Below are 57,671 nucleotides of genomic sequence, written 5' to 3'. Positions count from 1 at the left end.
GCGAAGACGGTTTAGTCTACACTTTCACTATCCGTGATGAAGCAAACTGGTCAAACGGTGAGCCTGTAACGGCAGATGACTTTGTTTATTCATGGCGCAAATTGGTTGATCCTGCATCGGCTGCTTCTTATTCTTACATGATGGACGGCGTTATCGCTAACGCAACTGAGATCATAGCGGGTGAAGTTGCGCCTGAAGAATTAGGCGTCAAAGCAATCGACGAAAAAACGTTGGAAATCACATTGACTTCTCCAGTGCCATACTTCAAAGATCTTTTGACGTTGGCTATGTTCTTCCCTCAAAATCAAGCCTTTGTTGAAGAACAAGGCGACCAATACGCATTAAGCAGCGATGCTTTATTGTACAACGGACCATTTGTATTAGCTAACTGGGATGCAGCCAGCTTATCATGGACTTATGAACCAAATGCAGAGTATTGGGATAAAGACGCTGTAAAATTGGATGCAATCAACGTAGAAGTAATCAAAGAAACTTCCACTGCTTTGAATCTGTATGATACAGACGCTATCGACCGCATGATCTTGACTGGGGAATACGTAGCTCAAAGAACTGGCGATGCTGAAATGCACACAATGCCGACTTCTTCTGTATTCTACTTGAAATTCAACCAACAAAGAGAAGGCACACCATTACAAAATGCCAACATCCGTAAAGCTTTGGCTATGGCTTTCGACAAACAGGCGTATGCTGACGTTGTATTGCAGAACGGCTCCATTCCTGCAAACGGATTGGTTCCTGAAAAACTTGCTTTGGATCCTTCAACTGGCGAAGACTTCCGTGAACAAAATGGCGATCTTCTGACTTACAATGCTGAAGAAGCTAAAACATACTTCGAACAAGGCTTGGCTGAATTGGGTGTTGAATCAATCACTTTGGAATTGTTGAGTGATGATACAGAAAACGCAAAACGTTCTTCTGAATTCCTGCAAAGCCAATTACAGACAAACCTGCCTGGCTTGACTGTAACCTTGCGTAATGTACCTTTCAAAGTCCGTCTTGAAGCTGATACTTCCGGCGAATACGATATCGAATTGGCTGGATGGGGAGCTGACTATGCTGACCCAATCAACTTCCTGGAATTGTTCCAAACAGAAAACGGCAACAACAAATCCGGTTACTCCAACGCTGAATACGATGCTTTGATCAATGAAGCACGCACAAACGTGACTGACCTTGATGCAAGATGGGCTAGCCTGCTTGCTGCTGAAAAGATCTTGATGGAAGATGCGGGTATCGCTCCTCTGTATCAACGTTCTTATGCAGTTCTGCAAAAACCGTATGTCACAGATTTGGGCGAGCACTTAGTCGGTGCTGACTACTCATACAAATGGGCTTCAAATTCTGGAACACAGAACGTGGATTAATTAAGGCAATAAAAAATCCATCTGGCATACATTCATGCCAGATGGATGTTTTATTTATAAAATATAATCCCAGAGACAGATAATGCTGATCCCCAACAGCAAAAGACCGATAGTCAGGACATTTTGATAACTTTTCCCGACAGAAGATGATAGAGCTTGCGGATTCAATGGTTCCCTGAAGCCATCCTCCTTTGGTTCTCTTCTGAGCGTTTTTCTGACGCTGTAGTGAAAGAAATCGAAACTTCCGGAAGCCAACACAAGTCCGGATAAACCGATGATCAACAAAAGCCCCGCTATCATAAACAGGATGTTGGATGTTCCGGTCCAGCTTAAGGATCCGTATTTAATCAGTTGATAAATCAGTGCACATATAAAAATGAATAATGAGACAAGTGCGTTTTTTTTTGTGAAGTTCACTTATTTTGGCTCCTTTTTGTTTTCTCAATTTTAAATGTACAAAAAAAAGAAAGAAAACTCAATTAAAATATGATTTGATTTGGTGTTCATTTTCTTTTTTGTATATTTAAATATGATATACTATCAGGTGCTATTTACAAAAAAACTAAATAATGGAGGATGACAAACGATGAAAAGTTATGCAAAGTACATCGGCAAGCGTATTTTATATATGGCAATTACGTTGTTTTTGATTGCATCGATAACTTTTTTTCTGATGAAAGCTTTGCCGGGTACACCATACAGTAACCAAGACAAGTTATCTGAGGAACAAATTTTTATCATGAATGAGAAGTATGGACTGAATAAGCCGATTTTGGTGCAATACGCAGTCTACATTTTTGGACTATTACGTGGAGACATGGGTGTTTCATTCCAGTTCAACAATACTCCGGTTACGGATTTGCTGAGCAGCAGAATAGGACCTTCCATGCAATTAGGGCTTCAAGCAGTTATTATAGGGACGATCCTCGGTATTGTGCTGGGTGTGATCGCAGCGATGAGACAAGGGACTTGGGTGGATACCGTTGCCACTTTGACAGCCATCGTCGGCCGTTCGATTCCTAACTTTGTTTTTGCTGTTATTCTGCAATTGGTATTCGGAGTTTGGTTGAAAGTGTTGCCGATCGCTTTGTGGAATGAAGGCTTCCGTTCTTCCATTCTGCCTACAATCGCTTTGAGCATTTCGCCGCTGGCCGATTCGGCCCGGTTTATGCGAACTGAAATGGTCGATGTATTGGGAAGCGATTATGTCGAACTCGCGAGGGCAAAAGGACTGAGCCGTTGGGAAGTCGCATTCAAGCACGGTATCCGTAATGCGCTGATTCCGTTGGTCACCATCATCGGACCAATGACAGTCGGGTTGATGACCGGTTCGATGGTTGTTGAAAATATTTTTGCCATCCCTGGTATCGGGGAACAATTCGTAAAATCCATCTTGACGAATGACTATCCGACAATCATGGGTGTCACGATGATGTATTCGACGATGTTGGTAATCGTCATTTTGTTGGTTGACATCCTTTATGGTATCATCGACCCTCGTATCCGAGTCGCCACAGAAGGAGGGGAATAAGAATGAGTGAGAATGAATTACGCAATACTTCAGCTATGCCGACAATCACGAAAGATCTTTTCGAATCGGCATCCGAATCAAGTATGCAGGATAAAGAAAAAATCTCAGCGCCTTCCCTGAGTTTCATGGCGGATTCTTGGCGCCGTCTGAAGAAAAACAAAGTTGCCATGGTCAGCTTGATCATCTTGATCATCATCAGCATGTCCAGTTTGTTGGCTCCTGTCATCGCACCGCATGACCCGAATGCGCAAACTGTCCAGTACGCCAATATGCCACCGAAGATTCCCGGCATCGATATCAATGGTTTGAACGGAACCGTGAAACAGAATGGCGTAGTCATCGATAAGTATGAGGCATCCAACGTTCCGGAGGATGTTTACTACTATCTCGGTACGGACAGCCTGGGACGCGATTTGTTGTCACGGATCCTGTATGGTACCCGCGTATCCTTGTTTATTGCTTTCATGGCAGCCTTATTCAACCTGACACTCGGCGTTGTCTATGGACTGACATCCGGCTGGTTGGGCGGAAAAGTAGATAATATCATGCAACGTATTCTGGAAATTCTTTCCGGCGTGCCTAACTTGGTAGTCGTTATTTTGATGTTGCTTGTTTTGAAACCCGGCATCAGTTCCATCATCATTGCTTTGGCTTTGACTGAATGGCTTTCGATGGCGCGTGTCGTCCGTGCGCAAACTCTGAAATTGAAAAATCAGGAATACATCCTGGCTGCCCGCACGTTGGGTCAATCACCGATGAAAATCGCCTTCAGACACATTCTGCCAAACTTGGCGGGTGTCATCATCATTCAAGTTATGTTCTCGATTCCATCGGCAATCTTCTTCGAAGCATTCCTGAGCTTTATCGGTATCGGTATCCCTGCTCCGAATGCATCGCTTGGTACATTGATCAACGATGGCTACAAGACATTCCGTTTCTTGCCGCATCTGATGTGGTATCCAGCCGGAATCATGAGCGTCATCATGATTTGCTTCAACTTATTGGCTGATGGACTTCGTGACGCGTTCGATCCAAAAATGAGAGATTAGGAGGTAACCAGATGGAAAATATATTGGAAGTAAAAGACCTACAAATTACTTTTGATACCTATGCAGGTAAAGTAAAAGCTATCCGTGGCGTCAGTTTTGACCTGAAGCCAGGTGAAACATTAGCCATCGTTGGTGAATCCGGCTCTGGTAAATCAGTGACTAGCCGCAGCATCATGCGTCTATTGGCAAACAACGCCAACATTGAACACGGTGAGATTTTGTTCAAGGGCGAAGATCTAGTGCACAAAACCGAAAAAGAAATGCAGAAGATCCGTGGTTCGGAGATCGCAATGATTTTCCAAGATCCGATGACTTCTTTGAACCCGACTCAAAAAATCGGCAAGCAAATCGCTGAACCGATCATCAAGCACCAAAACATCAGCAAAGAGGAAGCCTACAAAAAAGCTGAAGAACTATTGCAGCTCGTGGGTATACCGAATCCTGCCAAGCGTATGAAACAGTACCCGCACCAATTCTCGGGCGGGCAGCGCCAACGGATCGTCATTGCGATCGCCTTGGGTTGCAATCCGGACATATTGATCGCGGATGAACCAACTACAGCGCTTGACGTTACCATCCAAGCGCAAATCCTGGAATTGATGAAGGATCTTCAGCAAAAAATCAAGACATCGATCATTTTCATCACCCACGACTTGGGTGTAGTGGCGAACGTCGCAGACCGCGTAGCCGTCATGTATGCCGGCAAAATCGTCGAAGTAGGGACTGTTGATGAAATTTTCTACAATCCGCAACATCCGTATACATGGGGACTGTTAAGCTCGATGCCAACATTGGACACGCAAGGAACGCTGTATGCGATCCCTGGAACACCTCCGGACTTGTTGGATCCGCCTACTGGTGATGCTTTTGCTCCCCGGAGCGAATATGCGATGAAAATCGACACTTTGTACGATCCGCCATTCTTTAAGGTATCCGGTACCCATTCAGCTGCTACTTGGTTGTTGCATCCCGATGCACCGCCCGTGAATCCTCCAGAGGGCATCATAAATCGACGTGCGACTTTCTCTGAAATGAACCTTGCGCCTTCCGATGAATTGAAAGTGATGGACACTGCAGATAAAGAACCGGCTGTTTTGCCTCACGACAACGGCCCAACAATCGATTCAAAACTCACTGAGAAAGGAGGACTGCTGTAATGTATGACACAACAGGACAGAAAAAGATTCTGGAAGTAAAAAACTTGAAGCAGTATTTCAACGTCGGCACAAAGAATGAAGTCCGGGCTGTTGATGATGTTTCCTTTGACATATATGAAGGCGAAACACTCGGCTTGGTAGGCGAATCCGGTTGCGGAAAAACGACTACAGGTCGCGCAATCATCCGCTTGTACAACCCGACTTCCGGTGAAATCTTTTTTGATGGCACCGAAATCCATACACTGCATGAAAGAAAAGAGCAACTGGCTTTCCGTAAAGACATGCAGATGATTTTCCAGGATCCCTATGCATCCTTGAATCCACGTATGAAAGTACGCGACATCATTGCCGAAGGATTGAAAATCCACGGACTTGCGACTACCGAGAAGGAAGTCGATGACCGGGTTGCGGAATTGCTGGATTTGGTCGGATTGAATAAAGACCATTCTTCCCGTTATCCGCATGAATTCTCCGGTGGCCAGAGACAGCGTATCGGAATCGCCAGAGCCTTAGCGGTGAATCCAAAACTGATCATTGCCGATGAGCCCATTTCCGCTTTGGACGTGTCCATTCAGGCGCAAGTGGTCAACTTGCTGATGGAATTGCAGAAAAAACAAAAGCTGACTTTCTTGTTCATCGCGCATGATCTGTCGATGGTCAAGTACATCAGCAACCGCATCGGCGTTATGTACTTCGGCAAATTGGTCGAATTAGCGCCTGCAGACGACGTTTACAACAAACCTTTACATCCTTATACGGAAAGCCTGTTATCGGCCATACCGCTGCCGGATCCGGTTTATGAGCGCAACCGCACCCGCTTCACCTATGTCCCTCGTGAAGATAACGGTGAGCCGGAAGCAATGAGAGAAATCGTTCCAGGGCATTTTGTTTACTGCCGCGAGTCCGACGTTCCATCGTTGAAAGAAAAATACGAAAATTACTGACATAAAAAGTCCGGAATTTGTTCCGGGCTTTTTTGCCATAGAAAATTAATGAAATGAAAGTTTTATGAATTTTGTATGATAATAATCCCCATTTATTATGGAATATCCTGATTTTTTGTAGTATAATATTAAAATACGACGAGAAAAAGGAGAGAGATACATGAGGAGATTGAGAAGTTCTTTCATTTTGGCTACAACAGCTGTCATCCTGGCTGCATGCGGAGGAGACGGCGCAACGGATGACAGCGCAAGAAATACAGCAAGCGAAGGTGCAGGCGGACAAGTTGTCAATTATACGGCACCGACCGAATTGGCAACATTGGATACGACACTGATGACGGACATCAACAGTTCGAATTACATCAGCCATGCCATCGAAGGCTTATTGAAAATCAATGCGGACGGAAAGCCAGTACCGGCAATCGCTGCGGAAGCCGGCACTGTTTCGGAAGATGGTTTGACTTATACTTATAAACTCCGCGATGATGCTGTCTGGTCAAACGGTGAGCCTGTGACAGCCAATGATTTCGTATTCGCTTGGCAAAGATTGGTGGATCCGGAAGCAGGGGCGTCCTACGCATACTTGGCTGAGACCATCAAAAATGCCAATGAGATCATGGCTGGAGAAATGGATCCTGCTGAGTTGGGCGTAATCGCTGTAAGCGACACTGAAATCAAAATCGAGTTGACGCAGCCGACACCTTACTTTGAATCGTTATTGGCATTCAGCGCATTCTTCCCTCAAAACGAGGCGTTTGTGACTGAAAAAGGCGATAAGTACGGAACAAGCAGCGAAAATATTTTGGCTAATGGACCTTTCACGATCGAGAACTGGGACGGCACTGGCCTGACTTGGGATCTTGTGAAGAACGAAGATTACTACGCAGCTGACGAAGTGCAGTTGGAAGAAGTCAACGTTCAGGTAATCAAAGAAACAAGCACTGTCGTGAACTTGTTCCAGCAAGGATCAGTCGACAATGCACAAGTGACCGGCGAATTGGTTAAACAATTGGCGACTGACCCTAACGTAGTCGTTCAGAAGAAAGCCCGCACGGCGTACATCGAATTCAACCACGACAACGTCTATCTGCAAAATGCGAAGTTGAGAGAAGCCATCGGACTTGTCATCAATCGTGATGAATTGGTCGATAGCGTAATCGGCGACGGTTCGACAGCAATCGGCGGTTTCCTGCCGGCTGATTTTGTCAGCAACCCGACAACCGGCGAAGACTTTGCCGCTGAAGCAGGCTCTTACCTGGAATATGATGTAGAACGAGCGCAAACACTTTGGGCTGAAGCTAAAGCTGAATTAGGCGTTGAGGAAATCACTTTCTCCTTAGTTGGGGACGATGATGAAAAGAACAAAAAAATCAGCCAATACATCCAAGGCCAAATCCAAAACAATTTGGAAGGCATCTCTGTAGAATTGCGCAATGTACCTAAGAAAAATCGTTTGGAATTGGCGAATCAAGATGAATTCGATCTATTGCAAACCGGTTGGGGAGCGGATTTTGCCGATGCAATCAACTACATGGACTTGCTGTACAGCACATCTGCTTATAACGAAGGACAATATGCGAATGCGGAATTTGATGCTTTGATCGATTCTTCAAAAACTACAAACGCAAACAATCCTGAAGCGCGCTGGGCTGACCTGATGGCTGCCCACAAGCTGATCATGGAAGATGCAGCGATCATCCCGCTTTACCAAGAAGCAGAAACACAACTCAGAAACCCTAACCTGAAGGGCATCATCTTCAATTCAGTGGGAAATGAATTTGACCTGAGCAGAGCGTATATCGAAGAATAAGAATGATTAGAACCCAAAGAAGGGCCGACTCGGTTGAGTTGGCCCTTCTTTGGGTTTCCCGGTAACATTTCTACGCAACAAAAAAACTGACGCAAGCCTCTCAAGTGGCTCGCGTCAGTTGTTAAGTTACTTCATAGAATTGGTCCGGATCAGATCAGGAAGGAATACAGCTTAGAATTTTCGTTCACCGAAATGTAATGCGGATCGAATTTTTCAAGCCTGCTGAGCAGACCTTCGATATCGTCCTTATTTTTCAACAAGATTCCGATCAGTACCGGTCCTTCGCTGCGATGGACTTTTTTCGTATATTCGAACTTGGTGATGTCATCGTTGCCGCCCAATATGTCATTCACGAACTCTTTCAGCGCGCCGGCCCTCTGCGGGAAGTTCACGATGAAGTAGTGCTTCAGACCTTGATAGAGAAGGGCGCGTTCATCGATTTCAGCCATTCGGTTGATATCATTATTTCCGCCGCTGACGATGCAGACGACCGTTTTGCCCTTGATTTCATCTTTGTATTGCTCCAAGGCAGAAACCGAGAGTGCTCCGGATGGTTCCGCTACGATAGCTTGTTTAGTGTATAAATCGATGATGGTTCCGCAAACTTGTCCTTCCGGCACAATCAGGATGTCATCGACATTTTGCTGGCAGTGCCGGAAAGTCAAATCACCGACAGTCGCTACGGCTGTCCCATCACAGAATTTATCAATATCAGTCAAAGTCGTCACTTTATTCGCATCAAGCGAAATCTTCATGCCTGGGGCGCCCAAGGATTCCACGCCGATGATCTTTGTCTCGGGCATGGCTTCCTTCATATAGCTGCTGACGCCTGAAATCAAGCCGCCGCCTCCGATTGCCGCGAATACCATGTCAGCTGTTTCTCCTTCGGCAACGAGATCCTGGTGGATTTCCACTGCCAAAGTGCCTTGCCCGGCGATCACATTGCGATCATTGAAAGGTTCAATGAAAGTCAGATTGTGTTCATCCGCATAGACATGGGCGGCTTCATTCGATTCGTCGAAGGTATCGCCGATCAGTTTGATCTCAACAAATTCTTTCCCGAAATAACGGACTTGGTCTATTTTTTGGGAAGGGGTTGTCGACGGCATGAAGATGGTAGCTTTGATGCCCAAATGGTTGCATGTGTAAGCTACCCCTTGCGCATGGTTGCCGGCTGAGGCGCAGGTTACCCCGGTCTCAGTTTCGGCTTCGCTCAGCTGCGAAATGGCATAATAAGCACCCCTCAATTTGAAGGAGCGGACGATCTGAAGGTCCTCCCGCTTCAAAAAGATGTTGGCATGATACTTCTGCGATAGATACGCATCATGCTGCAAGGGTGTCTGCTTGACCACGCTGCGCAGTACTTTGTATGCTTTAAGCACGTCTTCTTTGTTCACTAAATCATCCGTCATTCTATCTGCTCCTAATCTATTGAATACAATGATGAAGAGAGAAGGCTTAAAAATAAGGATGCTCTCAACCTACATCTGATTCATTATTGTTGTTCATTCACGAAAGGCATCATTTTACGCAATTCAGCACCGACTGCTTCGATCTGGTGGCCTTGTTGCTTAGCGCGCATTGCGTGGAAGTCAGGGAAGCCAGCTTTGTAATCGTCAGTGAAGCGTTTAGCGAATGCGCCTGTTTGGATATCAGTCAGAACGTCCTTCATGCGGTCTTTAACATCTGGAGTGATAACGCGTGGTCCAGAAACATAGTCGCCGAATTCAGCTGTGTTTGAGATGGAGTAGCGCATTTTTTCCATGCCGCCCTCATACATCAAGTCAACGATCAATTTCAATTCGTGCAATACTTCGAAATAAGCGATTTCTGGTTGGTAGCCAGCTTCGACCAATGTTTCGAAACCTGCTTGAACCAAGTGAGTTGTTCCGCCGCACAATACAGCTTGCTCACCGAACAAGTCAGTTTCAGTTTCTTCTTTGAATGTTGTTTCCAAAACGCCTACGCGTGTTGCGCCGACGCCTTGTGCCCAAGCAATAGCGATATCTCTTGCGTTGCCTGTTGCATCTTGGAAGACTGCGAACAAAGCAGGAACTGCCGATCCTTTAGCAAATTGACGGCGAACCATGTGGCCTGGGCCTTTTGGAGCAACCATGAATACATCGATATCAGCAGCAGGTGTGATCGTACCGAAATGGATGTTGAATCCGTGGCCGAATGCGATGGCATTTCCAGCTTCTAAGTTAGGAGCGATTTCAGCTGCATATACGTCAGCTTGTTGCTCATCTGGGATAAGGATCATTACTACGTCAGCTTGTTTTGTTGCTTCAGCAACAGAGAATACTTCGAATCCGTCTTCTTTTGCTTTGTCTGCAGATTTACCTGCACGGATTCCGATGATGACATCATTACCGTTGTCGCGTAGGTTTTGTGAATGTGCATGTCCTTGAGAACCATATCCGATAACGGCGATTTTTTTGCCCTCTAGTGCTTTTACTGTTACGTCTTGATCGTAGTATACTTTAGTCATATTGAAATGACCTCCTTAGTTTTTTTATATTCTCAATGCTTTTTATAAGCAATTTGATTCGGTAAGTAGGGTAATGCGGGTGGCTGGGTTTAAGCTCTGAGGCCTAAACGTTTTTCGGTGATGTCGGTAGCGCTGATGACGTCGACTTGTTTTTCCAATTGTTTCGTCAACAGTTCAGCTGCTTCCAATGTATCGAAGTTGATGCCGACTGTGATTAAGGATATGTCGTAATCCTCCGTACCTGTCAGCGTCAAGGTATCGATATTGTGTTGCGGCTTCAGGATGACCTGTGTGATGCGGTTCAACACACCGGGTTTATTCACGACTTTGGTTTGGATTAATCTTAGCATCGTCCTACACACCTTTCATTTCATTATTTGGTCGTCCAGGAGCAACCATCGGGAATACCAATTCGTCTTTGGAAATCAGGACATCCAGGACATAAGGACCAGGATAGTTCAAAGCTGTCTGGATCGCTGCATCCACCTTATCCGGATCGGAAACCCTCGCAGCTGTGATGCCGTATGCATCAGCGAGTTTGACGAAATCAGGGGAATCCGGAATTTCCGAATGGGAAAAACGACCGTTGTATGACAGATGTTGCCATTGGTGAACCATGCCCAGCACTTCATTGTTCAGAATGAAATACTTCACATTCAAGCGGTTGGCATGCAGGATCGCCAATTCCTGGTTGGTCATCTGGAAGCCTCCGTCACCGACGAAGCAGACAACCGTTTTTTCAGGATAAGCCATTTGCGCACCGATCGCTGCCGGAATGCCGAAGCCCATCGTACCCAAGCCGCCGCTTGTCAGCAATTGCTTGCCGTACGTAAACGGATAATATTGAGCCGCCCACATTTGGTGTTGGCCTACATCCGTGACAACGATGGCTTCGCCATTCGTCAATTCACCGACATATTCGATTACGTGCTGCGGTTTGATGAACGTATCGGATTTTTCGTAATGGAAAGGGTGTTTCTTTTTATTGTCCATGACATGGCTTAACCAAACCGAGTAGTCAGGTACTTCTGCCAATCTGGTGTCATTCAGCATCATCAATGCCAACCTGGCATCAGACAATACCGGAATATCAGTGTGCATGATTTTATCGATTTCGGCATTATCGATGTCGACGTGGACAATGACAGCCTCAGGCGCAAAATTCTTTGGATCGCTGGCGACACGGTCATCGAAGCGGGATCCGAAGTTCAGCAGCAAGTCGCATTCCATCAAAGCCATATTCGAGGCGTAGGAGCCATGCATACCGCCCATGCCCAATGCCAGTTCATGTTTGATAGGGAAGTTACCCAGTCCCAACAACGTGTTTACAACGGGAATATGGTAGTATTCCGCAAAAGCCAACAGCTCTTTCTCGGCTTGCGCATGGATTACGCCATTACCTGCCAAAATGATCGGTTTCTTGCTGGCTGCGATCGCTTCGTTCACTTTTGCAATCTGTTCCGGCACAGGCAGACATTCTGGCTTGTACCCCGGCAGATTCCTGCCTGGTTGGGTGTAATCCTCGTAAGCGACTTCCTGGACGCCGATATTTTTTGGAATATCAATGACAACTGGTCCTTTTCGGCCTGTATTTGCAAGATAGAAAGCTTCATGGATGATGCGCGGAATATCTTTGGCATTACGGATTTGATAATTGTATTTCGTCACCGGTGTCGTCATGCCGATCATGTCCGTTTCCTGGAAAGCATCTTTTCCGATGCCTTCTTCAGCTACTTGGCCAGTGATCACAATCAATGGAATGGAATCCATTTGAGCGGTCGCGATTCCGGTCAAAGCATTTGTCGCGCCGGGGCCGCTTGTAACGATACAGACGCCAGGTTTGCCGGTAGCACGGGCGTACCCGTCAGCAGCGTGTACAGCGCCTTGTTCATGTCTGGTCAATACGTGATTCGATTCCGATTTGTAGAATTCATCGTAGATGTGAAGAACAGAGCCGCCAGGGTAACCAAACAGAACTTCAACACCTTCATTTTTCAAGGCTTCAACAAGAAGGGTTACGCCTTTTTTTGTTTTAGTTTTCATTTCAGATTCCATTATAATCTCCCCATTTCTCGTTTTTCCTATGTCTGTTCGCAATATGGATAAAAAAAAGCATCCTCATCAATTAATGATGGGATGCTTCATCCCATTTGATTACCACAAATAGGACTTAAACAATCTGTAATATTTCTACAGTGTTTAACTCCTAGATCATTAAGACGATAATAATGTTTAGTGGATTCATCGTTTTCATATGGGATACCTGATTTCTATATGGATTTGTTATTGCTTAAGTGATTGATATAATCATATAAGATTTACATGAGAGTGTCAACGGTAATTTTCATATTATTTTCACTTATTTCTAATAATTGGCCAAAATGAACGTGCCGGCCAATTTTTTTGTGCGCATCAGCGGCTTGACAAAAATCCATACAACCCGGACAGCTGCCTTTCCGCGGCGCGTTCTGCATACTGATAATAGGCATCCAGACGCTGCACGTTCCGCTCCATCCTGCCGATGGCGAGCTGATCGGGGGCGATCACAAAAGCCTTGTTTTCCTTTTCCAACTGCTCAATCAGGGCCATCGATCGGTTGTAGGCGATGTGCCGCTGTTCGATAGCCGCTATGACTTCGGGATAGGCCCGCAGATGCCGCCGGATAATGGCATTGAAACGCTGCTTTTCTTTGATGTAGCCGCGGGGGCGCGTCAGAAGGATCACGTGCTTTCGGTTGCCGTCTACGATCGCTTTTTCGATCGGAAGCGAGTCGACGATGCCGCCGTCCAGATAGTATTTACCATTGATTTGGGTAGGGGGCATCAGCAACGGCACAGTCGAAGAAGCCCTGATTTTGAGCGCCAATTCTTCACTGGTAATGATGTCTTCTTTATCGAAATAAACGGGTTTCGCGGTTGCCATATCCGTCACAACGATTTTCATGGAAGTTGGATTTTGCTTGAATGACTCGAATTGAAAGGGGATATCGGTCGTGATTGCATCCTCATAAATATATTTGGTGTTGAAATAACCTTGTCCGTTTAGCAAATATTTCATTCCCGAAAAGGCCGGATTGGCGGCGATATCAACAAATGAAGCTTTGGTGCGAGTTAGGTCCCGGCTGACATAATTGACGCCATTGGCCGATCCGGAAGAGACACCGATGACATAATCCAAATAGATTTCTTGACGCAGCAAGGTACTGATGACTCCTGCGCAAAAGACGCCCCGCATAGCCCCTCCTTCTATGATTAAGGATACTTTTTCTTTATTCTGTTCCATACATTTTCCACCTCACTCTATAGTATAGATGACATTGCGGTGTGATGCGATGCTTTTCTCATTATTTGTTGTGTGAGGTGTGAGCTGGCGAAAGCCTTTTCCGGATGGGGCAAATGTGGTATATTCGCAGTAAAGATACCTAATGACCACAAAACTATAGATGGGGTGATGGAATGATCAGATTCGACCACGTGAACGTCATTCGCGAAAAACGGAAAATTTTGAACGACATCAATTGGCACGCCAAAAAAGGCGAGCATTGGGCTATACTCGGCTTGAACGGATCCGGCAAGACAACCTTGCTGCAGCTCCTGAACGGCTATCTGTGGCCAAGCAGCGGCAAACTGGTCGTGTTGGGCGAGACTTTCGGGCAGACGGCAATCCCCGAGTTGCGCAAACGGATAGGCTGGGTCAGCTCGGCGCTGCAGCAACAGCTGAATCCCAATGACATCGCCGAGCACATCGTGTTGAGCGGCAAATTCGCTTCAATCGGTGTCTGGACCATCCCGACTGAAGCCGAAAAGCAACAGGCGCTGGATCTGTTGATCAAATGCGGCGGAAAAGAATTGATCGGGTTTCGCTACGGCATCCTATCCCAAGGGCAACAGCAGATTATTTTGATCGCCCGCGCTCTGATGGCCGAACCGGAAATTTTGATTTTGGATGAGCCCTGCAATGGCCTAGACCTGTTCGCAAAAGAGAAACTTCTGGAGGATATCCAGCGGATTGCCGATGAACCTGAAGGGCCGACGATGATCTATGTCAGCCACCATACCGAGGAAATCCTGCCTTGCTTCAAGAAACTGATGCTGCTGAAGGACGGTTCCATCCATAAGACAGGCAAAACAAGCGACTTGCTGAAAGAGGAAGTCCTGAATGATTTTTACGGAAAACCGGTTCAGACTATCAGGATGTCCAAGAACAGGCTAGCGGTCTTTCCGAAATGAAGCAGCCCGAAAATCACATGCAGCAGCGAAACCAAGTATCTTCCTGTCGGTTTCGCTGCTGTTTTTTAAGACCCCTTTATATAACGGGAAAGATTGTGCATAAAATATCAAATTATCCAAAGAATCATTTTGATCATTAATAAGAATCTTATTAGAAAGCCTTATTTATAAAAATATCACTGTACAAATCATGATAATAAAAATACAATATAAAAGTAAGTAGAAGAAAAGGGGGAGTAAAAATGAAGAAGAGAATTGGCTTATTTTCTGCTTTAAGTATGTTTGTGTTGTTATCCGGTTGTGGAGCGAACACGGATAATGCAGCAGACTCAAGTGTTGCTGTTGAAAGGGAGGAATCGATTGCTGCAAGTTCTGAATCAGTGGAGGCTGTGACAGGTGCATCAGAGGTTACCTATACGGACCCGGAAGAACTGAAAGATAGTTATGATGTCATCATCATCGGTTCCGGTGGCGCCGGCATGACAGCAGCTATTTCAGCGAAGGATGCCGGTCTGAATCCGGTCATCTTCGAAAAAATGCCAGTGCACGGCGGGAATACAATGAAGTCTTCCGCAGGCATGAATGCATCCGCAACGAAATTCCAAGCGGAACAAGGCATCACAGACTCAAATGAATTATTCTACAACGAAACATTAGCTGGCGGGAAAAATACGAATGATCCTGAATTATTGCATTATCTTGTCGACAATTCAGCATCCGCCATCGATTGGTTAGATACAATGGGAATCACCTTGAACAACATCACCGTTACCGGCGGAATGAGCGTGAACCGCACGCATCGTCCATCTGACGGGTCTGCTGTCGGTCAATACTTGGTCAAAGGTTTATACGCGAATGTCATGGAACGCGAAATTCCGTTGTTCGTGAATTCGGAAGTGAAAGAAGTCGTTGTGACTGACGATAAAGCAAGTGGCGTCAAAGTCGACTTCAACAACGAAGGCGAAATCACCGTTTCATCCGATGCAGTCATCATCGCAACCGGCGGATTCGGTGCCGACTTGGAGATGGTCACAGAGCTTGCACCGCAACTTGAGGGTTATGTCACCACCAACCAACCAGGTTCGACAGGCGACGGCATCAAAATGGCGCAAGCCATCGGAGCCGCTGTAGTAGACATGGATCAAATTCAGATCCACCCGACCGTGCATCAGGAATCTTCTTATCTGATCACTGAAGCGATCCGCGGAGAAGGCGCGATCCTTGTGAATCAACAAGGCGAACGTTTCGTCAATGAAATGGAAACCCGCGATAACGTTTCGGCAGCGATCAACGCTTTAGAAGAAGGCTATGCTTACCTGATTTTTGATGCTGGCGTGAAGGACCGCGTGAAAGCAGTCAACACGTACATCGAAAAAGGCTTTGTCCAGTCGGATGAAACAATCGAAGCTTTGGCTGGTCAATTGGGAATGGACGGCGCAACCTTGGCACAAACGTTGACTTCATGGAATGAAACGGTCGCTTCCCAAGTGGATGGCGCATTCAACCGTCAGACAGCCCTGAACAACCCATTAGCTACTGCACCATACTACGCAATCCAAATCGCGCCTGGTATCCACCACACAATGGGCGGATTGAAAATCAACTCCAACGCACAAGTCATCAGCACAGAAGACACCGTCATCGAAGGTCTTTATGCTGCCGGCGAAGTTACTGGAGGCGTACACGGTAGCAACCGTATCGGCGGCAATGCTGTAGCCGACATCATCGTATTCGGACGCCAAGCAGGGGTACAATCCGCCAGCTACGTCCAATCTAAGGAATAAATGAATCACTGATAACAAACAAGAACGGCAACCCAATCGCTGGGTTGCCGTTCTTGTTTTTGGTTTGGTCGTGTGAGTGTCTGATTTTCTGGCCTGCGGTTCGAGTTCATGATCATGAGCGTAATTCCCCGCCAAAATGGTTTTTGCGGAGAATCTCGTGTAGTCCGCGGACATTTTTCCCCGCCAAGGTCGTTTTGGCGGGTTTTATGACTGGGATTTTGACTGATTTTCCCCGCCAAAGAGGTTTTGACGGGTTATTTCTTGGTATAAATTCAATTCCCAAGTAGAAGGAGTTGTACCACTACTGGTCGATCCCCAAAAACTGGGCTTCATACAGACGACGGTAGGTTCCGTCCTGAGCCAGCAACTCCTTGTGCGAGCCTTGTTCGGAAATCCCTTGTTCATCGACGACGATGATCCGATCAGCATGCTTGATGGTCGTCAAACGGTGCGCGATGATCAATGTCGTCCGACCTTTCGACAAGTTATCCAAAGATTCCTGGATGACTTGCTCGGTCTCGGTATCCAATGCGGAAGTCGCCTCATCCAAAATCAGGATCGGAGGGTTTTTCAGGAACATCCGCGCAATCGAAAGGCGTTGTTTTTGACCGCCGGACAATTTGACGCCGCGTTCCCCGATCATTGTGTCGAATCCATGGGGCATCTCGGCGATGACCTTGTCGAGATTGGCCATCCGGGCTGCTTGAGCGATTTCGCCATCTGTAGCATCCAATTTCCCGTAGGCGATGTTTTCCCTGACGGTCCCCGGGAAGAGGAAGACATCCTGCTGCACGACGCCGATTTGGTTGCGCAAGGAGCGCAGTGTCAGATCCTGGATGTTGATGCCGTCGACAGTTATCGTTCCTTCCGTTGCTTCGTAAAAGCGGGGAAGGAGGTTGCATAAGGTCGTTTTCCCGGCGCCACTTGGACCGACGAAAGCGACTGTCTCTCCGGCACTTATCTTCAGATTGATCCCATCCAACACTTTTTTGGAACCGTCGTAGCCGAACGACACTTGGTTGTAGACGATGTCGCCATTAAGATGGGTCACTTCGATGGCACCAGGTTTATCCAGAATTTCCGGTGTCCGGTCCAACTCTTCGGTGAAGCGCCTGAAGCCGGCGATTCCTTTCGGATAACTTTCGATCATCGTGTTCACCTTTTCGATCGGACGCACAAAGATGTTGGACAAGAGGATGAAACCGACGAACTCGCCGTAGGAAAGCTGACCCTGGATCGTGTAGTAGGCGCCGAAGAACAGCGCAAACAAGTTGATCAGCCGAATCAGCAAATAGTTATAGGAAGAACTGATGCCCATCATTTTGTAGAAAGCCATTTTGGAACGGCGATAAGCTTGGTTCAATCCTTCGAATCGTTTCGCTTCATAGGTTTCGTTTGCGAATGCCTGCACAACGCGGATTCCGCTGACCGAAGCTTCAATCCCCGCGCTGAATTCTCCCAGATCCTCAAAAATGCGGGTGTTGATCCGTGTCATTTTCTTGTTGAAAAAGATGAGCGCAATCGTAATGAAGGGAATCATGACGAAAGTGGCGATCGCCAACGGCACATGGATCTGCAGCATCAACAGAAACGATCCCAACAAAGTGATGATGGTGATGAAGATATCCTCAGGGCCGTGATGCGCCACTTCCGAAATCTCGAACAGATCTGTCGTCAGCCGCGCCATCAATTTGCCGGTCTGCTGATCATCATAGTAACTGAAAGGCTGCTTCTGCATATGGCTGTAAAGTTCCCGGCGCATATCGGTCTCGATGTTGACCCCGAGTACGTGCCCGAAATAGACGACGACATACTGCATCGCCGTATTTACGATGTACAACACCAATAGGCCCAACGAAACCAAGAGGATCAGATTCCAATTACCGGAAGGCAAAATGGAATCAATGACGCTGTTGACGACGACCGGAAAAGAAAGTTCCAGCATAGCCGCCAAAATAGCACAACAAAAATCAAGCATAAACAGATGCTTGTAGGGTTTATAATAGCCGAAAAAACGTTTAAGCATGAGTACCTCCTCTAAAATCATTCAAATATAGTTATAACACAGATCGATGGAATGAGGTATTGATACGCTTCTTTAAGTTATGAATGTCTTCTGGGCAGAAGTTTCCTTTAATAATGTTGAATAACATCCGTATAGTGGTACAATTATATTAAAATAAATATTCCTTGATTGGCGTACTCCAGAATGCTCGGTAATTGATATTCAGTGTATAAGATGCAGGACTCAATCAATGGGCGATACTACAGGCACAGAAACATTTGCTTAATCAATTGGGTAATCCGTAGGTGTTTATATAGAAGGATGCTTAGGATCACAATTCGAAAATTGGAGGAGTAAGAGAATGAGAAAATGGAGAACAATCGCAGTATCGATGCTGTCACTAGCTTTATTAGCCGGCTGTAGTGGCGCAAAACCTGAATCAACGGTAGAGGAGTTTTTCACGGCCGGGCAACAACTTGATACCGAAGCTATGGCAGCTGCAGTCCTTTCTACGAATGAGGAAGAAGTGACGGATCCGGAAGAACTGCTGACCGATGAATCGAATGAATATCTACTGGAATATTTCAAAACCAACGCTGAGAAAATGACTTATGAAGTAACCGGAAGTGAAATTGACGGTGACAAAGCGGTCGTGACTATGAACGCGAAATATGTTGATGGTGCACCATTGATTAAAGCAACAATCAGTTCCGCATTCATGAAAATGTTACCTTTGGCATTCAGTGGTACGGAAATGACCGAAGAGGAAACGAATCAGATGTTTGCTGATACGATGAAGGAACAGGCAGAGATCATTTCGGAAACGTTCAAAGAAGCCACTTTGAAAATCGATTTAGTAAAGCAGGACAACGAGTGGTATATCACGGAAATTACTGATGAAATGATGGATGTGGTCATGTCGGGCTTTATGTCACTCAGCACCGAACTGGAGGGCGCTTTTGAGGAAACCGAGCCAGTCGATGAAACCAGCACAGAAGATTCTACTATCGAGTCCTCTGCAGCCGGAAAAAGAAGCAATCCAGTGCCTTTAGGTCAAGCCATTGAAATTCCGGTTGAGTATTCCAATGAGGATTGGACGGAGAACTATGAAGGAACCATTTCCCTTCAGATCAACGGCATCACAAAAGGTCAGGCTGCCTTGGACACCCTAATGGCTGAAAATCAATTCAATGAAGCACCTCCTGAAGGCATGGAATGGGTCATTTTTGATGTAACGATGAAATTGTTGGACGGGAATCAAGACACTCCTTATACAACATCACCGGCTTTCGACATCATTTCCTCTTCAGGCAGCGAAATTGCCCAAGATACTTATGGTACTTTGGATGGGAATGAATTTGGCTACACTGATCTTTTCCCAGGCGCAGAGGCTTCAGGCCGAGTCGTGAAATACGCTCCGATGGGAGACAATTTCCTGATTTCCTATGATGAAAATTATTCGGCAGCTTTCTACTTCCGTGCACAATAAGGATATGCATATGAGACAGTACGAAAAAATTAAAAAGATTGAAGCACATATAGGAGGCTACTTTGGTGGTTATTACCAAGTTGAAGTAGATTTGGAGCATAATTTGGTCAGTTGGACTACTGGCGGCGAAGGCGAACTCGAAGAAACAGTTCATAGAAATATTCGCTCAGCCACTGCAAAAAAATTCCTTGAACAGCTGGAAACATTAGAATTGTTGAATTGGGAAGAGGAATACGTAGATCCGGGTACCCTCGATGGGACACAATGGCAAGTAGATTTAGTGATGGATGACCATACAATCACTAAACATGGAAGCAACTGTTACCCTGAGCAATGGGGAAAATTCCGACAGGCCATCTCTAAAATCACAGGAAAGCCATTCAGGTAAGTTTATACTGCAAAGCAAACATTCAACTATTTCCAGATAGATTCTCTGGATGGCAAACTAAAAATGAACGTCACCCCAAATTTGAGGTGGCGTTCATTTTCAGTTGTTGGATTTAGTTATCTTCCGAATGGCGCTCGCCGACTTGGAACTCATCAGCATGCTCGAACATGTATTTCACTGTGATGGCTTCTTCTCCGGTCAGTTGTTTGATGTCATCCGTAAAGTTGTGCATCTTGCCCAAGCGAATCGCTTCTCCGATTGTGACTATTCCTTCAGATGAGAAGGGTGCCCCGGAATCTTTTTTTTGAATTCGCCTTCTGCCGTTCTCAGCACGCCCATCGCGTCAAAGATGGCGTAGTTCTCTTGGATTCGTAAAGCGGAAAATGTCGGGCGATGCAGTAACGGTTGACTCTTTCGGTGTGATACAATTTGAGCAAAGAGGAAAAGTAAAAAGGTGTTGAAATCCGTCAGATCGTCCAAACTGTGCCAAGAAGAAAATAATATGGAATGGCCGCAACAGTACTTGATGTCGTTTGTGTGGCTGTGACTTACAAATGAAAGCGCTTGTTGATTTGCGGGTTTCTTTCGGAAAAGGAGTGGATTATTTGTGATTACGTTAAACGAGCTCGGTTTTATCCGGGCAGGAGTAGCCGTTCCAAAACTTCAGGTTGCGGATCCAACGTTCAATTGTCGGCAAATATTGGATTTAAGCATTAAAGCCGCTTCTCAAAAGGTCAACGTGCTTCTGTTCCCTGAACTCAGTATCACGGGGTACAGCAGCGGGGATTTGTTCCATCAGCGTCTGTTGCTGGAGGCGGCCGAGAAAGAGTTGACGGAATTGCTGCAGGGGACAAATTCTCTTGAAATGGTGATTGCGGCAGGGATGCCTGTGCGGGCAGACAATCAACTGTTCAATTGCGCGGTCGTTTTCTTCAAAGGCAGAATATTAGGTATCGTCCCCAAAACCTTTATCCCTAACTACAATGAATTTTATGAGAAACGTTGGTTTTCTTCATCCGTTCACCGCATTTCCGACAAAATCAGCCTCTGCGGGCAAGAGGTCCCGTTTTGCGAGAATCTGTTGTTCAAAGATACCGGTTCGGAGTTGGTGATCGGTGTGGAAATTTGCGAAGATCTATGGGTTCCGATTCCACCCAGTTCCAACCATGCGCTGAACGGGGCCAACCTGCTCCTCAACCTATCGGCCAGCAATGAAGTGGTGGGCAAGGCAGCCTACCGAAAAAGTCTGGTGGCAGGGCAGTCCGCGAAATGTATCGCAGCATATCTATACGCCTCGTCTGGATCCAGCGAGTCTACCACCGATCTGGTTTTTGGCGGGCATGCCATCATCGCAGAAAACGGAACCTTGCTGCAAGAGGACAGGATGAACCTACAGGAAACCCTGCTCATCCAGGATATCGATATCGAGCGTCTCATGAATGACCGCAGAAAAATCAATTCCTTTATGGGCAATGTGGAACGCCATGACTATCAAACCGTCATTTTCCAGCTACATCACGCGGCAGCAGCTCCGGAAGCGGAAAATGAAACGACTGACTTCCGCCGCAAGGTTGACCCTAAACCTTTTGTCCCGGCAGAAAAACAGACTCGTGAGCAGTCGTGTTCCGACATATTCACCATTCAAGCAACTGGATTGGCCCAACGTTTGAATAAGACAGGCATCAAGAAGGCGGTGTTGGGGATTTCCGGTGGCCTCGATTCCACCTTAGCCCTTCTGGTGACCTATCATGCGTATAAGCAGCTTCAGCGCCCAGCCAAAGATATCATCGGGGTCACCATGCCGGGATTCGGGACATCCAATCGCACCTACGCTAATGCCGCATCACTGATGCAGGCGTTGGGGATCACGACTAAAGACATATCTATCCGGGACGCCTGCATCCAGCACATGGAGGATATCGGCCATGATCCAAATGAAAAGGATATCACCTACGAGAATCTCCAAGCGAGGGAGCGGACCCAAATTTTAATGGATATCGCCAACCAGGAGGCAGGACTGGTGGTCGGTACAGGCGATTTGTCGGAGTTGGCATTGGGTTGGTGCACGTATAATGGCGATCATATGAGCATGTATGGCGTCAACGCCAGCATACCAAAGACCTTGGTTAAATACTTAGTAGCATGGTTTGCGGAATCGGCTGAGCCCAATATCAAAAAGGTACTGGAAGATATCCTCAATACGCCGATCAGTCCCGAATTGCTTCCGCTGGATGAGACCGGGAATATCCAGCAGATGACGGAAAAGGTTATAGGCTCCTATGATCTGCACGACTTTTTCCTTTACTATGTCCTGCGGTTCGGCTTCAGCCCCGCCAAGATCATTTTCTTGGCTGAGCACGCCTTTGAGGACAGCGATAGGCAAACGATCATCAATCAACTCCGGGTGTTCTACAAACGTTTCTTCACCCAACAATTCAAACGCTCCTGCATGCCGGACGGGGTGAAAGTAGGTTCGGTCAGTCTTTCCCCCCGAGGTGATTGGCGCATGCCGAGTGATGCCAGCTATGAACTTTGGCTGAGTGAATTGGAGCGGATGGTGTAACATAATGGGAGACTATGCTGGCCGTCTCTGGATCCGGAGATACAAAGAAGACGCGAAAGGCTGAAACCTATTCTATAAGCAGAATTATTGGAAAGGAAATCAGTGAATCCGATGAAAAATAATAATGTTAACGTTCTTCATATCCTCTCATTCTTGATCATCATTTTAAGTGTGGTGGCTACTGCCACGGGGCTTTTCTATACAACAGGCGGAGCGCCTTTCGACATCATCAACCAGTATGGCGATAGCGTCAAAATGTACGGGGATGGCATCTATGCCCACGATTCCTTTTTCAGGGTACCCATCTTCAAAGGGACCGACTTAACCATTCTTGTGGTGGGGGTACCGATGCTGGCTGCAGCAACGCTGCTGGACTTGAAAAAGAAGACTGTGAAGCGACGAATCCTACTGGCCTCCGTGATAGCGCTATTCCTCTACTATGCTTCAAACATTGCGTTTGGCGTGACCTATAATTCTCTCCACTTGGTGTATATCGCCCTTTTTTCATCATCGCTCTTTGCCTTGATCATTGCGATGAGCGGCATGGATTATTCAGAGTTGGAAAAGTCCATCACGAACGTACTTCCATATAAGGGGATTTATGCTTTCCTGGCGGTGACGGGTATCGCACTTTTCATTGCCTGGCTGCCCGATATCATCAGCGCCTTGCTGGCCGGCCGTGCCTTGGCGATGATCGAGGTCTATACTACGGAACCAACCTATGTTTTGGACATGGGCATCATCAGCCCACTGGCATTCAGCTGTTTGTCTCTCCTGCGCAAGAGGGAGGGACTGGGCTATATGCTTCTTTCGATTTTGCTGATCATCTGCATGGGCATGGGGATAATGTTGCCTGTCCAGTCGGTGTTCCAAGTTGCGGCAGGAATAGCGATTCCTTTGCCGGTCCTGATCACAAAAATCGGCATTTTTGTGGTTTTAGCAGTGTTCGCCGCCTATTTCGAAATCCGGTTCATGAGGATAGTGGAGCAACGATAAGGCAGTCAGAGATACTAGTAAATCTATGTTCTTTCTATGGATGAAAAACAAAAAAGAACGTGGGGCCATCGAGGCAACCACGTTCTTTTCTCGAATTATTTGTCTTCCGAATGGCGTTCGCCGACTTGGAACTCATCAGCGTGATCAAACATGTATTTCACTGTGATGGCTTCTTCGCCTGTCAGAAGTTTGAAATCATCCGTGAAGTTGTCCATCTTGCCCAGGCGGATCGCTTCTCCGAATGTGACCATGCCTTCAGAAGAGAAGGGTGCTTCGGAGTCTTTTTTGAAGTCGCCGTCCGTCGTTCTCGGAACGCCCATCGCGTCGAAAATGGCGTAGTTTTCTTCATCGGAGATGGCTTGATAAGTGACGTTGTTGCCGGTTGCTTCGTTGCCGTAATTCACGAAGTCGGTGATGGTCATCAATTCGGGTCCGTTGATGTTCAGGATCGCATCGTGGTATTTGTCGGTTGCCAATGCATGCGCAACCGCTTTGGCGCAATCTTTGCGGGAAATGTAGGCCATTTTCCCGTCAGCCTGGTTGTTCTGCATGACGCCGCCCATTTTCACGAAGGTGAAGTAGTTGGTGACCATGGCTTCAGCGTATTGGGAGTTGCGCAGGAAAATATGATCCATTCCGACTTCATTGATGTAGTCCTCTGTGAAGATGTGGTCGATTTTTTCGATGCTCGGGTTGGATTCATCAGCCGCATTGACCAATGATGTGTAGATGATCTGCTGAACGCCGGCTTCTTTGGCGGCATCCACCACATTTTTATGCGCGTTTTGGCGTTTTGCCCCTACGAAAGGCATCGAAATCAGCGCAACTTTATCGGCGTTTGCGAAAGCTTCAGTCAAGACATCTTTGTGGTTGAAGTTTGTTACATGTGTTTCAATGCCTAGGTCCGCATATTTTTTCAGAGCAGCCTCGCTGTATGCACAGAAAATCAGTTGGTCTTTTTCGACTAAATTCAAAAGGTATTCAGCCGCCTGATTTCCAAGGTTTCCGTCAACGCCTGTCAACAATAATTTACCCATATGTGTATCGTCTCCTGTCTGTTTTAACTATCTTCATGATATGTGAAACAAAGAGCAAACTCCAATGCAAAAAGCGAATGGGTTATCCGGAAATCGAATAATGCGCTTTGATGGAACGGATCAGAGCTTGGATGCCTGGCTTTGCATTGACGGATAAATATCCCAAGGCAATCACGAATGTATGGAAGGAGCCTTCGATCGGAATCATGCGGATTTCGTCGGACGGGTAATTCAGATTGTAGTTGTCCGGAAAGAAGCCGATCAGGTTTTCGGTCCGGATTGCGAACAATTCGGTTTCGACATCGTCCACTGTTTTGGCAATCTGGGGCTGATAACCGTCTTTTTGGGCATGCTGCACCATCAAATCGTAGGATGCGCCGATGACGGAAGGGTCCAGCATGACGAGCGGGTGCTGATACAGTTCAGCAAGGGTAACCGACATTTTGTCGAACAAGGGATGGCCTGCACTGACGACGGCCTGGTATTTACCGGCATACAAAGGCACAGTCATGATGTCCTTTTTGCCTTCGAATTCGGAATCGAAAGCGATGGCCACATCATAGATGCCTTTTACGAGATAATCGGAAATGTTCTTCAACAGCACCTTATTCAGATTCAGTTCGACCAGCGGATTTTCTTTCCGGAAAGCCGGGATGACGGAAAGGAGCGTCTGGATATCCGTCATGGCTGAATATTCGATCGACAAGGTTTCCCGCTGATTGGCCTGAAAATTGCGCATTTTCTGCTGCATGCTTTGGTATTGTTTCCAAAGCACCAAAGCTTCATCGTAGAAAAGCTGGCCGGCTTCCGTCGGCTCGATTGGCGTCTTTTTGCGGTTGATCAACCGGATCTGGAACGTCTCCTCCAAAGTAGCGACCGTCTGGCTGATGGTGGTCTGCGACACATAGTTCCGCTTGGCAGTTTCCGTGAAGCTGCGGCATTCCACCAGGTCAATGTAGTATTTGATTTTTTCGATGTTGATGCGATTCGCCTCCAATCAAAAATACTTCTGTCTGTAAAGTACCATATCCTGCTATCAAGAGGCAATCAGAGATTTTGACAGGATTGTTTCACCAATTCTAGGCTGGATGGAAGTGTATAGACAACTTTGTTTCAACCTAAACGTTTCGTCTGTCATTTTTGGATGGATGGCATATACTAACGTTAGTTATCGAGGAGGTATTCAAATGAAAATAGAACATATAGGTCTTTGGACTGCGGATTTGGAAAAGATGAAAGAATTTTACTGTGATTACTTCAAGGCCACAGCGGGTGAAAAGTACTACAATCAGAAATCAGGATTCCAATCCTATTTCTTATCCTTCGCGGATGGTGCCAGATTGGAGATCATGCATCGCGAAGATGTAATCAAAGGCTCCCATAGAAATGAAATATTGGGCTTTGCGCATCTGGCCATCTCGGTCGGCAGCAAAGACATAGTGGATGCTTTGACGCAAAAACTGGTGGATGCCGGCTATCCCCTGTTGAGCCCGTGCAGAGTAACCGGCGACGGCTATTATGAATCCGTCATCGGCGATCCGGAAGGAAACAGAATCGAAATTACGATATAGAGAAAGCATGAGGTGAATGGAATGGCAATCAAAGCGATTGTGCTGGACATCGACGGCACATTACTGAATGACCAGAAAGTAATCACGCCAAAGACGAGAGAATCATTATTGCGGGCTCAAGAAGCCGGCGTGAAACTTGTGTTGGCATCGGGTAGGCCCTTGCCGGCGATGCTGAAATTCTCAAAAGAACTAAAGATGGAACACTATCATGGCTTGCTCCTTTCCAATAACGGGGCTTGTGTGACAGATTGTGCAACGGATGAGATGCTTTTCAGCCAAAGCATTTCCGAAGAAATAGGCGCAGCGCTACTGACGCACTTGGAACAATTCGATGTCAAACCGATGATCGCGCATAAGGATTACATGTATGTGAATAACGTGTATGATTGCATGATCACCGCACCGCCGCACGGCTTGCGGAACATCATCGAGTACGAGTCCCGCAGCGGAGACTTTAAACTATGCGAAGTGGAGCATCTGGCGGACTTTGTCGATTTCCCCCTGCATAAGATTTTGATCGCGGGCGAACCGGATTACTTGGCGCAGCACTGGCAAGCAATCATGCGACCGTTCGAAGGACGGATAAACGGCTTTTTCTCGGCGCCTTTCTATTTCGAGATTGCCGATAAAGGCATCGATAAAGCCTATGCATTGGACAAAGCCCTGCAGCCATTGGGGATCAATGCTGAGCAGGTCATCTCATTCGGGGACGGTCAGAACGATGCTTCCATCGTCGCCTACGCAGGTGTAGGTATTGCGATGGGCAATGCGATCGACGCGCTGAAAGCGAGCGCGAACGAAATCACCTTGTCCAACAACGAAGACGGCATCGCCCATATGCTTGAGAGATATTTGTGATAACAGAATATACCGAAAAGCCAGACCGCATCCTTAACTTTGGATGGTCTGGCTTTTTTTGCTGCAGAGATATAATACCCGGTGAGGAGCGCTTCACCGGGTATTATCCGCCAAATGAAATCGGAATTACCGGTGAGGACTTCCTAACCGGTAATTCGCGTCCGCAGCGGTGGAGCACACTAGTTAAGAATTTTTTAAAAGAATAAATATTTATTGTAAAACGATAAACAAAAGACTAAACTAACAGTAACAAATCTAAACGAGGTGTTGTAGACATGAAACGAGAAACATTCTTTTTGAAGACGGTCGTCGTTCTGATGGGACTTCCGGTAGTGGCGCTCTGCATTTTTATTATCCCGGAAATTGCGGCTTTCCTGGTCGAACTGGTCCCAAGCCTTACTTATTTGCAATATCCATTCATGATTGGATTGTACGCATCTGCTGGCATCTATTTCGTCGCCTTGTACCAAGTCTTTAAACTGCTGGGCTACATCGATAAGGACTTGGCTTTTTCCGATTTGACGGTGCAAGTCCTGAAGAACATCAAACTCTGTGCGGCTGCGATCGGAGGGCTGTTCATCCTGTTCATGCCGCTCATTTTTATGATGGGTGATATGGATGACGCTCCCGGCCTCGTCCTGATCGGCCTGATCATCATTTTCGCCTGCATGGTGATTGCGGTCTTTGCCGCTGTCCTTCAGAAACTCCTGCAAAATGCGATCGCAATCAAGCAAGAAAACGACTATACGATATGAGGTGCGAAAAATGGCAATAATCATCAATATAGACGTCATGTTGGCAAAACGCAAAATGAGCGTCACCGAACTGTCGCAACACGTCGGCATCACAATGGCGAATCTGTCCATACTGAAAACCGGAAAAGCGAAGGCGATCCGCTTCTCGACCCTGGAAGCCATCTGCAAGGCATTGGACTGCCAGCCCGGCGACATTCTGGAATACCGAGACGAGGAAGAGGAATAGCGGTTCTGCGCCGACATGACCTAAAAATACAGGGGAAACCCTTAGTCTGTAATAGTGCGAACATTCACAATGCGTGGTAAAATAGTAGAAAAAATGGAGGTTTACCATGCCTAGATATGAGGAACAACGCAATTTTCTGAAGTCGGATTTCAAAACATTCAGCGCAATCGAAACGGATAAACAGAAAGGGATTCCGCAGCCACCCAACGTGAAAGCTTACGATGCCGATGCGGAAATCGTGGACTTGCCTGCCGTCGATGGCGGAGTCGTTAAGAAGGAAAACATCTACGAAATCATCAAGGAAAGAAGAAGTGTGCGTCACTATGCGAAGGATGCGCTCACGCTGGATGAACTTTCCTACCTGTTGTGGAGCACTCAAGCCATCACGGGCACCAACAGATCGGGCATCACTTTCCGCACGGTCCCGTGCAGCGGCGGGACACATTCGTTTGAGACCTATCTGTTCATCCTCAATGTGGATGGCTTGAAGAAGGGCGTATACCGTTATTTGGCGGATTGCCACAAACTGTTGTACCTGAGCGAAGTCAACGACATCGACGAGCAAGTCGATAAAATGACGCTCGATCAGCCATTTGTGCCGAATTTCGCCAAACGCGCGTCGGTCATCTTCTCTTGGAGCTGCATCCCTTACCGCTCCGAGTGGAAATACGACATCACCGCGCACAAAAAAATCCTGATCGACATCGGTGCGGTCATGGAAAACTTGTACCTGACGAGCGAATCGATCGATGCCGGCACTTGCGCATTGGGCATCTACGACCAGGACATGGTCGATGAACTGCTGCATTTGGACGGCGAAGATGAATTCACGATCTTCCTGGCGGCTGTCGGCAAGAAAGTGGAGAAGAAAGAACGCAGATAAATCATCATAGCATCAGGAAGAAACTCTATTCATTGGGGTTTCTTTTTTTGTGGGCAGATGTTCAAAGCCCTTATTGCAGCACTAACCGTCCCCGGGTAATTCCCGCGCAATAATGTACTATATCCCTTTTTCAAAACAGTATAAACTGATGGCATCAATCAATTTCGGAAAGGGGCTCGTTTCATGAACATCGCATCATTAATCCTCTATTGTTTTATCGTCACTTTCTCGCCCGGGCCGACGAACATCGTCATCCTATCCACCACGCATAATTTCGGCACCAAAAAGGCGATGCAGTACACATATGGCGCTACAGTAGCATTCGGAATCTTGTTGCTTCTGTCTGTACTGTTGAATTCGCTGCTCGTGACAATCATCCCGAAAATTCTGGTCGTCATGCAGCTGATCGGCAGTCTGTACATGCTCTATCTGGCGTATCAAGTCTACAAAATGGATGTATCCAAACCGATGGACAACCAAACAGGCAGCTTCTGGTCGGGGTTCGCCATGCAGTTCATAAATCCGAAAGTGGTCCTGTTCACGATGACGGTCATCCCTAGTTTTGTGATGCCGTACTATACCGATATGTCTGCCTTAATGATCAGCGTCATTTTAATAACCATAATCGGATTTCTGGCTTTTCTTACCTGGGTGCTTTTTGGTACACTGTTCAGAGACTTCCTGCAGAAGCACAAAAAGGCCGTAAATGTAGCGATGGCGTTATTTTTGGTTTATGCTGCGGTAATCATCAACAAATAAGTCAGCGATTGTGGGGTGGTTGAATGGACAAGTTTATTTACAGAAAAGCGGCTGGGATTACTGCTTTATCGGCAAAAATGACCGATTTCTCCTATAAGATGCACTCGCACCGGGAGTATGCAATCGGCGTCACCTTGCGCGGCATCCAGGAATACAGTCTGGACGGCAACGTGCAATTGTCCCATAAGAACGGGATTATGCTTTTTAATCCCGAGCAGGTCCACAACGGCATGGCCCACGATGCCCAAGGACTGGAATATGTCATGCTTTACATCGACCCGGCGTTGCTCATGGATGTACGTGGGAAAAATGAAATGGTCCGCTTTTCTGAGCCCGTTGTCTATGACCCAGCCCTTGAAAAGAAAATCCTGATGCTTTCCGACGCCATTTTTCTCAAGAAAGATGAGGCTTTGTGCAATGAAATGCTCCTGTCGCTGACGGACAGCCTTACCGAAACAACCGAACCCGCCGATCACAAAAAGGATAATGTGCGCATCAACACAGCGAAGGATATGCTGCATGCCAATCCGGATCAATTGCTGAAGCTGGATGACATCTGCAGCGAACTGCAACTATCGAAATTCCAGTTCATCCGAATGTTCAAAGCCCAAACCGGCATAACGCCTTACCAATATTTCCTCAACTGCAAGATCGAGCACGCAAAGCAGCTGATCGAAACCAAAAGGGATGTCTATGCCGCTGTAGCCGAATGCGGCTTCGTCGACTTGACCCATCTGAATAAACACTTCAAGAGTGTGTTTGGGATCACTGCATATGAATACCTGACGCATCTGAATGGGAAATGAAAAAGATACTATAAAAAGAGGTGTTGATGAAGTAAAATTCATCAACACCTCTTTTTGATGCGTGTCCAAAAATCAGGTACATATTCCCAACAACGCTGTGTTTCGAGCAACAAATTATTCGCTAATCTGATTCGCTTTACGGTATTTAGACGGCGTCATTCCGAAATGCTCCTGAAAAAGCTTATAATAATGATTGAGATTGGTGAACCCGCAATCCAGTGCGACGTCCCTTACCGATTTGGATGAGTGGATCAACTGGATGCGACTGTTTTCTATCCGCTTGTTCAGGATTAGCTCCTTGAAGCTCATGCCAGTGGTCTTCCGGATCATATGACTGAAGTAGGAAGCATTATACCCAAAATGAGCGGCGGTCTCGCCCAGAGAACAGGTCTCGTAATGCGCCTCGATGTACCCCAATATATCCAAGGCCAATTTCGTCTGCTGCGTCTCCAATTCCGTACCGTTGACTTCCACCGAAAACGAGCGGATCAGTTCCAAAAAAATCAACTGGATGTAGAGGTCCTTCATTTCTTTCGTGCCAATGCCCGGTTCATAGACTTCGCACAATAACTGCTGAAACAGCAGCGAAATTTTTTCCGTATTCGTATTGCGGAATATCAAATACTGGTTATGCTTCTGCGAATCGGAAATGGCTTGCAAGAGGAACTGAGATAGATAACTTTCGGTTGCGGCAATCTGGGAAAGACACTTGGAAAAGAAATTCTGATAGATTAGGAGGTTGATGATGATATCATCCTCGCCAGTCTTCGCAATGGAATGGGGGATTTCCGTATCGATGAGAACAATATCCCCCTTTTTAAGAAGGACATCTTTGTTGTTTATCGACTGCCGGCATTGCCCGCTATACACAAAATTAAGTTCGATATACCCGTGGATATGTTCAGGGACATGGATGAAGCGCGAGTGTTTATTGACGAAATAATCCTGATTTGAGGAGACCGACATAAACGGTTTGGAGAAATGAAACACATAGCGGCCATCAACAAGCACCTTATTGTCATCCTTAAACCATTCCGACAACACAGGTTCTTTCATATAACGTTCCTCGCTGGCGCTGTGTTTGCGCAAATAGGAATCTAGTTCGATAAAGTTCACGTTTACACCACCTAAAAATATGGTACGAAATGTACCGTTGTTTGATATTTTTATTATACATTGGAAACGCTATAATTCATATTGTTAAGATAACGGAATGAAGATGTGGTCAAGGTAGGCGCCTAAATATTTGATATCCGCAGCTATATTCCAAACCCATTAGGAGGACTGCAATTATGGCTAAAAAAGATTATGACCAGTTAGCAAAAGATGTCGTTGCGCATGTAGGCGGCAAAGAGAATATCCTTGAAGTAACAAATTGTATGACACGCTTAAGGTTCGTGTTGAAGGATGATGCATCCGCAAATGAATCGGCTTTAAAGCAATTGAAGCAGGTGAAAGGCATCATGAATAGAGGCGGCCAATATCAAGTCATCATCGGTACGGAAGTTTCGGATATCGCTCCGGTTGTCCGCGAATATATCGGCGCGGAAAATGTAACCGCCACCGTAGAGAAATCTGAAGCAAAAGAAGGAAGTCTGTTCGACCGATTCTTTAAAGTGATCAGCGGCTGCATCACGCCAATGCTTGGTGTGATGGTCGGATCAGGGATGATCAAAGGCGTGTTGGCGATATTGGTGACTTTTGGACTCATTACAAACACAAGCGGCACTTATTTGGCACTTTATGCAGCATCAAATGCAGTAATGTATTTCATGCCAGTTTTGATAGGATTCAGTGCTGCGCGCGTCTTCAAAGCAAATCAATATACCGGTGCGGTAATCGGGGCTGCGATTATGTATCCCACGTTGTTGGAGGCAATAACATTAGGCGAGCCATTGACATTTTTAAGAATACCGATGCAATTGATCAATTATTCCCAGTCCTTGTTACCGGCGATTGCAGCCGTTTGGGCGGCATCACATGTTGAAAAATTTCTAAAAAATACTTTGCCACAAATTCTGCAATTGATGTTCGTGCCTGCTTTGACGTTAGCTATCATTGTTCCGTTGACTCTTTTAGCAATAGGACCAGTCATGAATCTCGTTTCTACAGGACTTTCGACAGTTGTTTTAGGTATTTTCAACTTCAGCCCGATTATCGGAGGAATTCTGTTCGGTGCATTTTGGCAGTTGATGGTTGTCTTGGGACTTCATGGCGCCTTTATTCCCGTGCTGATCAATAATCTGGTTACTTTAGGCAGTGACCCAATCAATGCGGTTTTGGGATTAACAGTTTGGGCATTGGCCGGCGTATCTCTTGGTTATGCTCTGAAAGTGAAAGACAAAGTTGAGAAATCATTGGGCTTTGGGAATCTGGCTTCCTGTCTGTGCGGAGTGACGGAACCAACCATCTATTCGATCATCATCCCAAATTTCAAAATTTTCTCAGCAGCCTGGATCGGCGGCGGAGTTGCTGGAGGAATCCTTGCGGCGCTTGGAGGGAAGCTCTATTCATTTGGAGGGGATGGCTTGTTCCGAATCCCGGCTATGATCAATCCGGCAGGCTTGGATATCAGTTTTTACGGATTCATAGCTTGTGCTTTATTGGCCATGGCTGTTTCTGCAGTGATTGCCTACTTCCTTGTGCCAGCAGAAAAATCGATAAAAGAATATTAAAATGAGAGCAGTGAGTTTATGTTGAAAAATATTACAGGCCCAATCGGAAAATTACCGAATCATTTCTACCCGTTCTTTTGGCAGCACGGGGAAGACGAAGAAACACTAGAGACTTATGTGGAGAAAATCCATCAATCCGGCATGCGGGCGGTCTGCGTTGAATCGCGGCCACACCCGGATTTTGTCGGGGACAAATGGTGGGAAGATCTAGCTATCATCATCCGTGAATGCGAAAAACGCGACATGAAGATCTGGTTGCTTGATGATTCCCACTTCCCGACAGGATTCGCCAATGGACAGATCCGCGATGCTTTCCCGGCTTTGCGGAAACAATACTTGTCGATGCGCAGATTTGACGTGGTCGGTCCGATGAAGAAAGCCCGCATCGATGCCTCGATGCTGAAGGGTCGCCCTTGGAGCAAAGAACGCACAGACGTCATCGAGACTCTCGGCGTCTACATGGCAAAGCGTACTTCAAATTATACAGTCGAGGGAGATCCCATCGATCCGACATCCCTGGTGGATATCACGGAATGTTATCAAGAAAACACGATCCAACTAGATTTAGAAAAAGGATCCTGGAGCATTTTCGTCGTCTTCTCTACGCACAGCGGCGGCGAGGAAGCAACGAAGGATTACCTCAACCCGTTGGTTAAGGAAGCCACCCAAGTGCTGGTTGATGAAGTGTACGAAAAACACCTAAAACAGGTCGGGGATCATTTCGGCAAGACCATAACTGCATTCTTCTCCGATGAACCGCGCTTCGGCAACCAGAAGGGGACCGAATCACGGATAGGGAACTCGGACATGGTCTTGCCTTGGCGGCCGGACCTGGAAAAAGAATTGGCTTTTGATCCTATTCTGCTGCCTTTGCTCTGGATTCCTGCAGAGGGAGCAGAAAAAGAAGTGCGCTATGCCTATATGGACAAGGTCACGACTCTGTACAATGAGAATTTCACGAAAGTGTTGGCTGACTGGTGCGAAAATAAGGGAGTGGATTACTTAGGACACAATATTGAGGATAATGGCGCGCACGCCAGACTCGGCTATGGCGCCGGCCACTTCTTCCGGGCGCAGGAGGCGCAGCATTTTTCCGGAATCGATGTCATAGGAACGCAAGTGGTTCCGGGAATGCCTTTCCATCATGATGCCTTTCAGACAGGCGGCAGCGACGGCGAATTCTATCATTTCGCCTTGGCCAAACTGGGCGCTTCGGCAGCGCATCTGACAGCGCACAAAAATGGGCGCGCCATGTGCGAAGCATTCGGCGCCTACGGTTGGAACGAAGGGCTGAAGACCATGAAATGGATCACCGATCACCTGCTTGTTCGGGGCATCAATTACCTCGTTCCGCATGCCTTCAGCCCGAAAGAATTCCCCGATTGGGACTGCCCGCCGCATTTCTACGCCCGCGGCAACAATCCGCAATACCGATATATGACGCACCTGACTGATTACGCCAACCGCTTGATGCACATCTTATCGGACGGCTCCCATCGCGCGCCGGTCGCAGTCGCCTATCCGGCGGAGTTCGAATGGGCAGGGGAAGCCATGCCGGTGGAACGGCCGGTCCGCGTATTGACCGAGGCGCAGATCGATATGGATATCGTCAGCTTTGATCATCTGAAGGACGCGCTTGTCATCGACAACAAACTGCGCATCTTGGATGAAACGTTCGAAGTATTGATCATCCCGTATGCGTCCTACATGCCAAAAGCCATGATGGCGATACTGGAAAAACTTAAACTGGATGGCTTGCGCATCGTTTTCGTTGATGACTTGCCGGAGAATTTCGATGCCCCAGCCAAAACCGGCTATGAAGTAAGCCCGTTGCAGGAGTTGCCGAAACATCTCGACGATGTCCGCGAGTTGAAACTGGCGCAGCCTTTCCGCGAGATGGTCTATTACCATTACGAAAAAGACGGCAACGACTACTGGATGTTCTTCAACGAGAGCATTTCTGAAGAAATCGATACGACAGTGTACATCCCATCCTACCCAGGGAAAAACGGCTATGCCTTCGATGCTTACCACAATCAGTTAAAAGAACTGGAAGTCAGCCAAGAAGGCATTGCGCTGAAATTGGCCCCTTATGAGACACTCGTATGGGTATTTACGGATGAACAGATGCCTTCGACAGCCGGAGGGCCGCAAAAAGAATCTGAAAGAAAACCGATCAAAGCGGAATGGAAAGTCAGTTTTGCAGGAGCATTGGCTTACCCAAGCTTCGAATCCGTCACAACATTGCAAAATGGTATTCAGGCTTTGAGTGACCTGAAAGGCTACGACCGTGCCGCAGGGACAGTCGCGTACGAAACGCAACTGGAAGTGAACGATTGCGGATCCATCGTAGGTCTGGATTTGGGAATGGTTTATGAAATCGCCGAAGTCTTCGTGAACGGCCAAAGAATCGGCACAAAAATCGCACCGCCATATGTTTTCGACGCAAAAAACAGCTTCCGCGAAGGCAAGAATACGCTGCGCATCGAAGTGACCAATACGCTGGGCACTAGCATCAGGGATCCTTTATCCCAATATTTGCTGATTGAACCTTTCGGGATGACTGCAGAGATAAATCTGATAAATGGACTTAAAGTCTAGAAGTCTAATCAAAAAGCGGAACGACTGTTTCAACACACAGTCGTTCCGCTTTTTGCCTGCCTATTTTTAGATTGAGCAAGGGGAAAAGCTTATTCTATTACATCAGCATAAAGTGAGCTGTTTCTTTCGAACATGCCCTTGGCGAAAGGGCAGCGAGGTATGATTTTTTTGTTTTCCTCTCTGGCCATTTCGACCACGCGATCAACCAGTTGTGCGGCAATTCCCTGGCCACGGTAATCGTCATTCACATAGGTACGGTCGATGCTGATCATGCTGCTGTCTGCAAGAGAATAGGTTATTTCGCAGATTAAGTTTTCGTTTTCGTCTTTTTTGTAGAAACGTAAGTCGCCGCTATCAAAGTTCATTGTCTGCTCTCCTTTTTATTTTTTGATGTATTTTCAGCATTAAATATCCATTTTCCATTTCATATTATTCCTGCGGTTGAGACCAGTCAAGAGATTAGCATTGAATGTTTTTGAACCAATCTACCACAACAGCACGATCACGTTCAATTTTTAAAAGATAATTTCGATAAAAAGAAACTTCTTCTTGTACATCATCAATGCAACGGTATACAATCGAAGAATATTGTGCTGTAAACTAAATGTTTGAATCGCTGAGATTTAAGCAGAGCATAGCTCTGTTCATAATTTCTTTATTTGTGGCTTAACCGACCATACACGCTCGATTTTTTTATCAAGAAAGGGGAAATGATATGTTTTCGAAAAGATTTTATGCAGTCGTATTAACATCTTTATTCATTTTTAGCTATACATCAATAACTACTGAGGCAATGGCATCCCAATTATCATATGATACCGCAGCACCCCCGAACAATTCTGCCGATTTTCAGGATGTAATTGTAAGATTTAAAGACAAACCGGGTCAGGCAGAATTGCATGCATTTAAGGGACTGGGTGGCGATGTCAGTAATGTTTTCACCATTATTCCTGCGATTTCCGGAAGACTTCCGGCGAAAGCCATCGAAGCCCTGAAAAATAATCCTCAAGTGGAAGTAGTCGAATTTGATTATTCCGTGCGGGCACTTGAATATTCGGCAGAAAACGAGCTTGGAAATAGTTGGGGTGTGGATCATATCAATGCCGATGCCGCTCTTGCAGCCGGGTATTCTGGCGAAGGGGTCAAGGTTGCCGTCTTGGACTCCGGAGTGAATTTCAATCACTTTGACCTTCGGGATAACTTTGACTTATCCCTAAATGAATTAGGCTACGATTTTGTTTCGGATGACTTCCTCCCCGAGGATGTTTATGGGCATGGTACCCATGTAGCAGGAATACTTGCTGCAGCGAGCAACGGATTTGGGGTTGTCGGCGTTGCACCAAACGCACAGATAGTGGCACTCAGAGTTCTGGATGAAAATGGGGAAGGTACCGCAAGCAGGATCATTGAAGCACTGCAATGGATTCAGAATTATAATGCCGCGCATCCCGATTCACCGATACGCATCACAAATAACAGTTATGGCACCGGATCCAATTCGTCACAGCTTGAGGCAGCTTTTGATGTGTTGGCCAGCTCCGGGGTTCTGCACATAGGCTCTGCAGGCAACGACGGGAGTGCTGCGGGCAACGGCAATAATGTCAGTTATCCTGCAAGATATGAATCGGTAGTAGCAGTTGCGGCCCTCGACAAAAACAATCTGCGGGCCAGTTTTTCCAGTACGGGCGCGGATGTTGAAATAGCTGCGCCTGGGGTAGCCGTGCTGTCGACATGGAAAGACAGCACCAACTTTGCAGGCCCACAGCCGTTTTCGTTCGCAGGTTACGCAGGCGAGTACTTCATAGAAGCAAACGGAACATCAATGGCTGCACCTCATGTCGCTGGTGTCGCAGCTTTGCTGATGGCATCTGATCCGAGCTATACCGCGGAGACAGTCCGCAACAAAATGAATCAGACAGCCTTGGATTTGGGGACTTCTGGTAAGGATAACCTATATGGTTACGGATTGGTGGACGCTTCCTTAGCGCTCGGGATCGGCTCAATTGCAAATCATCCCCCTGTCGCGTATAACCAGGCGGTTCACACAACGCAAAACACCTCAGTGGCTATCACGCTCATCGCTGCAGATCCAGACGGGGATCAACTGACCTATACGATTGCATCAGCTCCGGCAAACGGGATTGTGAGTGGGACAGGAGCAGATATCACTTATACACCGAACGCCGACTTCACAAGCGCTGATACCTTTACGTATGAAGTGAAAGACAGCGCAGGATTGACTGCCACTGCTACGGTGACCGTAAATGTTGCACCTACAGTTACGCCTACAAGGACAGTTGATTTGGTTGTCGAGATGAGCGCTGTAACCAGAAAAATAAACAAAATAAATTATGCATGGGCGACAGCCAAAGTGAAGGTCATGGAAGCCGGTGCCCAAGTAGCCGATGCAACTGTAACAGGCCACTGGGAAGATGCAACAACAGGTCTCAATTATGGTAACACCGGAAAAAGCGGGACGGTATCATTCACATCCGAAAAATTGATCCAGTCGACTGAACAACAAACTTTCACATTTGTTGTCGATAGTGTGGTTATAGGAGATGTCAACTATACGCTTAACGGCCAGACGACAAATTCGATAATGAAATGATATAACATCCAGCCATCCTTGATGGGGAATAGCTGGACATTCATGGCAACAAAGCTAATCAAAAGACTTGAACCTTTACTTGCAGAGGATTCAAGTCTTTTTTGCTTCGTTCAGCCAACTCACTTTACCCAAAAAGATGACCAAAGTAGCATTTGGCTGTTCGGTAAAACCTATCACCTGTGTTCGTTTCTGCGTAATATTCATTTATTGGCAGTCATGATACCATATGTGAATAGAAACTCAATGTAAAAAATACGACAGAAAATTGCTGGTTTAATCATCTTTTTACAGAAATAATGTCTTGGTATATTGAAACAATCAAACAGTAAAAGCTGACAAAGGCGCTAAAGTAATCGTAGCTTCCTGAACCTATCGGGAATTATTTTTATTTGTGAGGCGATGATCAGAAACTGTAAAAAAAGCAAGAAAGGATTGGAGGTAAACAATGGACTTGGATTTTATAAGAAAGGCTATCCCCATGTATCAGGAAGCGGCTTTCCTTGTGTTGCGCCTTGGTGGAATCGGGATCATCTTTGCCTTTATCATCGGTCTGATCATCAGCATCGTGCGCTATTATAAACTGCCTGTGTTGTCGCAGGTTTTTGAAGGATACATCGAATTATCACGCAACACCCCATTGATGATCCAGTTGTTTGTTCTGTATTTTGGCTTGCCGCAAGTGGGTATCCATTTAAGCGCTGAAGTCTGCGGCATATTGGGGTTGACCTTTTTGGGAGGCAGCTATTTCGCGGAAGCGATAAGGGGCGGTTTGGAATCCGTCCCGAATATACAGATGGAATCAGCGTCCAGTCTGGGATTGTCAAACACGCAAACTTTCCTGTACGTTATTTTCCCGCAGGCAATCGCAAATTCCTTTCCCAGTATTGGCGCGAACATCATTTTTTTACTGAAAGAAACTTCTGTTTTTAGCGCAATCGCATTATCTGACCTGGTTTTTGTCGCGAAAGATATCATGGGATTGTATTACAAGACCAATGAAGCGCTATTCTTGATGGTCACAACCTATCTGGTGTTTTTATTGCCGATATCCCTTTTGATCCATTTCATCGAAAGGAGGTTGCGTTTTGCAGGATTCGGGAATTAACATTTTATTTGAAGGTCAAAATCTGCAACGTATCTTGGACGGCCTAGAACAAACCATTTTTATCGCAATCCTATCAGTCGTGCTTTCATTCATACTGGGACTTTTGGTCGGAATGCTCATGACAAGCAGAAATATTGTTGTTCGATTCGTCACAAGGTTCTATCTCGAAGTCGTCCGGATTGTCCCCGTATTGGTGATGCTTTACATTCTTTATTTTGGAATCACCCGTTGGACAGGAATCCATATTGATAATCGGGTGATTGCCATTTTCGTATTTACCTTTTGGGGTACGGCTGAAATGGCAGACATCGTCAGAGCATCCGTCACTTCCATACCCAAAATCCAATGGGAAAGCGGCCAGGCATTGGGATTGTCTGCAGGGCAACTCTATGTGTATGTCATTATTCCCCAGACAGTCCGGCGCATCATTCCGCCGGCCATCAATTTGGCTACAAGGATGGTGAAGACCACGGCTCTGTTGCCGCTTATTGGGATTATCGAAGTCATCAAAGTCGGACAGCAAGTGATCGAAGTATCCGTTAAGGACTACCCGAGTGCTTCCTTCTGGATCTATGGCTTGATTTTCTTGCTGTACTTCATCGTCTGTTATCCGTTATCGAAATTATCCAAAAAACTTGAATCGAAATGGCAAGAATGAGGAGGGGTGAAAAACCTTGGAAAGCCCAATATTAACATTGAAGCATGTAAATAAATATTACGGGGAAACTCAGGCCTTGGCTGATATCCAGTTGGATGTCGCCAAAGGGGAAGTTGTTACCATCATCGGCCAATCAGGCTGCGGCAAATCTACTGCCTTACGCTGCATCAATGGTCTGGAGGAAATCCAATCAGGCAGCATCCTGCTGGATGGAAAAGAAATAGCCGCAGCAGGGACGAATTGGAAAGAAGTCAGACAGAAAATCGGGATGGTCTTTCAAAAGTATGATCTGTTTCCGCACATGACGGTTCTTGACAATGTCCTGTTGGCGCCTTTGAAAGTCCAAAAGCGCAAGAAGGATGAGGCGGCCGAAGAAGCCATTGCGTTACTGAAACGAGTCGGCCTTGAAGATAAAGCGCACAGTTTCCCACGGCAATTGTCCGGCGGGCAGCAACAACGTGTTGCAATCGTGCGCGCGTTGATGACGCACCCGGAAATCATGCTCTTCGATGAAGTGACGGCAGCGCTCGATCCGGAGATGATCAGGGAAGTGCTGAATGTCATCCTCGATCTGGCCAAAGATGGCATGACGATGCTGATCGTCACCCATGAAATGGCTTTTGCGGAGGCAGTGAGCGACAAAATCGTCTTTATGGAAAAAGGGAACATCGTTGAAATTTCAGACGATCCGAAAGCATTTTTCAAACAGCCCCAATCGCAAAGGGCTAACGAATTCATCAACACATTCAGGTTTCAATAGAAAGACAATATAGATAAGAAAAAACATTGGAGGAATGAAGAATGAAAAACAAATTTATCAAATCATTGGCCATATTATCAGTGACAGTGGGTCTAGCGGCTTGCGGCGCTGGCGCAACAAGCGATTCTTCAGAAGGCTCCGTTGCCAATATTGAAGATAAAACGACAGTGGACACAATCAAAGAAAATGACGTAATCCGCATCGGCGTTTTCGGCGACAAACCGCCGTTCAGTTATGTGGATGCGAACGGAGATAACCAAGGCTTCGACGTTGAAATTTCCAAACAAATAGCAGAAGATCTGCTGGGTGACTCTTCAAAAATCGAATGGGTCATCACAGAAGCGGCAAACCGCGTGGAATATCTGGAAACGGGGAAGGTTGACCTGATGATGGCCAATTTCACCGTCACTCCTGAACGTGCCGAAGTAGTGGATTTCGCCAATCCGTACATGAAAGTATCCATCGGGATCGTTTCCCCTGAAGGCGACGTCATTACCGATGTTTCCCAATTGGAAGGAAAACAATTGATCGTCAACAAAGGAACAACTGCTGAAGCTTACTTCAGAGAAAACTACCCTGACATCGAGCTGTTGGTCTATGAACAAAACACAGAAACATTCCAAGCCTTGTTGGATGGCCGGGGCGCCGCTTTGGCACACGATAATACTTTGATCTTCGGATGGATCAAAGAAAATCCTGGCTTTGTGGCAGGAGTTGAAGCAATAGGAAACGAAGATACCATCGCACCCGCAGTAGCAAAAGGCGACACCGCATTGTTGGAATGGGTGAATGAAGAAATTGATACGTTGAATGAAACCGGCTTTATCGCAGAGGCATACAAAAAGACATTGGCGCCAGCATTCAGTTCCGATATTGATCCTGCATCCGTCCTGATAAATCAATAAGTTTAAGAATTTTCGTAGCAGTGGGATTCTTTCTTTTGGACAACGTAAAAACCTAGTTTGGATTCTACTTGGCGGTTATCGTCATCGGATTACTCATGATGTCGTCGGCCGCTATCTGGGCTGCATCGATCGGCTTAAGCACCGCGATCACAAGCGCAATTGTTCCTTCTTTTATCCAAAATTATGGTTGGGAAAAAGGGTTCTTATTATTGGGCGGCATGTACGCTGTTGCTTTGTTCTTGGGAGCGTTCCTGTTGATCGAAAAGCCCGCTGATGTAGGCATGTTGCCTTATGGCGTGACGGAAGATTCGCTTGCAGCTGTAGCAGAACAAGCAACGAATGATTCTTCGACAGTTGTCACCAACCATAAAAACACGGATATGACCTATGCGCAAGCATTGCGTTCGCCAGTATTCTACTTATTGGCCTTGTCATTCGTGTGTTTCGCAATGATTTCCACATTCACCCAACAAATTCCGATCTTCTTTACGACAAAAGGTGCGACTGATGTTCAAGCAGGAATGGTTTTGTCGATCGCGGCCATCGTCATGATCGCTTCAAAAATCATCATGGGCATCGCCAGTGACAAGCTGGGTGCAACAAAAGCTTTCTACATCTTCACGACAATCTACATCCTTGCATTCTGCATCTTTGCCGCAACGGATAACATCACTATCTTAACCGGAGCAGCGATGATTTATGCAGTCAGCACAGGTGTCCCTGCTGTAATGAACCAACTAGTGACGTTTGAGGTTTTAGGGAAAAAGGAATTCACCGCTATTTGGGGCATCTTATCGACAGCAAGTAGCCTGGGTTTAGCTTTAGGCGGCCCGCTGCTTGGTTACTTCTATGATGCAACCGGCAGCTACAACATGACAATCATCGTCAGCATCGTCTTCATGGTTGTGTGCTTAGCATCGTTCTTCTTCGCTGTAACGTTAAGACAAGGCGAACTCAGAAAGGCTTAACAGATGATTAATAATCAAAAATTGTTATCTGAACGAGAATTTAATAAGCTGCTCTCTTGATTTGGAGTATCTTTTTTGTTGTGTAAATCAAAATATAAAACGCGGAAATCCTCATTTTTTGGGATTTCCGCGTTTTTCCATTATCTAGTATTTAACCTTTTTTATTCACTAGGTCCACGGCTATATTATCCAGTTGCCTTTTAATATTCTCCCATTCACTATTTAAATTCAATGTCTTAACGCTGATATGGTTTCCTCCCATTATGTAGTCATTATCAGGGGTTATTTCTTCAGCAGTCTGTGCATAGAGCAGCATCCCGCTCACATTGCCAGTATTGTCTTTATCTTTGTTCTTTACATAAGTGAAGATTTGATAAAGGTTACCAGAAATTAGCGTGGTGCTATCAAATAGTGTATGTGTCTGCATCGATCGTTGATAGTATTTTGTATCTATTATCAGTGTTCTCACGCCATAGGTGAGCGTAATATCAGATTTCATTGCAGGCAGAAACATTTTGTTCCCATCACCTCCTATATTCCAGTCGATATAGGAAGCTTTTGCCCTGAGTTCAGGATATTCTTTTTTGTAATATTCAAGAACGAATTTTTCGTACAGACGGTACATCTGCTGATCATCAAGGAACTGCAGTAGTTTGTACTGACCATTTTCGGTTGAAAGCAGCATGCCTTGGATTAGCAATTGACAAATATTAATAAGCATCTTATAAGAAGGGCTGTTCCTTGGATAGTTAACAGTGTTCCAACTAATGTGCATTGGATCAACAGCCGTAACATTTTGGAAATACAAAAGTAGCTTGAGTAGAAGCTTCTTGTTTTTCGGGCTAACATTACCATGACGAAGTAACAGCATCATAGTGGCTTTCAAGATTTGATTGAGTTTAGTATCCTCTGAAAAAAGATCGTAATGACAAACCATTTTTCTGTTCATCATCGTTTGTTGTTTTATGGATTCAGTAATATCAATTTTACCTTTGAGTCGTCCGGTATCTTCCGAGTAGGCAAGATAGTCACGGTGTAATCCTCGTTTTATCTGAATAGAGGTGCCTCTGATTAAAATAGCTGACAAAAGGTCATGGATGTTATTGAAGGATTCCAAATCGATATTTTTATATGGGCCTGCATTCAAATTCTGATAAGCATAAGACAACATATAGTAAATATTCTTGATTTTGATTTGATCAGCCATGAATTGCACCCTGCAAATTTAATGTCCATTGTTCAACCTTAAAAGGTTCATCAAACCAATATTCTTTGATAAGTGGAATGAACTCATATTCCACTAAATCTGACAACCAAGCATCATCTACGACCTCACCCGTACAAAAATAGCTGTGACCAATTCGGAAACCACTACCTAGGGAGGCATCTTCAGAAATGATTTTGTTTAACGATGATACGGTCTCAATCAATTTATCAAATTTGTTGTTGGCAATGGTAGACTGATATGTTTTAAAACCTTCCGTCTCAAACGCTGGTTCAAATTCAAAAAATGCAAAACGACGGCGTAATGCATAATCTATCATAGCCAAACTACGATCTGCCGTATTCATCATGCCGATAATGTATACATTTTCTGGAACAGAGAATTGCTCATCCGAATAAAGCAAGCGAACCTCTTTGCCGCGTTTGTCATTTTCAATCAACATCAGTAATTCCCCGAATATTTTGCTGAGATTTCCGCGGTTGATTTCGTCAATGATGAAAAAGTACTCTCTATCATCAGGTTCCGCTTCTTTGCAGAAATCGTAAAATGGCCCATATGACAAAGTAAACCCACTATTGTTATTGTTAGGGCGGTAACCCATGATGAAATCCTCATAACTGTAGCTTTGGTGGAACTGTACAATTATGACACGACTGGAATCTTTTTCTCCCATAATAGAGTGTGCTAACCGTTCCGCTGCATAGGTTTTTCCGACTCCAGGAGCCCCCTGTAGGATGATGTTTTTCTTTTTGCGTAGGAGATTCTTTAATGTCGTGTAACGTTCCTCACTCATGAATACGTCATCCAAAAATTCATCCTCAGAATAACTGTCATATTCGGCAGGGGAATCTTTTGGTTCATAGCCTTCAGAGATTAGATTTTCCATGTTTTGATGATACTCGTTAAAAGGTGTGATGTCAGTTAGTGTTTTCATAGCGTTTTGACTTTCGGATTCCCATTCGCCTTTATGGGTCCAATTTACTTTGCGTGTGTGACGATAGCTTTCTCTAGAAGGATCAAATATATATTCAGAGGTTACGATACCACGGCCAATAAGTTTATACATGCCTAATTTGGCAAATACGATATCGCCAGGCTTCAGTTCATTGGCAAACTGCCAAGTGGCATGCCCAGCATTTTTATAAGAACTCACATCACCATAAAGCGATTTCATTTCTTCTTTCATGGCTTGTTTGGAAGAATAAAGCGATAAGTCACCTAAATCATCCCAACCAATCCCCATGATCCCTTTCTCATAAAATTCCTCCCACATATAGGAACCTTCACCAGGAGCATACATCCAGTAACGTCTTTTTTCCACAGGGGTCGATAAAGTATTATCCGATGGGCTTGCAGGAAGTCTCTGGTAGCTGCCGTTAATCATGCTTTCAATCACTTCATATTGTTCCTTTAGTACAAGGAAGTTTGTAGCACCCGGATAAGTTAATATTTCTAATTTTTTGGTGCGCTCGTCAGCAAGTAACTCTTTTCTGAGAATAATGGAAGCTGTCAATTTTTTTTCGAATTTTATATCCACAGCCAAGTGAGGGGCTTGATTCAGAAAATCATCGTGAGCATAGGGATCATTTTGAACTGGCTCCCTCATTTCAGGATCACATAGTATTTTGCCGGTGGCAATGATACCACCCTCAGAGCCGGAAATCCAAATATAGGCTTTGTCTCCGGCTTTTATTTGCTTAGGATACTGATTGACGGACCAAGTGATTGTGGCAAGGTCATTGACTGCATCAACAACATTATAATACTTAGGGTTACCTTGAAAAATCCAACAAGAGGGTTCATAAAGTTCCTTTAAAAATTTAGAATACATTGTCATCGCATTAGAATACGATTTTTTACCAGCAGCATCTACTTCATTGAAGTTATCTGTACTGGTAATGATTTTGTATGCTGCTTCAAAATCTTCTGGGAAAGTGTAGAAGAACAAATCTGACTCTACAAGATCACCTAGCTCAAGTTTTTGGGTGGTATTTTTTAACATGTTTGTATATGTTGTAATGGTATTGGCTGAATAAGCTTCGTTGTTGGATTTTTTTTGCTTGTGCATCCATTTTTTGAAGTCTGATTTTAAGTAGGTATTGTTTAGGGCTTTACCACTCCATTCTTGTGCAAGGAGAGGATATTTTTCATCCAAGAATTTTTTTAGATGTTTCATAGCTTCTTGGTAGTTATTGGCCCGCTCATCAGCATGGTCCGATTTTTTTTCTTGGCGAAGAAAGTCGCTAATCTTATCACGCGCTTCCAACATCGATACATCGTCTATGAAGCAAGACCAGAAATCTATTCCGATATTATTGTTTAGAGCATAAAATGAATCGGATGCGTATGTTGCAATAGTAGGCTCGCTCCATCCTAGGTTAGTGGAACTAAGATATTCTTTGTATTCGCGACGCAATTTTTCAATTTGCCGTATAGATATTGTTTCATCCATTTGTATCTCTCCCCAAATCATTTTTATGTTAAGAATTTTTAATTTATATTGCATTATTATTTTAGCATACTTATATGAGCTACGAATGATTTGTACCGAGGAATAATAGGGACACTAGGGAGGAAATGTATTGTGAAATATCGTTAATATTCTTGGAATATCTTCAGAGAAGTAGGTTGGCATAATTTCACTTCAAAATACTGACTATTCCGATATAAATTTATGATTAAAAAATGATTAAATAAACATAGATAAATTGCATGTTGGTTGTTATAATTGGGATGTATAAATCAAAATATTACTATTAAATTGGAGGATTGAAAATTACTGAGGACTTTCCTGAAATCCACTGGACGATTTTTACACGGAAGAAGGATGAACTACGGTGAAAAAGCGATTTTTTACGATGCTGCGTGTGTAGAGGTCTATAATAGTGGCTGCATATTGAAGTCGTCCTTGTAAGAAAAAGTAATTTGTGTCAACGGAAGAAAAGTATATCTTCCGCTTGTGTACTTCATTAATGTATATCCAAATAATATCAAAAAGGAGCACGGGAGAATGAAAGATGACAAAATGAAAATTGAGCAAAGATTGCAGAGCATGAAAAAGTTTTACATTAAAGCAGGTGAAATGATCGATGGGTTACCTGATGCAATTCCTGAAAAAACAAGAGAAATGCTCAAGGATAACATTCTTGGTGACAAAGATCTCAAAAAGTTGATGGACGGCATAGACTCTCACAGACCTCCAAGAATTTTCTTGATAGGAAGAACTGGCGTAGGTAAAAGCAGTTTAATTAATGCTTTGTGTGGTGCGTATACAGCTATTGTTAGTGATACTAAAAGCTGTACGGAAAGTGCTCAGGTGTATGAATGCAAAGATAAAGACAGAGTTCTAATGGAAATTCTGGATACAAGAGGAATTGCTGAGTCTGAAATGCTAGACGACACAATTTCTGCAGAAGAGATGTTAATTAACCAAATCAATGAATTCTCTCCAGATGTCGCAATTTTGATGTTAAATTGTACTCATCGTGATGATGTAAATTCAGATGTTGAATTCCTCAAAAAAGTTTCCAAAACATATGCAGAGATAAATAAATTGAGACTTCCGATTGTCGTAGTAGTAAATAAGTGCGATGAAATGGCTCCAACTCGGTACAAAAATCCAAAAGAATATCCTGAGATTAAAGTTAATAAAATTGACGAAGTAGTTCAATACTACAAAGGCATAATAGTGAGGAATGGTTTAAAGATAGATAATATCATTGCGGTTTCTTCATTGATAGATTGGCAGACCCCGGATGGAATGGAAGTTGATGTCGAAAGCATTGTAAATCTTCCTAAAAACGATATTGATAATTTACAAATAAACTTTGATGGCAGATATAGGATCGAGGAATTACTTGATGCATTGGAAGAAGCTATCCTAGATTTTGAGGCGCAAATGGGATTGAGGATGGCTTCACGACTAAAAGAAGTAGTAGACAGACTCGTAAAACATCTGATCAATTTATTTTCCGGAATATCTGCAACAGTCGCACTGACACCAATACCGGTTTCAGATATTTATATTCTGCTCATAATTCAGTCAGTTTTGGTTTCCCTAATAGCTTCATTAAGTGGAAGAGATATTTCACTTGAAACTGCTAAAGAATTTATTCTCAGTATGGGTGGAATTGCGGGAGCTGGGTACGTATTCAAGCTTGTAGCGCAACAGGCATCAAAATTTCTAAACTTCGTATGGCCGACGTCTGGTTCAATAATAAGTTCTGGTATAGCTGCAACTGGTACTTCTGCAATAGGAAAGGCTGCTAGTTCATACTTCATAGATGATTTGCCAATAGGTGAAGCAAAAAAGAAATTTGAAGAAGCAAAGAAAGAAAATGATGAAACTTCAGTCAATTATAATAACATCTAAGTCAAAAAGTTCTGCTGATCGTAATGGTCAGCAGGATTACTTGTTTTATGAGGGTTATCCTTCAATCTCAATACCAACACCGGACTTGAATTCCACGGTGAATTTTCCCACGTGATGCGAGGATAGAAGCTATTCTCGATCGGATGAAAAACAACATTCTGGAATCGGTATTGACAGTTATGGGCGACGTAACTTAAGTAATGAGATAAAATACCGTAGTGAAATATGTTACGCACATGAATATCATAAGTAAATGAGTTTTTTGAAACATATCGGGACAAAAAAGGTTTATCAGAATAATTTAAGAGCTATCAAAAGATGTATTCTTTGGTGGAATATATCTTTTTTTGTAAAAAATGTTGTAGGGAATAGTTACATGAATACGAAAAAGTCCACTTTTCACGTTAAAAATCATGATATAATAAAATTATAAATAAATTAGACAATTAGGGGAATAAACATTGAATACTATTGATATAAAGAGAATTAAGGATAAATTATGGGAAACTGCGGTGGATATGCGTGCAAATTCTCACTTAAGTGCACATGATTATGCTGAACCCATCCTGGGATTAATTTTTTTGAAGTTTGCTGACGCTAAATATGCAAAATTTGAGATGGAAATTAATAAAGAATACGAAGTGCGCAAAGATGGTCGTCGTGCCTATGCTGAAATATTTGAAATAGCAATTGAAAAAGCAGGAATCTATGTTCCTGAAAAAGCACGGTATTCATATTTGCTAAATCTTCCCGAAAAAGAGGATATTGTAGCCAAGGCAATATCCTATGCAATGGAAGAAATCGAAAAATATGCTCCTTTTATTAAAGATACCTTACCTAAAGAAAAATATAGTGATATACCTGCTGCAAATTTAAAAATTCTATTAAAAAATTTCCAAGACATTCCAACCGATGGAAAATTTGATATCTTTGGTGAAATATATGAATTTTTCCTAGGAGAATTTGCGATGGCAGAAGGACAAGGTGGGGGAGTATTCTATACACCAGCTTCGGTAGTTCAATATATGGTTGAAGTAATTCAACCAACTGCTGGGAAAATTTTAGATCCTGCTTGTGGATCGGGGGGGATGTTTGTTCAATCGGCCCATTATGCAGCTAAGCATGGGTTTGATCCAGATAATCTTCGCGCTTATGGCGTTGAGAAAGAGCCTTCAACAGTTAAATTAGCGAAGTTGAATTTACTTTTACATAATATGCGAGGAGAAATTGTCCAAGCAAATTCATTTTATGAAGATCCATATGATAGCTATGGAGAATTTGATTATGTTTTAGCAAATCCACCCTTTAACGTAAAAGGAGTTGAATATGATCGTGTATCCAATCAAAAGCGATTCAATGAATTCGGAGTACCGCGAAATTCAACTTCAAGTACGGAAATAGAAAAAGTACCAAATGCAAATTATCTTTGGATTAATCAATTTATAACGGCTTTGAAGGATAATGGAAAAGCAGCTTTAGTTATGCCGAATGGGGCCTCAACAGCTAATGATGGTGGACAAAAAGAAATTCGTAAACGACTAATTGAAAGCGGGTATGTTTCTCAAATTGTCATTCTTCCATCAAACATGTTCAATACAGTAACCCTACCAGCTACGTTATGGTTTTTTGACAAAACCAAAAAAAATGACGAAATTCTTTTTATCAATTCTAATAAGAAAGAATTATACACCCAAGTTGATCGTGCTCACCGCAAGTTTGACGAAGCTCATATTCAAAACTTAGCTTTAATAACTCGATTGTATCAAAGAAATTCCGAGGCATATAAAGAGTTGATTGATCAGTATATAGACAAAATGGCTGAATCAGAAGATAAGGGGTACTGGCAATCTAAACTCGACTGGGTTCAAGAAAAATTTCCGAATGGTGAATATCTGGACATCGACGGATTATGCCGAGTAGTGAAAATTACCGGTGAAAGTAGTATTGAATCAAAAGACTGGAGTTTATCACCAGGAATGTATGCGGGTGCTGAGCAAGAATTAGAAGATAGTGAACCATTTGAAGAAAAGATGGAACGCCTAACCGCTGAATTGAAAGAACAATTTGCAGAATCTATTCAACTTCAAGAAGAAATTAGAGGAATTCTTGGAGGGCTCGGATATGAAATATAGGCTTTTGGACATATGCGAATTTGTATCTGATAAAGTTGATGTATATGATAATATAACTACAAATAATTACATTAGCACAGAAAATATGATTGCAAACAAATCTGGAGTTACTGTCTCCGAAAAGCTTCCATCTATTAAAAGAGTCAACTCTTTCCAACATAAAGATGTTTTAATTTCAAATATTCGTCCATATTTTCAAAAAATTTGGTTTTCTGATAAGAAGGGTGGTTGTTCGGCAGACGTCCTAGTGTTACGAGCAAAGAATTTGGTAGTACCAGAATTTTTATATTGTACTCTTGCAACAAATGGATTCTTTAATTACATGACGGCCACTGCTAAAGGAACTAAGATGCCACGTGGGGATAAGCAAGCTATTCAGAATTATGAAATTGATTTACCAAGTATAGAAGTGCAGACTAAGATTGCTCATATTATATTTCAGATTAATAGTAAAATTAATGTGAATGGTAAAATAAATGATAATTTAGTGCAACAGGCGAAAGCATTGTATGATTCAATGTTTGTAAGAAATGCCGATGGTTTATGGCCGGTTGGTATTCTCGCAGATATTGCAAACATCACGATGGGACAATCTCCAAGTGGGACAAGCTATAACGAAGACGGAAATGGCGAAGTTTTCTTTCAGGGGCGCGGTGAATTTGGAGACCGATTCCCAACACGAAGACTGTATACTACCGAACCGACGCGAATGGCCGAACGAGGTGATGTTCTTATGAGTGTTCGGGCTCCTGTGGGTGATCTCAATGTCGCATACGAGCGTTGCTGTATCGGTCGTGGGCTCGGTGCCATTCATAGCAAAGATGGTGCACAGTCATTTTTGCTATATACCATGTTCTCACTTCACAATCAATTGAATGTTTACAATGGCGAAGGGACTGTATTCGGTTCGATAAACCGCGATGCCTTAAATTCTATGTCAATAACAATTCCACATAAGGAAAGCATCCAGCAATTTGAAAAGGTTGTTAAGCCAATGGATGCAGTTATTGAAAGCAACTATTCAGAAAATATCCGCTTACAGTCAATTCGTGATGCCTTGATGTCAAAACTTATATCTGGTGAAATTGATGTCTCCGATGTCAATCTTTAAGAAGCTAAATTATCATTTATTATTTGATATAATGCATCATAAACGGGTGGGATACACAATGACAAATGAGGATTTCAAAATATTAGTAAAACAAAAGGCAAATGGAATATTTAATAATTGCGACTTGAGTAAGTTTATGAAATGTGTTGAGGAAAGTCTTATGGGACTGTCTGTAATCAAAACCGAAGAAACTACACACAATAAAGAAAATGAATTTTTCATAGCTAGTTTTCTTTCATCAAAACGAGTCGAGGGTTGTTCAGAGAAAACCATTTCATATTATCAAGGGACCATTAATAAAACTTTGGATACAATTAAGCGGTTGGTAAAAGATATTTCTACAGAAGATTTACGTAATTATTTATCAAATTACCAAGAGAAAAATAATTCAAGTAAGGTAACAATTGATAATATAAGAAGAATATTATCTAGTTTTTTCTCTTGGCTAGAAGATGAGGACTACATCGTTAAAAGCCCTGTTCGTCGCATCCGGAAAGTGAAAACAGCAAAATTGATAAAAGAAACTTTCAGTGATGAACAAGTGGAATTGTTACGAGACTGCTGCGAAAACAAAAGAGATTTAGCTCTAGTTGATTTTTTTGCTTCGACAGGAGTACGTGTGGGAGAATTGGTGGGGTTGAAAAAAAGTGATATTGATTTTCACAATCGTTCTTGTGTTGTTCTTGGAAAAGGAAATGCGGAACGTGAGGTGTACTTCGATGCTCGCGCTAAAATTCATCTTAGTGAATATTTAAATCAGAGGGTGGATGAGAATGAGTCGCTATTTGTATCACTTAAGTATCCTCATAGATCCTTAGGAATTGGTGGTGTTGAAGACGTGCTTAAACGACTAGGAGATAAAGTGAAAATAAATAAAGTGCATCCTCACAAATTTAGACGTACATTGGCAACTATGGCGATTGATAAGGGAATGCCAATTGAACAAGTACAAAAGCTTCTTGGTCATGTGCGTATAGATACAACAATGCACTATGCAATGGTGAGTCAATCAAATGTGAGAATGGCTCACAGAAAATATATCGGTTAGAAAGTGGTGGGTTTGTGCTAAAAAAGGTGAGTGAAATTGCAATTTTAAATAAAGAGAGCTACAAAAAAGCCGAAATGATAGGTGCATACCGGTATTTAGATACTGCAAGTCTCACAGAAAATTTTATTGCTAAATACATTGATTTGAATGGAAAGGAAAATAATATTCCTAGTCGTGCAAGAAGAAAAGTCGAACCTAATGATATTCTCGTCTCGACTGTTCGGCCAACTCAAAAACATTTTGGAATAATAGAGCAACCAGTACAAAATTTGGTTGCATCAACCGGGTTTGTAACGATTACTCCTAATAGTCAATTGGTTAATCCCTATTATCTGTATATCTTATTAACACAGGAGAAAGTGACGAATTACTTACAAGTTATCGCTGAAAATAGTACTTCAGCTTACCCATCTATAAAACCAAGTGTAATTGCAGATTTAGAGTTTAAATTTCCAGAGAGGGACATTCAAGATAAAATTGCTAATTTGTATAAAGCCATTGAGGGGAAAATAAAGGTTAATCAACAGATAAATGATAATTTAGCGGCTTAATATTCGATTCCTGGCATGCCAATCTCACCGGAAATTAGTTTAGGTAACAGGGTATCGCGGAATTCAGCGAGTTTTTTATTCTCAACAGTATTGCCACGGATTTGTGCATATATAGGTGCGGTGGTACTTTCAAAGAATGAAAGTGTTTTAGCATCAGGTACACTAACCAACATTGCATTCAGTATGTCTGTTGTCATGCTTGGAACTGCCGATCCAGCATTCATAGCACCAAGGTCTTTATTACTAATAAAATGATAGACGAATTTGGCAACATTCTCCATCTTCATTTCGGTATAAAACATCGTATCTACTGACCAAAATGGTTCATTCACATAAATCACATTGTTGAGGGTTCCTTTTCGTGGTATCAATACAGATTCTTGCGTGTATAGAGGACGTTCAACGTACCTCATGATACCGCCAGAGCCATAAACTGGAATATTGCCATCTATAAGCTTTTTATGGTCTTTTCCATACTTAACAGTTATTAAATCTCTCAGTTGCCCCTTTTCCCAGCTTGGGTTAGCATTAACTATGAAGGTGGATGCGTATATTACTTGCGCCTGCTGTGCTAAATTATCATTTATTTCATTACTCATACGATTAAATTACCAAAACCCGAACTTCAGATTAAACAGCATGCAAACATCAGAGGTATAGTCAACCGGAAATAATAAAAAGGAGTGAATATTTTATGGTGGATATAGTTACAGAAGATAGCTTAGAAGTAAGGGCAATGGAGGAGTTTAAATCTCTTGGCTATAATTTAATTGATGCTTATACACCCAATAGAGAGGACCTAAAAGATTCAACTGGAAGAACAAATAAAGATCAGGTAGTACTGTCACAAGTGTTAATTCAGTCTCTAAAAGAAATTAATCCTCAAATTCCGGAAGAAATCATCCATGATGAAGCTAAAGCTATTATTGAGGACGCTTCTTTAAACTCAAAATTATTGAAAGATAAAAACTATGAAAGATACCAAGATATATTAAACGGAATTAAGGTAAAGTTTAGAAGAGAGAGTAAGGAAACGATTGAATATTTGAATTTGATTGATTATGAGAATCCAAAGAATAATACTTTTACTGTTGCTAGACAAGTTTGGATTGATGGTGAGTATGGTTACCGTCGACCAGATATCTTGGTATATATTAATGGGTTACCTTTAGTATGGATTGAATTGAAGAAACCAAGTGAAAATGTACAATTAGGATATACGTACAACCTGATTAATCAAAAACATGATATTCCTCAGCTATTTTTCTTTAATCAACTATGTATAATTTCAAACGGGCACCAAACTAAAGCTGGAAGCTATAATTCAAGCTTTTCCCATTACTTTGAATGGTTGAAGGTGAATAATGAGGAAGAGAAAATTGATCGAAAAATGATTGATAATAATGAGATTTCCTTACAATATTTGATTAAAGGATTAATGCCTAAAGAAAAAATAATAGATTACATTGAAAATTTTATTCTTTATTTGAATAAAGATACTAAGATTGTCGCTAAAAGCCATCAATTTATTGGTGTGAATAATGCGATTGATTCATTCAAAAATCGAGATGGTAAAAATGGTAAACTTGGTGTTTTCTGGCATACGCAAGGAAGTGGTAAAAGCTTCTCAATGGTTATGTATGTGCGTAAAATACGTCGTAAGTACTCTGGTAATTATACTTTTTTGATGATAACGGATCGCGACGATTTGAATACTCAGTTGCTTAAGAACTTTGTTCGGACAGGGGTTATTCAAGATTCAGATGCTGTGAAAGCAAAAAGTGGGAGTCATCTCCGTGAAATGTTACAGAGTAATACATCAATGATTTTCACTTTGATACATAAGTTCCGTTCTGATTATGACTCAAAATTTCCATTACTATCAACTCGTGAAGATATCATTGTAATTGTGGATGAAGCTCATAGAACCCAGTATAAAGAATTAGCAGAAAATATGCGCACAGGGCTTCCTAATGCACAATATGTCGCATTTACAGGCACACCGTTACTTGGATCTAAACGCCTAACCAATCAGTTCTTTGGAGATTATGTTAGCGAATACAATTTTGCGGATTCCATCAAAGATGGGGCAACCGTGCCATTGTATTACTCTAAAAAAGTACCTACAGTGGAATTAAACAATGATTTACTGAATGATGACTTTTTATCAATTATTGAAAATGAAAACTTAACTGACGAAGAACAAAATACGTTGGAAAGTCGTTATAGGAATTCATTGGATGTCCTAAAACGTGATAGCAGAGTTGATGAAGTGGCCGAATATGTAGTAAAACATTTTCCTAAAAGAGGTTTTTTAGGGAAAGGTATGGTAATTTCTGTTGATAAGTTTGCTACTGTTATGATGTATGAAAAAGTCCAAAAACATTGGAAGAAGCGATTACTAGAACTGAATACAGAGATTACAAAAGCTGAGTCCAATGAAGTAAAAGCTGGCCTCCTTTCTGAACGTAGATTTATGAACAGCGTTGAAATGGCAGTAATTGTAAGTGAAGAGAATGGTGAAGAAGAAAAATTCGAACGAGTTGGTTTGGATATTGTTCAGCATCGTAAGCGCATGAACCTTATAGATAATGAGGGAAGAGATATTGAAGATCAATTTAAAGATCCAGATCATCCACTACAATTAGTGTTTGTTACAGCGATGTGGCTTACGGGATTTGATGCTCCATCCGTTTCAACTCTATATCTTGATAAACCTATGAAAGGACACACTTTGATGCAAGCAATTGCTCGGGCAAATCGTGTGTATTCAGATGAGAAGCGTGGTGAGAAGCTTAATGGACTTATTGTTGATCACGTTAATATTTTCCACTATATGAAAGATGCGCTGAATGATTACGCAACTCCGAGTGGCAGTGGTGATGAATTTGAAATGCCTGTTAAAGAGGTTGAAGCATTGATAGAATTATTATGTACAACCCAACATGAAGCGGTAGATTTTTGTTTGAGTCTAGGGATCGACATTCAGACTATTGTGGATGTGCAAGATGTTTTTGATAAAACAGCAAGGATCAATGCTGCTGTAAATGCTATTTTAGCAACAGATGAAACGAAAGCACAATTCACTATTTACGCAAATTTACTTAAAAATGTATATGATGCATCCAGGCCAGAGATTTTTGATTATCATTGGGAAAATAAATATTATAAGCTTATTCGTTATATCGCTTCAATGATGAGAAACTTAGTCAGAAGTGAAAAAATCGACGATGCCCAAATCAAAGTGGAAGAGTTGTTAGATACAAGCGTAAAATCAGAACATTTAAAATTTTCAATAATAGCAGATTTGGAAGAGAATGACAAAGTGATTTCATTATCAGATTTGGATGTTGAGAGGGTTATTAACAAGATTCGAACGTCACAGTATATGAATATTGATATCGCTGAGTTAAGAGGATTTATCGAGCAAAAACTTGCTAAAATGCTAGAAAAGAATGAGACTCGCATGTCATTTGCCCAACGATACGAGAAGCTTGTCCAAGGTTATAATGCAGGTGCAACATCAAATGAGAACTACTTTGAAGAATTGAAAAAATTCATAAAAGATCTTCAAGATGAGGATAAACGCGCTGCTAAGGAGAATTTATCAGAAGAAGAATTGGTACTATTTGATTTGTTAATGAAAGAAACACTGACTAAAGAAGAAGAAAAAAAAGTTAAATCTGCAGCAAGTCAATTATACAATTCCTTGACGATGGACAATGTACATTTATTAAGCGTGGATTGGTTTAAAGATGAACAGCCTAAGCAGCGAGTCAAAAACAAGATTGAGGAAATATTAGATAAAAAGTTGCCAAAATCCTATGATAAACAGGTCTTTAAACAAAAATCAGAGATCGTATTTAACTTCATAGTGAATCGGGCGATGTATGGACGAGGATACGTAGAAGCATATAGGACCGACCGTGTTGCAGAATAAAATTTCGAATCCATGGTTATCTCTTGCGATGTCTACAATAATATACGTTGTAATTGACAAAAGCCTTTTTTATATTCAGTATTTTAAGGGAACTTAAGTCATCAGGTTCACGGCTACAACACTAAGATGACTTAAAATATTTTTACCTTATCTGTTTAAATTCAATGTCTTAACGCCAATGTTGGTATCTCCCAAAATATAGTCATTATTCCGGGTAATATTTTCAGAAGTTTTCGCATACAGTAGCATAGTACTCACGATTCCCGTATTGCCTTTAGATTTCTTATTTACAC

The 57,671-nt window shown here is 43.7% G+C and carries 47 protein-coding genes and 2 pseudogenes (1 of these 49 cut by a window edge); 33 read left to right on the top strand and 16 right to left on the bottom strand.

The window, feature by feature from the left end; genetic code table 11:
* Positions 1–1,385: the 3' portion of a peptide ABC transporter substrate-binding protein gene (locus tag BM184_RS03640; protein ID WP_086941496.1), read on the top strand. The gene continues 292 nt to the left of window position 1, outside the view; only the last 1,385 of its 1,677 coding nucleotides appear in the window; its start codon lies beyond the left edge, outside the window; its stop codon occupies positions 1,383–1,385.
* A 54-nt stretch (positions 1,386–1,439) separates the two neighbouring features.
* Here the strand turns inward: BM184_RS03640 and BM184_RS03635 are convergent, their stop codons facing one another.
* Positions 1,440–1,802, bottom strand: coding sequence for a DUF3899 domain-containing protein (locus BM184_RS03635; protein ID WP_086941495.1), 363 nt, complete (start codon positions 1,800–1,802; stop codon positions 1,440–1,442).
* Between the two features lie 169 nt (positions 1,803–1,971).
* Between BM184_RS03635 and opp3b the strand changes: the two genes are divergently transcribed.
* The 5 genes from opp3b to BM184_RS03610 all read left to right on the top strand — a co-directional run bounded on the left by opp3b (position 1,972) and on the right by BM184_RS03610 (position 7,876).
* Positions 1,972–2,916, top strand: a complete 945-nt coding sequence (gene opp3b, locus BM184_RS03630) for an oligopeptide ABC transporter permease (RefSeq protein ID WP_068560758.1) — start codon at positions 1,972–1,974, stop codon at positions 2,914–2,916.
* A 2-nt stretch (positions 2,917–2,918) separates the two neighbouring features.
* Entirely contained in the window at positions 2,919–3,965 is a 1,047-nt protein-coding gene (opp3C, locus tag BM184_RS03625) for an oligopeptide ABC transporter permease (RefSeq protein WP_068560760.1), read from the top strand.
* A gap of 11 nt (positions 3,966–3,976) precedes the next feature.
* Positions 3,977–5,122, top strand: a complete 1,146-nt coding sequence (locus tag BM184_RS03620) for an ABC transporter ATP-binding protein (protein WP_086941494.1) — start codon at positions 3,977–3,979, stop codon at positions 5,120–5,122.
* Positions 5,122–6,066: an ABC transporter ATP-binding protein gene (locus BM184_RS03615; protein ID WP_086941493.1), complete on the top strand. Its 945-nt coding sequence runs from the start codon at positions 5,122–5,124 to the stop codon at positions 6,064–6,066. Before BM184_RS03620 ends, BM184_RS03615 begins: the two co-directional genes overlap by 1 nt.
* Positions 6,067–6,226: 160 nt before the next feature.
* Positions 6,227–7,876 carry a peptide ABC transporter substrate-binding protein gene (locus tag BM184_RS03610; RefSeq protein ID WP_086941492.1) on the top strand — a complete coding sequence of 550 codons (1,650 nt, stop codon included), beginning with the start codon at positions 6,227–6,229 and terminating at the stop codon, positions 7,874–7,876.
* Between the two features lie 149 nt (positions 7,877–8,025).
* On the opposite strand, the gene ilvA is transcribed toward BM184_RS03610, so the two are convergent.
* From ilvA to BM184_RS03585, 5 genes are all read right to left on the bottom strand, one after another.
* Positions 8,026–9,288, bottom strand: coding sequence for a threonine ammonia-lyase IlvA (gene ilvA, locus BM184_RS03605; protein WP_086941491.1), 1,263 nt, complete (start codon positions 9,286–9,288; stop codon positions 8,026–8,028).
* Positions 9,289–9,371: 83 nt separating this feature from the next.
* Positions 9,372–10,367, bottom strand: a complete 996-nt coding sequence (ilvC, locus tag BM184_RS03600) for a ketol-acid reductoisomerase (protein ID WP_086941490.1) — start codon at positions 10,365–10,367, stop codon at positions 9,372–9,374.
* Positions 10,368–10,456: 89 nt separating this feature from the next.
* Positions 10,457–10,717 carry an acetolactate synthase small subunit gene (gene ilvN / locus BM184_RS03595; RefSeq protein ID WP_086941489.1) on the bottom strand — a complete coding sequence of 87 codons (261 nt, stop codon included), beginning with the start codon at positions 10,715–10,717 and terminating at the stop codon, positions 10,457–10,459.
* Between the two features lie 4 nt (positions 10,718–10,721).
* Positions 10,722–12,422 carry a biosynthetic-type acetolactate synthase large subunit gene (gene ilvB / locus BM184_RS03590; RefSeq protein ID WP_086941488.1) on the bottom strand — a complete coding sequence of 567 codons (1,701 nt, stop codon included), beginning with the start codon at positions 12,420–12,422 and terminating at the stop codon, positions 10,722–10,724.
* Positions 12,423–12,779: 357 nt separating this feature from the next.
* A complete protein-coding gene (locus BM184_RS03585; protein ID WP_086941487.1) occupies positions 12,780–13,649 on the bottom strand; it encodes a patatin-like phospholipase family protein in 870 nt (289 codons plus the stop codon).
* 173 nt (positions 13,650–13,822) lie between these two features.
* Between BM184_RS03585 and BM184_RS03580 the strand changes: the two genes are divergently transcribed.
* Positions 13,823–14,596, top strand: coding sequence for an ABC transporter ATP-binding protein (locus BM184_RS03580; RefSeq protein WP_086941486.1), 774 nt, complete (start codon positions 13,823–13,825; stop codon positions 14,594–14,596).
* A gap of 242 nt (positions 14,597–14,838) precedes the next feature.
* Positions 14,839–16,380 (top strand): flavocytochrome c, encoded by a 1,542-nt coding sequence (locus BM184_RS03575; RefSeq protein WP_086941485.1) that lies wholly within the window; start codon positions 14,839–14,841, stop codon positions 16,378–16,380.
* 301 nt (positions 16,381–16,681) lie between these two features.
* On the opposite strand, the gene BM184_RS03570 is transcribed toward BM184_RS03575, so the two are convergent.
* Positions 16,682–18,406, bottom strand: a complete 1,725-nt coding sequence (locus BM184_RS03570; RefSeq protein WP_086941484.1) for an ABC transporter ATP-binding protein — start codon at positions 18,404–18,406, stop codon at positions 16,682–16,684.
* Positions 18,407–18,746: 340 nt separating this feature from the next.
* Here BM184_RS03570 and BM184_RS03565 point away from each other — a divergent pair, with 340 nt between their 5' ends.
* Positions 18,747–19,874 carry a hypothetical protein gene (locus BM184_RS03565; protein WP_086941483.1) on the top strand — a complete coding sequence of 376 codons (1,128 nt, stop codon included), beginning with the start codon at positions 18,747–18,749 and terminating at the stop codon, positions 19,872–19,874.
* 10 nt (positions 19,875–19,884) lie between these two features.
* Positions 19,885–20,262, top strand: a complete 378-nt coding sequence (locus BM184_RS03560) for a hypothetical protein (RefSeq protein WP_086941482.1) — start codon at positions 19,885–19,887, stop codon at positions 20,260–20,262.
* A 112-nt stretch (positions 20,263–20,374) separates the two neighbouring features.
* Here the strand turns inward: BM184_RS03560 and BM184_RS15490 are convergent, their stop codons facing one another.
* Complete coding sequence (locus BM184_RS15490; protein ID WP_256213019.1) at positions 20,375–20,503, bottom strand: hypothetical protein; 129 nt, start codon at positions 20,501–20,503, stop codon at positions 20,375–20,377.
* A gap of 366 nt (positions 20,504–20,869) precedes the next feature.
* On the opposite strand from BM184_RS15490, the gene BM184_RS03550 reads away from it, so the two are divergent.
* Both BM184_RS03550 and BM184_RS03545 read left to right on the top strand, forming a co-directional pair.
* Complete coding sequence (locus BM184_RS03550; protein WP_086941481.1) at positions 20,870–22,825, top strand: NAD(+) synthase; 1,956 nt, start codon at positions 20,870–20,872, stop codon at positions 22,823–22,825.
* A 111-nt stretch (positions 22,826–22,936) separates the two neighbouring features.
* The gene (locus BM184_RS03545; protein ID WP_086941480.1) at positions 22,937–23,821 is read left to right on the top strand and encodes a hypothetical protein; all 885 of its coding nucleotides are present in this window, start codon (positions 22,937–22,939) and stop codon (positions 23,819–23,821) included.
* Positions 23,822–23,916: 95 nt separating this feature from the next.
* On the opposite strand, the gene BM184_RS03540 is transcribed toward BM184_RS03545, so the two are convergent.
* Complete coding sequence (locus tag BM184_RS03540; protein WP_086941479.1) at positions 23,917–24,858, bottom strand: NmrA family NAD(P)-binding protein; 942 nt, start codon at positions 24,856–24,858, stop codon at positions 23,917–23,919.
* 82 nt (positions 24,859–24,940) lie between these two features.
* Complete coding sequence (locus BM184_RS03535) at positions 24,941–25,855, bottom strand: LysR family transcriptional regulator (RefSeq protein WP_218150976.1); 915 nt, start codon at positions 25,853–25,855, stop codon at positions 24,941–24,943.
* 190 nt (positions 25,856–26,045) lie between these two features.
* Here BM184_RS03535 and BM184_RS03530 point away from each other — a divergent pair, with 190 nt between their 5' ends.
* From BM184_RS03530 to BM184_RS03500, 7 genes are all read left to right on the top strand, one after another.
* Positions 26,046–26,429 carry a VOC family protein gene (locus BM184_RS03530; protein ID WP_086941478.1) on the top strand — a complete coding sequence of 128 codons (384 nt, stop codon included), beginning with the start codon at positions 26,046–26,048 and terminating at the stop codon, positions 26,427–26,429.
* A gap of 21 nt (positions 26,430–26,450) precedes the next feature.
* Positions 26,451–27,287, top strand: coding sequence for a Cof-type HAD-IIB family hydrolase (locus tag BM184_RS03525; RefSeq protein WP_086941477.1), 837 nt, complete (start codon positions 26,451–26,453; stop codon positions 27,285–27,287).
* A gap of 275 nt (positions 27,288–27,562) precedes the next feature.
* The gene (locus BM184_RS03520) at positions 27,563–28,042 is read left to right on the top strand and encodes a DUF2975 domain-containing protein (RefSeq protein ID WP_086941476.1); all 480 of its coding nucleotides are present in this window, start codon (positions 27,563–27,565) and stop codon (positions 28,040–28,042) included.
* 10 nt (positions 28,043–28,052) lie between these two features.
* Positions 28,053–28,268 (top strand): helix-turn-helix domain-containing protein, encoded by a 216-nt coding sequence (locus BM184_RS03515; protein ID WP_086941475.1) that lies wholly within the window; start codon positions 28,053–28,055, stop codon positions 28,266–28,268.
* Between the two features lie 106 nt (positions 28,269–28,374).
* Entirely contained in the window at positions 28,375–29,151 is a 777-nt protein-coding gene (locus tag BM184_RS03510; RefSeq protein ID WP_086941474.1) for a SagB/ThcOx family dehydrogenase, read from the top strand.
* Positions 29,152–29,334: 183 nt separating this feature from the next.
* Positions 29,335–29,910 (top strand): LysE family translocator, encoded by a 576-nt coding sequence (locus BM184_RS03505; RefSeq protein WP_086941473.1) that lies wholly within the window; start codon positions 29,335–29,337, stop codon positions 29,908–29,910.
* A gap of 23 nt (positions 29,911–29,933) precedes the next feature.
* Positions 29,934–30,716, top strand: coding sequence for an AraC family transcriptional regulator (locus BM184_RS03500; protein ID WP_086941472.1), 783 nt, complete (start codon positions 29,934–29,936; stop codon positions 30,714–30,716).
* Positions 30,717–30,830: 114 nt separating this feature from the next.
* On the opposite strand, the gene BM184_RS03495 is transcribed toward BM184_RS03500, so the two are convergent.
* Complete coding sequence (locus BM184_RS03495; protein ID WP_086941471.1) at positions 30,831–31,832, bottom strand: AraC family transcriptional regulator; 1,002 nt, start codon at positions 31,830–31,832, stop codon at positions 30,831–30,833.
* 176 nt (positions 31,833–32,008) lie between these two features.
* Between BM184_RS03495 and BM184_RS03490 the strand changes: the two genes are divergently transcribed.
* Both BM184_RS03490 and BM184_RS03485 read left to right on the top strand, forming a co-directional pair.
* On the top strand, positions 32,009–33,391 hold the full coding sequence (locus tag BM184_RS03490) for a PTS transporter subunit EIIC (RefSeq protein ID WP_086941470.1): 1,383 nt from the start codon (positions 32,009–32,011) through the stop codon (positions 33,389–33,391).
* Positions 33,392–33,409: 18 nt separating this feature from the next.
* On the top strand, positions 33,410–35,992 hold the full coding sequence (locus BM184_RS03485) for a glycosylhydrolase-like jelly roll fold domain-containing protein (RefSeq protein WP_086941469.1): 2,583 nt from the start codon (positions 33,410–33,412) through the stop codon (positions 35,990–35,992).
* 89 nt (positions 35,993–36,081) lie between these two features.
* On the opposite strand, the gene BM184_RS03480 is transcribed toward BM184_RS03485, so the two are convergent.
* Positions 36,082–36,357, bottom strand: coding sequence for a GNAT family N-acetyltransferase (locus BM184_RS03480; RefSeq protein WP_086941468.1), 276 nt, complete (start codon positions 36,355–36,357; stop codon positions 36,082–36,084).
* A 530-nt stretch (positions 36,358–36,887) separates the two neighbouring features.
* Here BM184_RS03480 and BM184_RS03475 point away from each other — a divergent pair.
* From BM184_RS03475 to BM184_RS03450, 6 genes are all read left to right on the top strand, one after another.
* The gene (locus BM184_RS03475; RefSeq protein WP_177208522.1) at positions 36,888–38,603 is read left to right on the top strand and encodes a S8 family peptidase; all 1,716 of its coding nucleotides are present in this window, start codon (positions 36,888–36,890) and stop codon (positions 38,601–38,603) included.
* 445 nt (positions 38,604–39,048) lie between these two features.
* Positions 39,049–39,708: an amino acid ABC transporter permease gene (locus tag BM184_RS03470; protein ID WP_086941466.1), complete on the top strand. Its 660-nt coding sequence runs from the start codon at positions 39,049–39,051 to the stop codon at positions 39,706–39,708.
* Positions 39,689–40,366 (top strand): amino acid ABC transporter permease, encoded by a 678-nt coding sequence (locus BM184_RS03465; RefSeq protein ID WP_086941465.1) that lies wholly within the window; start codon positions 39,689–39,691, stop codon positions 40,364–40,366. The genes BM184_RS03470 and BM184_RS03465 overlap by 20 nt, the downstream gene beginning before the upstream one ends.
* A 16-nt stretch (positions 40,367–40,382) precedes the next feature.
* A complete protein-coding gene (locus BM184_RS03460) occupies positions 40,383–41,126 on the top strand; it encodes an amino acid ABC transporter ATP-binding protein (RefSeq protein WP_086941464.1) in 744 nt (247 codons plus the stop codon).
* Positions 41,127–41,167: 41 nt separating this feature from the next.
* Complete coding sequence (locus tag BM184_RS03455) at positions 41,168–42,031, top strand: cysteine ABC transporter substrate-binding protein (RefSeq protein ID WP_086941463.1); 864 nt, start codon at positions 41,168–41,170, stop codon at positions 42,029–42,031.
* Between the two features lie 68 nt (positions 42,032–42,099).
* Entirely contained in the window at positions 42,100–42,999 is a 900-nt protein-coding gene (locus BM184_RS03450; protein WP_093365047.1) for an MFS transporter, read from the top strand.
* 151 nt (positions 43,000–43,150) lie between these two features.
* Here the strand turns inward: BM184_RS03450 and mcrC are convergent, their stop codons facing one another.
* The 3 genes and pseudogenes from mcrC to BM184_RS15685 all read right to left on the bottom strand — a co-directional run.
* Complete coding sequence (mcrC, locus tag BM184_RS03445; RefSeq protein WP_086941461.1) at positions 43,151–44,206, bottom strand: 5-methylcytosine-specific restriction endonuclease system specificity protein McrC; 1,056 nt, start codon at positions 44,204–44,206, stop codon at positions 43,151–43,153.
* Positions 44,199–45,056: pseudogene (locus BM184_RS15675) on the bottom strand (AAA family ATPase); the annotation flags it as partial. The pseudogene BM184_RS15675 and the gene mcrC, both read right to left, overlap by 8 nt.
* Before the next feature lie 561 nt (positions 45,057–45,617).
* Positions 45,618–46,493, bottom strand: a pseudogene (locus BM184_RS15685) (EVE domain-containing protein); the annotation flags it as partial.
* 741 nt (positions 46,494–47,234) lie between these two features.
* On the opposite strand from BM184_RS15685, the gene BM184_RS03435 reads away from it, so the two are divergent.
* The 5 genes from BM184_RS03435 (at position 47,235) to BM184_RS03415 (ending at position 53,438) form a co-directional block, all read left to right on the top strand.
* Positions 47,235–48,596 (top strand): GTPase family protein, encoded by a 1,362-nt coding sequence (locus BM184_RS03435; protein ID WP_086941459.1) that lies wholly within the window; start codon positions 47,235–47,237, stop codon positions 48,594–48,596.
* Positions 48,597–49,057: 461 nt separating this feature from the next.
* On the top strand, positions 49,058–50,728 hold the full coding sequence (locus tag BM184_RS03430) for a class I SAM-dependent DNA methyltransferase (RefSeq protein ID WP_086941458.1): 1,671 nt from the start codon (positions 49,058–49,060) through the stop codon (positions 50,726–50,728).
* A complete protein-coding gene (locus tag BM184_RS15485; RefSeq protein WP_086941457.1) occupies positions 50,718–51,839 on the top strand; it encodes a restriction endonuclease subunit S in 1,122 nt (373 codons plus the stop codon). Before BM184_RS03430 ends, BM184_RS15485 begins: the two co-directional genes overlap by 11 nt.
* Positions 51,840–51,897: 58 nt before the next feature.
* A complete protein-coding gene (gene xerA / locus BM184_RS03420) occupies positions 51,898–52,887 on the top strand; it encodes a site-specific tyrosine recombinase/integron integrase (protein WP_425445334.1) in 990 nt (329 codons plus the stop codon).
* 14 nt (positions 52,888–52,901) lie between these two features.
* Entirely contained in the window at positions 52,902–53,438 is a 537-nt protein-coding gene (locus BM184_RS03415) for a restriction endonuclease subunit S (RefSeq protein WP_086941456.1), read from the top strand.
* Here BM184_RS03415 and BM184_RS03410 read toward each other — a convergent pair.
* Positions 53,435–54,037 carry a restriction endonuclease subunit S gene (locus tag BM184_RS03410; RefSeq protein ID WP_086941455.1) on the bottom strand — a complete coding sequence of 201 codons (603 nt, stop codon included), beginning with the start codon at positions 54,035–54,037 and terminating at the stop codon, positions 53,435–53,437. The two genes, BM184_RS03415 and BM184_RS03410, sit on opposite strands and share 4 nt — an antisense overlap.
* 95 nt (positions 54,038–54,132) lie before the next feature.
* On the opposite strand from BM184_RS03410, the gene BM184_RS03405 reads away from it, so the two are divergent.
* A complete protein-coding gene (locus BM184_RS03405) occupies positions 54,133–57,378 on the top strand; it encodes a type I restriction endonuclease subunit R (RefSeq protein ID WP_086941454.1) in 3,246 nt (1,081 codons plus the stop codon).
* Positions 57,379–57,671 lie beyond the last annotated feature (293 nt).

This window comes from Trichococcus pasteurii, from assembly GCF_900112935.1.
Lineage (GTDB): Bacteria > Bacillota > Bacilli > Lactobacillales > Aerococcaceae > Trichococcus > Trichococcus pasteurii.
The sequence above is the reverse complement of the archived record's forward strand: the minus strand, read 5'-3'. Positions and strand labels throughout refer to the sequence as shown.

Coding starts and splice junctions, on each gene's coding strand:
- ilvB (WP_086941488.1), bottom strand. CDS start 12,422: ATGGAATCTGAAATGAAAACTAAAACAAAAAAAGGCGTAACCCTTCTT.
- BM184_RS03570 (WP_086941484.1), bottom strand. CDS start 18,406: ATGCTTAAACGTTTTTTCGGCTATTATAAACCCTACAAGCATCTGTTT.
- ilvC (WP_086941490.1), bottom strand. CDS start 10,367: ATGACTAAAGTATACTACGATCAAGACGTAACAGTAAAAGCACTAGAG.
- BM184_RS03525 (WP_086941477.1), top strand. CDS start 26,451: ATGGCAATCAAAGCGATTGTGCTGGACATCGACGGCACATTACTGAAT.
- opp3C (WP_068560760.1), top strand. CDS start 2,919: ATGAGTGAGAATGAATTACGCAATACTTCAGCTATGCCGACAATCACG.
- BM184_RS03480 (WP_086941468.1), bottom strand. CDS start 36,357: ATGAACTTTGATAGCGGCGACTTACGTTTCTACAAAAAAGACGAAAAC.
- BM184_RS03610 (WP_086941492.1), top strand. CDS start 6,227: ATGAGGAGATTGAGAAGTTCTTTCATTTTGGCTACAACAGCTGTCATC.
- BM184_RS03620 (WP_086941494.1), top strand. CDS start 3,977: ATGGAAAATATATTGGAAGTAAAAGACCTACAAATTACTTTTGATACC.
- BM184_RS03470 (WP_086941466.1), top strand. CDS start 39,049: ATGGACTTGGATTTTATAAGAAAGGCTATCCCCATGTATCAGGAAGCG.
- BM184_RS03615 (WP_086941493.1), top strand. CDS start 5,122: ATGTATGACACAACAGGACAGAAAAAGATTCTGGAAGTAAAAAACTTG.
- BM184_RS03410 (WP_086941455.1), bottom strand. CDS start 54,037: ATGAGTAATGAAATAAATGATAATTTAGCACAGCAGGCGCAAGTAATA.
- opp3b (WP_068560758.1), top strand. CDS start 1,972: ATGAAAAGTTATGCAAAGTACATCGGCAAGCGTATTTTATATATGGCA.
- BM184_RS03580 (WP_086941486.1), top strand. CDS start 13,823: ATGATCAGATTCGACCACGTGAACGTCATTCGCGAAAAACGGAAAATT.
- BM184_RS03560 (WP_086941482.1), top strand. CDS start 19,885: ATGAGACAGTACGAAAAAATTAAAAAGATTGAAGCACATATAGGAGGC.
- BM184_RS03530 (WP_086941478.1), top strand. CDS start 26,046: ATGAAAATAGAACATATAGGTCTTTGGACTGCGGATTTGGAAAAGATG.
- BM184_RS03405 (WP_086941454.1), top strand. CDS start 54,133: ATGGTGGATATAGTTACAGAAGATAGCTTAGAAGTAAGGGCAATGGAG.
- ilvN (WP_086941489.1), bottom strand. CDS start 10,717: ATGCTAAGATTAATCCAAACCAAAGTCGTGAATAAACCCGGTGTGTTG.
- BM184_RS03485 (WP_086941469.1), top strand. CDS start 33,410: ATGTTGAAAAATATTACAGGCCCAATCGGAAAATTACCGAATCATTTC.
- ilvA (WP_086941491.1), bottom strand. CDS start 9,288: ATGACGGATGATTTAGTGAACAAAGAAGACGTGCTTAAAGCATACAAA.
- BM184_RS03455 (WP_086941463.1), top strand. CDS start 41,168: ATGAAAAACAAATTTATCAAATCATTGGCCATATTATCAGTGACAGTG.
- BM184_RS03515 (WP_086941475.1), top strand. CDS start 28,053: ATGGCAATAATCATCAATATAGACGTCATGTTGGCAAAACGCAAAATG.
- BM184_RS03510 (WP_086941474.1), top strand. CDS start 28,375: ATGCCTAGATATGAGGAACAACGCAATTTTCTGAAGTCGGATTTCAAA.
- BM184_RS03435 (WP_086941459.1), top strand. CDS start 47,235: ATGAAAGATGACAAAATGAAAATTGAGCAAAGATTGCAGAGCATGAAA.
- BM184_RS15485 (WP_086941457.1), top strand. CDS start 50,718: ATGAAATATAGGCTTTTGGACATATGCGAATTTGTATCTGATAAAGTT.
- mcrC (WP_086941461.1), bottom strand. CDS start 44,206: ATGGCTGATCAAATCAAAATCAAGAATATTTACTATATGTTGTCTTAT.
- xerA (WP_425445334.1), top strand. CDS start 51,898: ATGACAAATGAGGATTTCAAAATATTAGTAAAACAAAAGGCAAATGGA.
- BM184_RS03505 (WP_086941473.1), top strand. CDS start 29,335: ATGAACATCGCATCATTAATCCTCTATTGTTTTATCGTCACTTTCTCG.
- BM184_RS03545 (WP_086941480.1), top strand. CDS start 22,937: ATGAAAAATAATAATGTTAACGTTCTTCATATCCTCTCATTCTTGATC.
- BM184_RS03565 (WP_086941483.1), top strand. CDS start 18,747: ATGAGAAAATGGAGAACAATCGCAGTATCGATGCTGTCACTAGCTTTA.
- BM184_RS03540 (WP_086941479.1), bottom strand. CDS start 24,858: ATGGGTAAATTATTGTTGACAGGCGTTGACGGAAACCTTGGAAATCAG.
- BM184_RS03490 (WP_086941470.1), top strand. CDS start 32,009: ATGGCTAAAAAAGATTATGACCAGTTAGCAAAAGATGTCGTTGCGCAT.
- BM184_RS03520 (WP_086941476.1), top strand. CDS start 27,563: ATGAAACGAGAAACATTCTTTTTGAAGACGGTCGTCGTTCTGATGGGA.
- BM184_RS03585 (WP_086941487.1), bottom strand. CDS start 13,649: ATGGAACAGAATAAAGAAAAAGTATCCTTAATCATAGAAGGAGGGGCT.
- BM184_RS03500 (WP_086941472.1), top strand. CDS start 29,934: ATGGACAAGTTTATTTACAGAAAAGCGGCTGGGATTACTGCTTTATCG.
- BM184_RS03575 (WP_086941485.1), top strand. CDS start 14,839: ATGAAGAAGAGAATTGGCTTATTTTCTGCTTTAAGTATGTTTGTGTTG.